Genomic DNA, 57,671 nt, shown 5'->3' on the forward strand with positions numbered 1-57,671 from the left:
TTTGCCAAACCTTATGCATTGCCATCAGACAACAACAGGCGCCCAAGCGGTTGATCTTTTGCAACGGCAAAACTACGCTCACTTTATTCTTCCAAAACAGCTTTAGCGCAGCCACATCATGCCAAAACCTTTACGCCTGATATGACATTTGCCGATCTGCTGGTCATGCTGGCGTATCTGACTGCCCTGCCCCTTCTGGCGCTGGGGCTTGCTGGCCGCCAGACCTCCGCCACCGCTTACCTTGAAGGGCATGGAGATCTGCCTTGGTGGGCGCTGTGCCTTTCCCTTGTGGCAACAGAAACCTCCACCCTTACGCTTATTAGCGTGCCGGGCATTGCCTATGGCAGCGGCATGGTTTTTGTGGGGTTGGCGCTCGGGTATCTGATAGGCCGCGCCATTGTGGCATGGAAGTTTCTGCCTCTTTACCAGTCTGGCAAAATGCTGAGCGCGTATGATTGGCTGGGCCAGCGCTTTGGCTCTTCCATGCAGCGTATGGCGTCCTCCACATTCCTCATCACCCGTTTGCTGGCCGAGGCGGTGCGTCTGTTTGCAGGTATGTTGCCTTTAGCCGCCATGCTGGATGCCGCACATATGGGCCTGCCCCATGCCGTGCTGCTGGGCGGCATTATGCTTGTTACGCTGTTTTATACGCTGTGCGGTGGCCTGCGCGCTGTTGTGTGGTCAGACAGTATTCAGTTCGGGCTGTATCTGTTTGGCTCTGCGGCCTGCCTTGCCCTGCTATGGCATGCAGCCCCCGCGGGTGTGCTGCATACGCTGCAAGCCGCTGGGCGGTTTGATTTATTTGTTTATAACACGCCACCTTTCACAAGTTCCTTCACGCCTCTGGCGGCACTTTTAGGCGGTACGGTGCTTTCCGTGGCCTCCCACGGCACAGATCAGCTTATGGTGCAGCGCGTGCTGGCGGCCCGCTGCCTACATGATGCGCGGCTGGCACTTATGGGCAGTGCTGTGGGTGTGGGCCTTTTGTTTGCGCTGCTTTCTGGCGTGGGGGTGCTGTTATGGGTGCATCATGGTGGGGCCACCCTGCATCAGGCCGGGTTTGCCACGCCGGATGCTGTTTTTCCCGCCTATATTGCGCAGGAACTGCCCTCCGGCCTGCGCGGGCTGATGCTGGCGGGTGTGCTGGCAGCCACTATGGGGTCTCTCTCCGCCACGCTATCCGCCATGACAGCCGCCACTGTGGGAGACTTTGCCGCCCCCTGCACGTGGGCCGCCCGCAGGCTTGGCCTTTCCGGCCTCGGGTTTGCACGGGTTATCACCTTGTTCTGGGCCGGGGCGTTAGTGCTTTGCGCGGGCCTGTTTGCACAGGGCAGCCAGTCTGCCGTGCTGGTGGGGCTTTCCATTGCTGCATGTGGGTATGGCCCCATGCTGGCCAGCTTTATAGCAGGCATGGCGTGGCCCGGTTTAAAAGCCCGCATACTGGCCCCCGCCTTTGGCCTGAGCGTGCCGCTTATGGTGCTGGCCATGATGTACCTGCACCCCTACGGCAAACCGCTGGCGTTTGTCTGGCTGATTGTGCTGGGCATGATCACACTGTTTGGGCTGGTCGGCCTACGCTATGTGATACAAAAGAGAAGTCACTGTTAGTTTTATAAAGGTTTTCCGCTTATGCTCCAGCCTGCCTCTGTTCCACTTGCCCACACAGAAACGCTGGATGCCCGCTATACGGATCTGGACATATGGCCCACAGGCACGGTGCTGGAAGCCCTGCTGGAAAGCCAGCTTGGGGCCGTGGCTGCCGTAAAATCTGCCCTGCCACAACTGGAAGCCGCCATTACAGCCGCCGTGCCGCGGTTAGAAGCCGGAGGCCGCCTGTTTTACGTGGGTGCAGGCACATCGGGCCGTATTGGGTTGCAAGATGGGGTAGAGCTTATTCCCACCTATGGCTGGCCTGCCGAACGGCTGGTGCTGATGCTGGCGGGCGGTGATGCTGCATTGTTCAACCCCGTGGAAGGAGCCGAGGATGATGAGGCCGAAGCCCGCCGCGCCATAACTGCCCACGCCCCTACTGCGCAGGATGTTGTAATAGGTGTGGCCGCCAGCGGTGGCACGCCTTACACCTGCGCTGCGCTGGAAACCGCGAAGGAAGCAGGCAGCCTGTGCATTGGCATGTCATGCAGCCCCAACACGCGTTTGCTAAATACGGAATACCCGGTGCTGATCCAGACCGGGCCAGAAGTGGTGGCAGGCTCTACCCGCATGAAGGCAGGTACGGCGCAAAAGGTTACGCTCAATCTGCTCTCCACCACATTGATGATCCGATTGGGCCATACATGGCGCGGGCAAATGGTGGATATGCGCATTGTTAACGCCAAGTTGGTGCGGCGTGCGCACCGCATGTTGCGCCACCTTACAGGCTGCACACAGGCGCAGGCAGAAGAAGCCCTACAACAAGCCAATGGCAGCATCAAACTGGCCGTGCTGCTGCGCCACGGGCTGGATGTTACGCAGGCTCGGCAGCTTTTGGTGTTGTGTGGCGGGCACTTGCGCAAGGCTCTGGCCCGTATTGCTGCACAAACACCCGCAAAGGCCCACGCCTGATGCCCGCCCAACCCACCATTCTGGCGCTAGATGGCGGCGGCACCCATACGCGTGCGGTGGTAATAGCGCCCGATGCCACCGTGCTGGCACAGGCTACCGGCCCCGGCTGCAACCCGTTTGACCGGCCAGAATGGGCCGAAAACCTGCGCCACCTTTTAGAACAGATGCCGCGCACCACGTTGCAATCCGCCGTGCTGGGCATGGCGGGGTATGATGCCGCACGCCCTTCCTCCGCCCAGCAGGAACAGGTGGCCCGCACCGCCCTTGGCCCCAATGTGCGGCTGTGGCTGGAAAACGATGTAGAAACCGCACACCGCGCAGCCTTTGCCGGGCAGGCGGGTGTGTTTGTGCTGGCGGGCACCGGGTCTGTCGCCATGGCTGTTGGCGCAAACGGGCAAACAGCACGCGCTGGCGGTTGGGGCTGGCTTTTGGGGGATGAAGGCGGCGGATACTGGATAGGCCGCAAAGCCCTAGGCTATGCCACGCGGTATCTGGATGATCCTTCCATGCCTTTTGCCGCATTTGCACAAGCACTGCTGCACAGCCTGAACCTGCCCACCACAGGCCCCACCGCGCCAGATGCCCTGCGAGAATGGCTGCGCACCCGCACACACCCTCGCTCCGCCGTGGGCGATGTAGCGGCAACCGTGCACACGCTGGCCCTAAATGAAGACACCTACGCCATAGCCCTGCTGCGTGCCGCTGGCGGGCATCTGGCAGAACTGGCCCATACAACGGCTAAGCAGGTAAGCAACCTGCCGCCTTCTCCCCTGCCCTTGGCATGGAGCTACGGCGGCAGCGTGATGCACAACCCCGTTGTGCTGCAAACCGTGACATCCCTGCTGGGGGCAGAACCGCACCCGGCCACGCTGCCCCCTATTGGTGGCGCGGTATTAAAAGCAGCAGAACTGGCCGGATGGCACACTGATGCCACATGGATCTGCCAACTTGCCCGCAATCTCACGCATGGAAAGGCGATTGCATGATAAAGGGGTTTTCCATCCGCTCTGGTTTACGTGTTCTGGCAGCAGGGTGCGCCATAGGTGTGCTGGCGGGTTTTGGTGCTCATCTTGCCCCTGCCAAGGCAGATACCGCACCGCCCGCAGCGTTTAACGCGCCACGGCCGCCGGTTATCATGCCTGCACCCAACACCCTGCAAACGGATGGATCTGCCTTTGCCCTGCCTGCCAACTGGCAGGTTATCTGGCAAAACCCGCCCACCCCGCTTTTAACCCGTGCCACACAGCGCTTTGCAAACCGCATGAGCGTAGTGGCCGGGCAAACTGTTGCACTGGAAAATGCGGGAAAGGACAAAGATACCTTTCCCCTCCACATTCAGTATGCGCGTGAGGCCACATTTCCCGCCCCCACCATGCGGGAGGATTATACGCTGGATGTGGGGCCAGATGGCATAACCCTTACCGCGCAAGGCCCTGCCGGTGTGCTGCACGGCTTGGCCAGTATTGTGCAACTTGTGCGACGTGAGGCCACAGGCCCCGTTATGGCGCAGGCGCATATTCAGGATAGTCCGCGCTTTGCATGGCGAGGGTTGATGCTGGATGTCAGCCGTCACTTCATGTCCATCCCCACCATTGAACGGCAGCTTGATGCCATGGAAATGGTGAAACTGAATGTGCTGCACCTGCATCTTTCAGATGGCGCGGCGTTTCGGGTTGAAAGCAGGCATTACCCGCGCCTGCAAAAAATCAGCAGCCACGGGCAGTATTACACGCAGGCCGAAATCCGCAATCTGGTGCAATACGCGGCAGACAGGGGCGTGCGCATTGTGCCGGAGTTTGATACGCCGGGGCACAGCTTTGCCATGCTGCTGGCCTACCCTCAATACGCCTCTGTTCTGCCCATGAACACGACAGACCGCGCCGAGATCAACCGCGCAGCGCTGGACCCCACAAACCCCGCCACCTATACTTTTGTGCGCGGCCTGTATGCTGAAATGTCCGCCCTGTTCCCGGACCCTGTGTTCCATATTGGTGGGGATGAGGTGGTGGCCAAACAGTGGACACTCACCCCCCGCATTGCGCACTACATGCAGGCGCATCATTTTGCCACACCGGCTGATCTGCAAGCCAGTTTTACAAACCGCGTGGCGCAGATGCTCAAAGCCGATGGCAAAACCGTTATGGGGTGGGATGAGATATTGGCCGCCAGCGTGCCACCCCACACCATTATAGAAAGCTGGCGCGGCCCGGCCAACACGGCAAAAGCGGCAGAGGCAGGCCTGCCGGTGGTGGTTTCCGGCCCTTATTATCTGGACAGGCTGCTCCCGGCCTCTGCCTATTATGAGACAGACCCGCTAGACACCCGCAAGGATGCCGCAGAGGCACAGGCCGCAGCCCAGACAACCGGCCCCGGCGGCACCATTGCCACCCCAACAGACACCAAGCCCGAAGCCCCCGTACCCCCCTTAACCAAGCAGCAGAAAACCCTGATACTGGGGGCCGAAGGTGCCTTATGGACAGAGGTGGTGGATGAAGACATGCTGGATGCCCGCCTATGGCCCCGTATGGCCGCTGTGGCGGAGCGTTTTTGGTCTACCCCGCAAAACTGCGTGCCCCAAACCCTGTATGGCAGGCTGGCCGTAACGCGGGACAAGCTGGACCTTCTGGGCCTGAAAAGCCAAGAAGATGCAGAAGCCCTGCTAGACCGCCTGGCAGCGGGTGAAACACAGGCCCCGCGTGTGCTGCTAAGTGCTGTTTCCCCTATTCGCAATTACGCCCATAACCACGAATTTTTACAAATTCGCCATAAGCAGACAGCCACAGAGCAAGATTTAAACACCCCGGCAGATATTGCCAGCCCGGATAGCTTTGAAGCTGAAAAGTTTAATGCAGAAGCAGTGGCTTTTGTAAACGGCAAGGTAGAGCTTAAACCGGATCTGGAGCGGCTGCTCACAATCTGGGCGGATAATGATGCCGCGTTTCATCAGGTTGCAGCCCGCCATGCCGCCCTTACGCCCGCACTGGCGGCATCCGCCCAGCTGGCCGCTTTGGCGCGTGCCGGGCTGGCGGCACTAGGCGCAGAACGCACCCCCGGCTGGCGTGAACAGGCGCGGGAAACACTGGATGCCGCACGCAAGGACATTGCAGCATCCTCCTCCATCCATGTTGTCACCAACACGCCCCAACCTGCGGGGGATCTCATCCAGCGTATTGTGCCGGGTGTGGAGGCACTTGTAACGCGTGAGGGCGGATTAACCCTGCCCTGATCATATATTTTTGCAAATGCTAATTTGGTTGTGCCGTGCATAAATCCCACGGCACAACAGCGTTTTCTACCCGCCGGGTGGTTACACCGTAAGTTTGGCGCACCATATCATCCGTTAAACGGGCGGGCGGGATGATGTGCCGAATACGCCCCTGCTGCATCAGCACCAGCGTTTTGCAAAAACGTGTGGCCAGCAGCAGATCATGCAGCACCACCACAACACATGTGCCCTGCGCTGCCAGTTTGCAAAACACCTGCATAACGGCCAAGGCATGTGCCGGGTCCAGCGCAGCTACGGGTTCATCCGCCAGCAAGATGGGGGCCTGCACGGCCAAGGCGCGCGCCAGCATCAGCCGTGCACGCTCCCCACCAGAAAGCTGGCTGGCCGGGCGCTCTGCCAAATCCTGCAAGCCCACTTCTGCCAAAGCCTGCGCCACTGCCGGATGATGCAAGGCCTGTGCTGAAGATTCCCCATAGGGCAGACGCCCCAGTGATGCCACCTCCCGCACCGGCATGGGCGGAAACGGCGGCACATCTTGGGGCATATACGCCATAAGCCGCGCACGCTGGGCCAATGTAAGCTGCTGCAACGGTACGCCATCACACACCACCTGCCCCTGCGTGGCGGGCAGCAACCCCGCCATAATGCGCAACAATGTGCTTTTGCCTGCACCATTGGGGCCTATCAGGGCTGTCACACTCCCGGCCTCAAACTGCACGCTGGCGGATTGGAGAAGTTGCGCACCTTCTATGCTGAAGCCAACATTCTGCACATTCAGCATGACAGCATATTCCGTTTTCTAAACAGGATCACACGGTGGAAGAACACAGGCGCACCCACCAAGGCCGTAACTACGCCCAACTGCAACTCTGTGCGCCCGGCCATTAACCGCACAGCCAAATCTGCCGCCAGCAAAAGCGCAGCACCGCCCAAAAAGGCTGGCACCATCAGCCGAGATGGCCGATGCCCCGCCAAAGGCCGCAGCAAATGCGGCACCACCAGCCCCACAAACCCGATAGCGCCAGAAACCGCAACGCAGGAACCCACAGCCAATGCGGTGCCCACAACCACGCGCATTTGCACACCCCTTACCCCACCCAGCCGAAAGCCGAGGCTCTGGGCAACATCTTCCCCCATTGTAAGGGCATCCAGCGCGCGGCCACAGCCCATAAGCAGGGCGCAGCCCGCTACCACACCGGGCAAGGCCAGCAGCACATCATTTAATGTGCGATCTGTTAAAGACCCCATAAGCCAATGCATAATTTCAAAAGTAGCATAGGGGCTGGGCACCAGATTGAGCACCAGTGCCGTAAGGGCAGCCGTAAAGCTGCTGACGGCCGCACCGGCCAGCAGCAGCACCAATGCCCCGCCGCGCCCTACCAAGGCCACCAACAGCATGGCTGTTACCAATGCACCGGCCAAGCCGCCCAACGGCAGCAATGCCGAGGCAATTTGAAAAAGCCCTGTATAAAACACGCACACAGCCCCAAGGGCCGCCCCGCCAGAAACACCTAAAAGGCCCGGATCTGCCAGCGGGTTGCGCAAATAACCTTGCAGCACCGCACCACTTAGCCCCAACGTGCCACCGACCATAAGGGCCAGCAACATGCGCGGCAGGCGCAACTGCCCCATAATCACCGCGCCTATGGAATGGGCACCGCTCCACCAATCTGCCAAAGCCGCAGGCACGTTAATGCTGCTTTCACCCCACCATAGGGAGGCCACAGCCATGACAGCCACCAGCAACGCCAGCAGGGTGTTCAGCACAACGGGGCGCAGGGGCTTCATGGTTGGGTCTCCTTTACCGTGGGTTGTGCTATGGGGGTATGTGAAACATGCCTTGCAGCATCAGCCACAATACCATCCCGCGCGTGGCGTAATGTGGCAACGGCATCCAGCGTTTGCGGCAACCCACAAAGCCACAGGCGGGCTGGCACATCCACAACATGCGGCGGTGCAAACATGGCCAGCATAACCGGGTTGGACAGCATGGCCTGTGCAAGGGAATGGCCGGGGCCGGAAGGGTCTCTCACCAATAAATCCGGGTGATACGCCAAAAGCACCTCCAGCGGCACACGCCCACCCAAGGGAGGTGTGCCTGCCGTAGTGGCAAAGTTGCGCAAACCGGCATGGGCCAGCACATCATCTGGCAGACTATGGGCGTGCACCACAAAACCGTTGGCCTCATACACCACGGCTATGGGGTCTGACACCTGGCGGGTTGTGGCTATTTCTGCCAACCGGGCCTGAAACGCCGCCACAAGTTGCCGCCCGCGTTCTGGCTGCCCCACCGCATTGGCAACCTGCATGATCTGATCTGGAATATCCGCCAAGGAGGATGCCGGCGGCAACGTAAGCACCTTGGCCCCTACCTCCTTGGCGGCCCGCACAGCCAAGCGTGCCGTAAAGCGGCCTGCCAGCACCACATCGGGCTTGGCGGCCAGCACTGTTTCTGCGGTGGATTGCAACACCGGCACATCCTGCGCCTGCTGGCACAACACAGATTCCGTACAATCCCGCGCAAGGGTGGATACACCTATAATATCCTTGTGGTCTGCCAACATAAGGGCCAGCTGATCTGTGCACAGGTTGAGCGATGCCACACGCTCCGCCCATGCCGCACCGGGTGCAAACACCGCAAGGGCAGCACCCAATGCACACACAACCACCCGGCGAAGGAAGACGGAAAAGTGCATCAGTAATTCAGCGTAAAGCCGCCATAGCCTGCGCGACCGGGCTGAAGGTAGCCTATGGGGCTTTCATACTGGCGGTTGAGCAGGTTATCCGCCCGCGCAAATACGGTGACATAGCGGTTGATTTTATAACTGGCCGCCAGATCTATGGTGAAATATCCGTGGTCTTTGCCGCATGTGCTGCAATACTGGTACGTATCGGAAATAACCGGCGTATCGCGCGAACCGCTGACATACAGGATATTGCCCGAAAGCGAGAGCCCATCCACCGGCTGCCAAGTGGTGTTGAAGTTGAACTTGTGCTGCGGGCGGCGCTGGAGGGCTTGCCCAGTAGAGGCATCTCGCGCGTGGGTCCATGTATAGTTCAGGTTGAAATCCAGCGTATCCAGTGCTTTCCAATCCAGATACGCTTCTACGCCATACATGCGGGCACGGGCCACGTTATTGTAGGAATAGGTGGAATAGTAATTTTCGTAGGAACTGACAGACTGAATAAGATTGCGCACATGGTTTTCATACCACGTGGCCCCAAAATGCAGTTTATCATGCGCCAGTGTTTGTTCCACGCCCACATCATACCCTATCAGGCGTTCGGCCCGCAGGTTGGGGTTGCCTTTTTCCGCATAGCTGGTGGAAATCTGGTTGGCAAAAAGCTGATACAATGAAGGGCCATGAAAGCCACTGCCCGCACTGGCCTTGATAACCGTGCCGCTGTGCAGAATATGAATGGCCGGAGCCACACGCCACGTCACGTAATTGCCGTAGCGGGAGTTGGCATCATACCGGATATTGGCCGCGCCATATAAAATCTTGTTCCAGTTGCCCTGATACTGCCCGTAGCCCGCTGTGGTATCCATGCCCGCACTGGTGCTGAACGGTGTGGAAGATGCAGCGCTATTCCCTTGGCTGGAATTGAACGTATCATGAAAATGCTCTGCCCCCACAAGCAGAGATCCGTATTTGTCCAGATTAACAGTGCCGTGCCAATCTATTTTAATACGGCTGGTGCGGTAATATGTGGGGTCATACTGCAAGGCATCACCTTCCAGCGTGGTGCCGGTTTCTGTCCAGCTTCTGCGGCCTGTCATATACCCCAGACCAATCACCTGATCGAACCTGCCCCCGAATGAGGACAAATGCGCTGTGCCCCGCACAATGGCCTGATTTTGTGTGGTGTGTTCACGCTCGCTCCCTACATCACCGTAATATCCTAGCCGACTGTAATATTCATCTTCCATATTATAGGCGCTGTAGGTGTGCAGGTTGCTCTGTATCAGCCGGGCCGTCAGCCCCAGATCAAAATTATGGGTGACATCATAGCCCAAGCGAATGTTGGCGGAGCGGTTATCGTTTCTGTCCCCCCGGTGGCGCTGTTCCTTGTCTGCGCCAAAATAGCGGCCGATATAGCGCGGGATTTCATGAAAACCATCTTGCCGGTAATGGGAAAGTTCAACATTGTAATGGAACTTTCCCTTACTGCCGCGCGCGCCCATAACCTGATTAAACGTGCCGTAAGATCCACCTTCCACCCGCACAAAAGGCGTAAACCTGCCCTGCCCCTGCGCTGTGGTAATATCAATAACCCCGGCCATGGCATCTGCCCCGTACAGGCCGCTTTGTGGCCCGCGCAGAATTTCTATGCGGCCCATACCATCGGTAACAAACTGCGCAGCATCAAACGCGCCGGAGGTGGAGCTGCCATCGTTAATATCCATGCCATCCAGCCGCACTTTCACCTCGTTGGCATTGTTGCCGCGCATGAAAATGGAGGTGGTGCCGCCAAAGCCACCCGAACGCACCACATTCAGCCCCGGTTGGCGGGCCAGAATATCTGTAAGCGTGCGGCGCTGCTGGGTGAGGATCTGCTTTTCTGTCACAATCGTCATGGCCGTGCCAATTTCATCCGCCCGCATGGGGTGGCGTGCCGCACTTACCGTAACGTAATCCGGGTAAGCCTGCGTGCTGCGGGCCTGCACAGCTTGCGGGCCCTCCACCGCATGAGAGAGAGGCGCATTGCGCGCCGGAGCGGTGGCGGCAGGTGTTACGGCCACTTTGGCAGCAACGGTGTTTTTACCCGTTGATGTAGCGGAGTTTGCGGCATCTGCCGCCATGGCGGCAGTGGTTTCTACCAGCAGCAGGGAAGATCCGGTAAGCAAAAGGTTTTTTAGGCGCATGGGTTAAGGCAATCTCGCGGTTTAACAGCGTTGCCACGAGACTTGGCCCGGCTTTTTCCACCACAGGGCACAAACCACCCCATTGGCTGACCGCTTGCCCAGCCTGCCAGCACACCCCGGCTGACATGCCCCGTCTGCAACTGTGTGCTGATGGCAGGTCTCCTGGCTTGCGGTTTTTCGGTTGTGGCACCCCTTCCCGGAAAGGTTTGTTCCAGTGGGCCAGCGCTTTGCGCCGTGCGTGCACATCCATGCCGCTTACAGTTGCGGGGACAGCCCGGGAATATCGCAAAACCATTGCAGGCAATGGCGCGGGCACCCGGTTCCCTTTTCATTCCCCTTGGGGGAAACCATCATGCGGTGTGGTTTACAGGCTGGGGGTGGCTTGTCAACAAAAGCACGCCCCAGTGTGGCGGCAGGCTTTAGGCTTCACGCGGGAGGCGTTGAGACTGGGAGCGAATAACCTGCTCCTCATAATCCAGTTCCTGCTGGAGCTTCCATTCTGTCTGGTCGTTAATCTCGCTGCGCGATGTCATATCCCGCATGGCCTGCCGTTCGGCCCGCAGCAGTTGCAGGCGCAGGGCCAGTTCCATACGCGCATGGCGTAGGGCGCGGCTGCGGTCTAGCGGTGTGATGCGCGGCGTTTCGTCCTCTTCTTCCAAACGGCTGTGATACAGCTGATACAGGCGGTCTATCACCTCCTGCCGCAGGGCTTCATCTGCATTCTGCCCCTCGGGCTTTGCCAGTGCTGTGCCGTTCGGGTTGGGCGCTGGCGGTTGCGCGCGCGCTTTTGTCAGCACCGCAAGGGCTGCGCGTATCAGCTTCTGGCGGGCCATGTTTTCTTCCTGCGCGTTCTTGTCCACCGTTTCCTGCGGCAAAAAGCGCAGGCACAGCGGAATGAACACGCTGGCTGCCAGCAGGGAAAGAACAATTACGCCTGTAGCGGCCACCACCACGGCATCGCGCATGGGAAAGGCATCTGTGCCATCCGTGCCTTCGGGCAGGGAAAGCACAGCCGCCAGCGTAACGGCCCCGCGCACGCCAGCAAATGTCAGCAACATGCTGCCTGCAAAACCTGTGGGTTCAAACGGCAGGCTGCCAATGCGCGCCACCACCCAACGGCCGAAAACGGATGTCCATACACCTGCAAAGCGCATGGCCAGCATAATGGCGTATATCTGCACCACAAACAGGCCAACCTGCCACAAGGCCACATCATATTTCCGGCCCAGCGCCACGCCATGTTGCAGCAGTTCTGGCAACTGCATGCCCAGAAACAAAAAGATAAGCGCGTTAAAAACGTAGCTGACAATGTTCCAGACCGTTGTGGCCTGTAGGCGGGTAAAAGTGGCGGTGTCCTCTATCATGCCGGAAAGTTTGAGCACCATGCAGCCTGCCACGGCGGCCAGAATGCCCGAGCAGTCCACTGCTTCTGCCGCAGCATACATTAAAAACGGCAAGAGCAGCACAAAGATGATCTGGGATTGCGGATCATCATACCCACGGCGCACCAGCACGCGGTTGAGCTTAACAGCCAACCATGCCACCGCAGCGCCCACCAACAGGCCGCCCAGCGCCACCATTAGGAACGTGCCAAAAGCCTGCCTGTAAGAGAACTCACCCGTAAGGGCATCGGCCATGGCAAAGCGAAAGCACACAAGGCCGGAGGCATCATTAAACAGAGCCTCGCCCGATAAAATCTGCAACAGCCGGTTGGGCACCTTGCGCCCTTCAATAAGGCTGGAAACCGCAACCGTATCTGTGGGGGAAAGTGCCGCCGCCAGTGTAAAGCAGATAGGCAGGCCCAGCTCTGGCACAATCCAGTGGATAGCATAGCCACATACCAGCGTGCTGAGCACCACAAGCCCAAAGGCCAGAAACAGAATGGGGCCGCGCAGTTCTGCAAACTCACGCAATGGCATGCGAAATGAATCTGCAAACAGCAATGGCGGCAGAAACACAAACATGAACATATCTGGCTGCAGGCTGACATGCATGCCCGCCACCGCAGCAAACACACCCAGAATGATAAGGATAACCGGCTGCGGCACCTTCTGTTTAAACAGGGCAACAAGCAGGCTGCTGACTGCCGCCAGCAAAAGCAGCAGCAGAATGTTTTCTATGGTCAACATGGCCTGCGCTCTTTGGGCGTGTTTGGGTGTTTATGCAACGGACATTCTGCAGAAACACACCCGCTTTACGGCATGGCGGAAACAGGACGCAAAACCTGCTGGCGCATCAGGTCTTCCAACCATGTGGCAAACACCTGCACCCGCATGGAAAGGTGCCGCCTGTGCGGATAAAGCAGCGCCATAGGCAGCGGTGCCGCACGCCACTGGGGCAGTATTTCCACCAACTGGCCTGTGTGCAGGTAAGAGCGCACATCGTAAGCGGGTATCTGCATCACCCCCAGCCCGGCCAGTGTGCAGGCTATTAAAGCCTCTGCGCTGTTAACCGTTACGCGGCCCGGCACATCCAGCGTGTGGGTATGGCCGTGTTCCTCCCACTCCCATTGCTCTACCCGGCCATTCTGGGGAGAGGCATAGCGCACGGCCTCGTGCCCTTTCAGCAAATCTGTCGGGCATTGGGGTGTGCCGCGCTGTTTAAGATATATGGGGCTGGCCACGTTTATAAGTTCAAGTTCCCCCATGCGGCGGGCAATCAGCCCGGAATCCTGCAAGGGCCCAACGCGCAGCACGCAATCCAACCCATCTTCCACCAAGTTCACGGCCCTGTCCGTTACCCCCAGTTCTACCGAAAGTCCGGGATATGTTGCCAGAAAATCGGGCAAGGCCGGGGCTACAATCAGCCGCCCAATGCGGCCGGGCATATTAACACGCAGCACACCCTGCACAGCGCTTTCGCTCTGGCGGAACAGGTTTTCCGCTTCCTCCACATCCGCCACAAGGCGCAGGCAATGTTCGTAAAAAGCTGCGCCATCTGGCGTGGGGGTAACTGTGCGTGTTGTGCGCGTAAGCAAACGTGCCCCCATGCGGCTTTCTAGCTGCTGCACGGCGGCGGATACGCTGGAACGCGGCATGCCCAAGGTTTCTGCCGCATGGGTAAAACTGGCGGCCTCTACCACCCGGGCAAAAATACGAAAAAGATCTATCCTATCCATGCGCGTTAGCCTTTTGGGCTGCCACCTAGATTGTTCGGGAAATCTGGCAAGTGTTGTCAGAACAGGCAGCTTTATCCGCCTACTGTAGCTGATACGGTGGCAAGAGAAAACGGGAGCCACATCCATCGGCCCCCAATACATGCAAGGGAGCACCCAACATGGTAGACCATAGCATTAAAGGCAAAACCGTTCTGATAGCCGGTGGGGCCAAAAATCTGGGCGGGCTGATTGCGCGGGATCTGGCAGAACATGGCGCCAAGGCCATTGCCATCCATTACCATAGTGCAGCCAGCAAGGCGGAAGCCGATGCCACAGTGGCCGCTGTAAAAGCGGCAGGTGCGCAGGCTGAGGCTTTTCAGGCTGATCTGACACAGCCCGGAGCAGTAGCCAAACTGTTTGCAGATGCAAAAACGGCTTTTGGCGCACCAGACATTGCCATTAACACCGTGGGCAAAGTGCTGAAAAAGCCGATTGCAGACACCACGGATGAAGAATTTGATGCCATGTTCACCATCAACACCAAGGTGGCGTATCAGTTCATCCGTGAAGCCGGAAAACATCTGGCCGATAACGGCAAACTGCTGACACTGGTGACATCTCTGCTAGGCGCGTACACACCGTTCTATTCCACCTATGCGGGTTCCAAGGCTGCGGTGGAACACTTCACCCGTGCGGCCTCCAAGGAATATAGCGCGCGGGGCATTTCTGTTAACGCCATTGGCCCCGGCCCTATGGATACGCCGTTCTTTTACGGGCAGGAAAGTGCAGATGCCGTGGCCTACCACAAAACCGCTGCCGCACTTTCTCCCTTTAGCAAAACAGGCCTGACAGACATTGAAGATATTGCACCCTATGTGCGCTTTATTGTTTCTGAAGGCTGGTGGATGACGGGCCAGACCATTTTGGTAAACGGCGGTTACACCACAAAATAAAATCGGCTTTGTGCCCGTTGCGGCACACCGCCATGTGCAAGGGGGCCACGTGCAAAGCGTGGCCTCCTTTTTTGTGCCCTGCCCCAGATGCAAAGCTGTTGCGCGCGTGCAACAGCCCACAGAAAGCTGAGCAAACAGGGCTCATTCCTGTTGTAATGTTATAGTGTTACATAATACATGCTGCGCCTCCACCACACTCAACCAAGGCAGCGCACAGCATGATGGTTCGATCAGCCGCTCTTCTTCTCTGCTCCACTGTTTTTACTGCTCTGGGCAGCAGCATGGCCCTGGCTGAAACCACCACGACCACGACAACACCCTCCACAACAGAAACGCAGCAGAAAAAGCCCACTGAAACAAAGCCGCAAACCGTAAAAGTGATTGCGCATGACAAGAACGATGCCGAGCAGGTGATTGTCACCGCGCATCTGGACCGCATGCGTTCAGAACTTTCGCCCTCTACCGGGGCCACGGTGCACAAGTTCAGCCGGCAGGCGCTGGAAACCATTCCCGGTGGTGATAACGCACCGCTTAATCAGGTACTGCTGCAAGCCCCCGGCGTAGCGCAGGACAGCTACGGCCAGATCCATGTGCGTGGTGACCATAACGAGGTGCAGTTCCGGCTGGATGGCGTGCAGTTGCCGGAGGGGCTGAGCGTGTTTGGGCAAGCGTTGATGACACGCTTTGCAGATAACATGTCCCTCACCACTGGGGCGTTGCCCAGCCAGTTCGGGTTTTTGCAGGCGGCTGTGGTGGATATCAACACCAAGAACGGCACCACCAATTCTGGCGGCAATCTCTCACTTTACGGTGGGGCGCGGGATTACTTCTTTCCTTCCCTGCAATATGGTTTTCATAAAGGGAAGTGGGATTTCTTTGCCACGGCAGATTATGTGCATGACCGCACTGGCATTGAAAATACAACATCATCCTTCAACGCCATCCATGACCTGAGCGAGCAGTATCACTTTCTGGGCCATCTGCGGTACACGGCAGATGAAGATACGCGTATCAGCTTTATTGCCGGTGTTTCCAACGCAGAATACCAGTTGCCCAACAACCCCGGCCAGCAAACCCAGTTTGCCATGCCCGCCTATTCTGGCAGCGATCTGGCGCAGCAGTTGAATGGCAGCGTGGACAGTGCGCATCTGGATGAACACCAAAAGCAGATTACAGATTTTGCCATTCTGGCGTTGCAGAAAGAGATGGGAGACTTCAGCCTGCAAAGCTCCGTGTTCTCCCGCTACAGCAGCCTGCGCTATTCGCCCGACTGGCTGGGAGATCTGGTTTACAACGGTATTGCGCAGCAGGCCGCGCGCTCGGTATTTTCCATGGGCACGCAGCATGACGTCACATGGCGTGCTGCAAAAGATCACACCGTGCGCTTTGGTTTTCAGCTTTTTGTAGAACGCAACACCTCCAAATCCCTCTCCCGCGTGTTTGGGCAGGAAGGTGAGGATGCAGATGGCAACGCCACCTTTGGCACCACGCCCCTGAGCATTTACGATGGCAGCGGTAAAACCGGCACGGTGTACGGCCTGTATGCGCAGGATGAATGGCGACCGCTGAACAACCTGACCATCAATTACGGCCTGCGTTTTGATGGGGTGAGCGAATACACGGCGGAAAAACAGGTAAGCCCACGCCTGAACATTGTGTGGAAGCCGTGGAAAGGCGGTGTGATTCACGCCGGGTATTCACGCTACTTTACGCCCCCGCCGTTTGAGGTTGTCAGTTCTTCCTCGCTGTACAAATTTGCGGGCACCAGTGCCGCGCCCTCCGTTTACCAGAACAACAAGGTGCGGGCCGAACGCGACCATTACTTTGATGCCGGTATTGAACAAACCATTCTGCCGGGCTGGCGTGTCTCGTTCGATGCCTATTACAAGCTGGCACATAACCTGATTGATGAAGGCCAGTTTGGTGCGCCCATCATCCTTAGCGGCTTTAACTATCGCCGTGGGCAGGTGAACGGGTATGAGGTCAGCACCTCTTATGATCGTGGCCCGCTTTCTCTGTACGGCAACTTTGCGTGGTCTCGCGCCATTGGCAAGGATATTACCAGCGCACAGTTTAACATGAGCCCGGATGATCTGGCTTACATTCAGCACCGCTGGATCCATCTGGACCATGACCAGCGTTGGACGGCTTCTGCCGGGGCGGCATATTCCTTCTTCCACAAAACGCGCTTTCCGCTGCGGCTGTCTGCCACCATGGTGTATGGCAGCGGGCTGCGGGCCGATGGCCTTGTGCCCAACGGTGTGGCGCTTACGCCTTATGCTACCGTCAACTTCTCTGCCGTGGAAACCATCCACAACACATTCGGCAGCGCATGGCCGGGGGATACGCAGTTCCGCATAGATGTGATCAATCTGGGGGACCACACCTACAAGCTGCGTGATGGTTCCGGCATTGGCGTGGGGGCCCCGCAATACGGGCTACGCCGCACCATTCTGGGCGGGATTTCCCAAGGTTTCTAAGCACGTTACCAGCTGTGGCGCTGCCCACGCGCTACAGCCCCCACATGGGCATGGATTGATTTTACCGGCATTTTGCCCCAGAAAACGGCTCCAATACGAGGATATCCAGCCCGTGGAGGAGCCAGACCAATGGATATGACATGGGGCAACTTTCAGGCCATTGTTCAGCTTTCCGCCGGGTTGAATGTTGCCATTTTAAGTTTTGTGGATATCAGCCTGCCCGCCATTCAGGAACGGCGGAAGGTTTTTGCCAAGGCCCGGCAGGAGCTGGAGATCCACCGCAAGAACCCCCACAAGCGCACGGAAGCCGAAAAGGCAGACCACGCTGAAAACGTGGGAGACATTGACCGCCGCCTGTTTGACCTGTGGCGAGAAACCGCCGCCTTTGAACTGGTGGAAGATTCCCTTATGCGGCTTACAGGTGTTTCCGGCTTTATTGGCGCGGTGCTGAGCCTGACTTTGCTGTGGTATTCCGCCCTGCATTATGATGAAAAAATCTATCTGACCGGCCAGTTGTTGACTGCGGCCTCGTTCCTCTCATTGGCGGCGGCGTTTATTATCAACTGGATTACCGCCACACGCGCCGCAAAATATACCCAGCGCTGCAACACCCTGCGGCAGGAAATGGGCAAACGGTTGTGAACTTTTTTCATTCTGTGCGTTAAGATACTAAAAAACCCCCGGTGTGCTTCTGCCACCGGGGGTTTTCCATGCACAAAGTGCAGGCTGATGCCTAAAGTATGGCTCAGGCCTTGGCTTGTGCCGCAGCAACCTGACCCAAAGCAGCCTTGAGCTTTTCTTCTGCTTCTGGGGAAAGAGAGGTTTGCAGGATACGGGCATGGCCCTTGAACTGGCTGAGATCGGCCAGTACTTTTTCCGGCTGAGACTTACGCACCAGAATGAACAGCGCAGAGGTGTTGGGCGGAATGGTGTCGCTTAGCTGTTTGATAAAGCCATCATCAATGCCGTAATCAGAGAACTTGCCAGACAGCGCGCCCGCACCGGCGCCCACAGCACTCCCGATCAAAAAGCCAGCCAGCGGGTTCAGGCACAAAAGACCAACCAGCGCACCCCAGAAACCGCCGGAAAGCAGGCCCCAGGAAGCCCCGGCTTTTTCAAGGTTCACGCTTTGGTGCAAATGCACCTTGCCCTGTGCATCCCGCGTAACAACCACGGCATCTTCCAGATCCAGCAGGTATTCTTTCTGCAAGGCGCGGCATTCTGTCAGCACCTTGGCGGCATCATCAACGTGGTCAAAACCCAGAACAATCAGATCAGACATTCAAATCGGCTCCCTGCTTTATATCTCTCATGCCATCTGGCCTACGGGCGGCAAACGGCATGTACATTTGTATGTAGTCCTTTCAGGATATGGGAAGCCCACCCCACACATGCCAGTGGGCCAGATTACGCAGGCAGCATAAAAATACAGAAATACCATTATAGAGTATTCGTATAAGAAAACTAAATAACCATACCCCGCTCCGCCAATACAGGTACAGCATCCATCCGCTCACGCCCGAGTGACAATACGGACCATTATTGTCCGATTAGATCACGAAACTTCACAAATCATGCAGGATTTTTGATAACAAACCAATATTTTCTGCATAACAGACCGGCAACCAAGGCCCTTGCCGCATATCCGGGCCGGTTCGATAGTGAGCCTCATCAAACTTGTTCACAAAGGAGGTTCACCCATGAACACACTGCGCAAAGCGGCCCTTGCTGCCGTATGTGGCCTGGCTTTGGCTGCCGGGGTTGCACCTGCCCATGCTGCCAATGTTGGCGTGGCTTCTGTGCCAGAAGCACCTGTTGGCCCCGGCCCCACGGTAGATAACGCATCTGTAGGCAACATTGCCGGGCTGATGTACTACTGCTACGCCCACAACATTGATGATGATACAACGGTGCGCTCACTCGGCCGCTCCCTTGCAAAACGCAGCGATGTGAAAAGTGATGCCGCATACCCCGCCGGTGGCGCAGGGCAGCTGATGGTTGGCCCCGGCCAGATGATTGACCTGAACACGGTGGATGACAAAGACATCCGCACCGCAACCTGCGCCCATGCTGCCCAGCGTGGCATCCAGCTGGATGATGGCACCTTTATGCTGCCGCTGCAGGACTAATACAGAAAAAGGCGGCTACACCCGCCACGCATTGTCACACCATATGGCTTAAGGCTGATGGCTGTGGCAGATGGTCTGTTTGTAAAAACCGCCCTTGCTTTGGGGGCGGTTTTTATTTTTTGAGCACATGGAAACTCTCTGCGCCCACGCGCCGTTGGCAGTATGCACCCCTTTTTATAAAGACGGGAGGTTTTCATGACATTCCTGAACTCCGTCTCCAACGCCATTTCCAGCGTGGGAGACTTTGTAACTGCCGCATGGTTTAACAAATCCGGCCTGTTAAGCGCGCTAAACGAGGTTCTTGGCCCTGTTCCTGCTCCGGATCACCCCAGTAAGCTGGAACAGCGGGCAGAAGCCATGGGCATGATTTCCACCATCCGCCGGTGGCAGACCGCCCCCCACAGCCCTCCGGCATCTGAAGCAGAAGTACGCGGCTTTTTCCTACAGGAAGAGCTAGATTGGTTTTCTGAACAGACAGGGCTTTCCGATACCGCCACCATGCACATTATCCGCAGGCTTCTGCCCCGGTGCGTGCGCCTGCGTGCCCTGCATGATCCCTCTCTGTTTCCGCAAAGAAACCGCATTTCCCCGCAGGAACACACGCCCGCCGTATAATGTGTTCAACACTGTTAAGATAAGCATGGCAGAAGCTGCCACTTGGCTATTCTGCCATGTTTTTTAGAAAATTATTTAACTTATTTTCCCTTTACTTCCTTTTCCCTGCGTGAATATCCACACTTTCGAACAGGGGAAGGATTATGTTGGATTTGCAGAGCATTTTCAAAAACAAGATATTTATTTTTATTATATCTTTATGCAGTATTTTTTATATTTTTTCTTACCTGATCCTCCCCTTCTCCACTGCCGATACAACATTTTACGCACTTATTGGCCGGGGGCTGCTGCAAGACCATATGCTGCCTTACCAGTATGTGTTCGATCATAAACCCTTTGGTGTTTATGTGCTGTATGGTGTGTGGGATGCGCTTACAGCCCAGTTACCTGTTGGCAAGTTTACGGTGCTGGCCCTGCTCTCTCTTGCAGCATTTGCAGCCATGGCGCGCAGTATATGGCACACACGCTGGCTATGGGTTTTTGCGGCACTCGCGCTGCTGGGCGCGCCATTTGAGCTGCTTGCCGGAAATACAGAAACACTTCTGATCACAACAGAACTGGCCGTAATCTGGCTGGCCCGCAAAGGCACACTTGCCACCATTCAGCCCGCAACCCGCATTCTATGGCTTCTGGCTGCCGGGGTTATGTTTGGCCTTGCGGTGAACGTAAATTATCTGGAAGGTATTTGCCTGTTTCTGCCTGTATGTTTTTTATTACTGGCAAATACACGCCCAGCTTTAAATATAATTTTGTTTGCTATTGGCACCTGTGGCGGTTTGGCTGCGTTGTTTACGCCATATTTTATACAGGGGCATCATGCGCTGGCTGATTACTTTGCGCTGCAGCATCAGTTTTTACATGCTTACAGCGGCAAGCTTTCAAAACGCATAAAGGCTGTTCTGCTGCTGGCCGCTTATCTGGCCGTTTTTTCACCTATTCTCATCAAATGGTTCGGGCAGAAATCCATACTTAAAACGGCCCCAACACCGGATACCACATTGCTTACGCTGTGGTTTATCTCCTCGGTGCCTGCGGCTTTGCTTTCTGGCCACGCATTCAGCCATTATTCGGGGCTGTGGTTTGCGCCCCTCAGCATCATGCTGGTGCTATTGGCACAACAGAAAGGTACGTTGCCAATAGGCGCACTGGCTCCTGCTTGCGCGCTCACGCTTTTTTCCGGGGGGCAGGAAATACGTGCTAATCTGGCGCTGCACCAGAACTTAGAAAAAATAGATTACGCCCAGATTGCCAATATGGCTGCCGGGCAAAAGGTGCTGAATATCCGGGCCCATCATGCCCATTTTTACATGGCAAACCTGATAAGCGCAGACCGTTACCTGTTTCGGGATCATATAGACATTATTTTCAAAAAACAGGCCGTACAGCATTATCTGGATGATCTGGCACAGCACCCTGCTTTTGTTATGCTGCCCTATGCCGGATGCCAGACGGGCGCCATAGAACAGCCAGTCTGCGCTGTTTTACAAAACCATTATCAGCAGGTGTATGCTGTGCGCACCGTACATAAAAAGACGCGCCACAAAATAGACGCATCTGATCTTTCGTTCGAACTCTACAAGCTCCAGAACTAACGCTTACGCGTCTATCAGTTCCCGCAGTTCCCAACGGTCATCTGCCTCTGGCTCCAAGCTTAGCGGAATGGCGTTGGGCAGGCGCACATTGGCAGGCAGAGACATAGCAGCGCGCAAAGCACGGAACAGCGCCCCATGCGCCACAATCAGCGGCCGGCCGGGGGCCTGTGTGGCCCGGTTTACGGCATCTGTAGCGCGCTGGCGCAGGGCAGCAAATGTTTCTGCCCCCGGTGGGGTGTACTCCCCGGCAATCCAGCTATTATACCAATCCCCTACCGGCTGGCCTTCCTGCTCACCAAAGCAGACTTCCTCCAGCCCCGTATCTACATCCAGCGGCAAGGCTGGCAGGCCGTGGGTGATAAGCGCATCACGCACAATGGTGGCGGTGCGCAACGCGCGCTCTAGCGGAGAGCACACAATGCGCGTTACCCCATTTTCCCCTGCCGCACGCAGGGCAACCTCAAGCAGCTTTCCCGCCGCCACAGCTTGGTCAATGCCGGTTTCATTCAAGGGCACATCGGTGCGCCCCTGAGAAAGACCAGCCCGGTTCCAGTCTGTCTGGCCGTGGCGCAAATACCAGTATGGGCGGGGGAAAAGCGTGCTCATAGGGCCTCGGATCAATCGAACAGGGAGGAAACGGAGCTTTCATCCGCCACAGCATGAATGGCGCGTGCCAGCAGGCCGGAAATGGTGATCTGGCGGATATTGCGCGCAGCCATAACTTTTTCCGTGGCGCGGATGCTGTCTGTCAGTGTCAGCATTTCGATAGGCGAATCGGCAATGCGTTCCACGGCCTGCCCTGTCAGCACACCATGTGTCACGTATGCGCCCACAGATGCAGCACCCTGTTCGGCAATGGCGCGGGCTGCGTTGCACAGTGAACCACCGCTATCCACAATATCATCTACCAGCAGGCAGTGGCGGCCGCGCACATCACCAATCACATTCATCACTTCGGAAACGCCTGCGCGTTCACGCCGTTTGTCAATAATGGCCAGATCCGTGTTCAGGCGCTGGGCCAGCTGGCGGGCACGCACCACACCACCCACATCGGGGGAGACGATCATCAGATCACGGTCTCCGTAGTGGGAGCGAATGTCGCGCACAAACAGCGGTGCGGCGTACAGATTGTCTACCGGGATATCAAAGAAACCCTGAATTTGCATGGCGTGCAGATCCAGCGTGAGCACGCGGCTGGCACCGGCTTCTACCAGCAGATTCGCAACCAGCTTGGCGCTGATAGGCGTACGCGGGCCGGATTTACGATCCTGCCGGGCATAACCAAAATAGGGCATCACTGCGGTAATACGCTTGGCCGAACCACGGCGCAGCGCATCCAGCATGATCAGCAGTTCCATCAGGTTATCATTGGTGGGGGTGCAGGTGCTCTGGATAACGAACACGTCCTCACCACGTACATTTTCGTGGATTTCTACAAACACCTCCATGTCCGCAAAGCGGCGCACGGTGGCGTTGCAGAGGGGGAGGTTCAGCTCCGCGGCAACGGCTTCGGCAAGTGGGAGGTTGCTGTTACAGGCGACGATTTTCATGACAAGGACGGTTCCCGGCCTTAGGTGTGGAACGAAAAAAGGGCTCTCCGGCGGGCCGGGTGTAGCAACCACGGGGCCTGTTGTCATCTCTGTGGAGTGTTTTCCTGCCAATCGTTGCGCAAATAACGCGCTGCTTTGGGCCCAGATGGGCCTGTGTGGCGGGTTATAATGGCAGCATAAAAAGCATGCCAACCTTGCACAAACAGGCAGGGTTCTCTATCGCGTTAAACACCATGAACAGCACGCCCACCTTGCCGGATACGCAGGAAGAACGCGCCGCAAAAAAACAGCCCCCTCTTTCGGCTGCGCCGCAGCACGCCCCGCAGCCAAAGGGCCAACCTGTGCTGCATTTGGTGCCAGAACGTGGTTTTTCCTACTTTGTGCATGCCGCGCAGGATTTTGCGCGCGGCTTCCGCCATGCGCGGCTGGGGCTTACACTGGCCTGGCTGGATATTCGGCTGCGGTATCGTGGCTCCATTCTCGGGCCGTTCTGGCTTACGGCCACTACCGCCATTATGGTGGCGGCCATGGGCGTGCTGTATGCGTATCTGCTCAACACGGATGTGCACACCTATCTGCCCTTCCTTACCCTTTCTTTGGTGTTATGGGGCTTTGTAGGCGGCACCATGCAGGAAGGCTGCGGCACCTTTACGGGGGCGGCGCGGCTTATTCATGCGGCCCGCATGCCGTATTCCCTGCACGTGCTGCGTGTGGCTGTGCGCAACATTTTGGTGTTTGCGCATAACGTGCCCGTGGTGGCTGGGGTGTTTTTGTGGTTTCACGTCTCGCCCAAATGGTCATGGACTGTGCTGCCCGCCACGGGCCTGTGGCTGGTGGACTGCTTTTTTGCCGTGCTTTTGCTGGGCATTCTGGGCGCGCGCTTTAGGGATGTGCCCCCCATTGTGGCCAGCCTGACACAGGTGATGTTCTTTGTGACGCCCATTTTGTGGTCTCCCCAGTTAATGACAACCGGGCAGGCATGGCTGTTGCTGGACCCCTTCTACCCGCTGATTGAAATTCTGCGCGCACCCTTTACGGGGGATGTGATGCAAACCACCGTATGGCCTGCGGCTCTTGGGTGGTCTGCCGTGCTGATTGTTGCAACCTTCTGCCTGTTCGCCCGTATGCGCACACGGCTGGCATACTGGGTGTAAGGCGCATGACGGATATTGCAGTTGAAAACCTGCAAATCACCTTTCCGCTGTATCATGGCAATGCCCGCAGCCTGCGTAAATCGCTCAGCAAAACGCTGGGCCGTACGCTCAACACGCGCTTCATGCACGATAACCGAGACCGCGTGGTGGTGCAGGCGCTTAAAGGTGTCAGCTTTACCCTGCAACCGGGAGACAGGCTGGGCCTTGTAGGCGGCAATGGTGCAGGCAAAACCACGCTGTTGCGCGCATTGGCCGGTATTTATGAACCCGTAGGCGGCAGTGTGACAGTGCGCGGTAGCATTGGCACGTTGCTAGACCCCGCACTGGGCATGAACATGGACCTGACCGGGCGGGAGAACATTCGCCTACGCGGCATGTTCTCTGGCCTGAGCACGGAACAGACCGCGCAGGTTGAGGCTGATGTGGAAAGCTTTGCCAGCCTTGGCGCGTTTATGGACCTGCCCGTAAACACCTATAGTTCGGGCATGATGGTGCGCCTTTCCTTTGGGCTGGCCACGGCTATCATGCCCGATGTGCTGCTGATGGATGAATGGTTTATGGCGGGGGATGCCTCCTTCCGTAACCGTGCCCGCGCCCGGCTTGAAAACCTTGTCTCCCGCGCCGATATTCTGGTGCTCTCCAGCCATATGGCGGATGTGATGGCCGATTGGTGCAACCGCCTGATCTGGCTGGATCAGGGGCAGGTGCGGATGGATGGCCCTACCGAGCAAGTGCTGGAGGCATATTTAGGCCGCCCGCTGGAGCGCAAACCAGAAGAAGAAAAGCCGGAAGACGCACCCCCAGCCCCCTAAACCCGGCGCTTGGGGCACATTATTCGGGCTTGCACGCCTTTCAGGGCAGATGTTCCGTGTTCTCCCTGTTCGCAGGGGGCACAAGTCATGACATACTCAACGCACACACCGGCACGCGCGCAGCACAGCCCACACGGAGCATGAATGAACCGGCCCTCCCCGCCTGGCGGACGTCACAAGGCCTGCTTTACCACCGGCAGCATCATGCGCCACGTGCTGGTTATGGCTGGCACCGGGGCCATTGGCCTTATGGCGGTGTTTGCGGTGGATATGCTCAATATGGTGTATATCAGCCACCTGGGTAACACGGCCCTTACGGCGGCCATTGGCTTTGCCGGGGCTGTTATTGGCTTGCAGATTGCCGTTTCCATCGGGCTGACCATTGGCATAAGTGCCGCCACTGCGCGTGAAATTGGCGCAGGCCGCGCGGATGAAGCACGGGGCATTGCCTCCTCCGCCCTTACCGTCATGATCGGGCTGGCAACGGTGCTGGGTATGGGCACCATGATATTTGCCCACCCCATTCTGGAGCTGTTTGGCGCGCGGGGTGAGGCCTTGGCCAACGCCACCACCTTCCTGCGCACCGTCAGCCCCGCATTGCCGCTTATCTGCGCGGGCATGGGGTCCTCCTCCCTCATGCGTGTGGTGGGGGATGCCAAGGGCTCCATGCACATTACGTTGCTGGGCGCTGTTGTGGCTGCGGTGCTGGACCCGCTGTTTATTTTTGGGCTGCATGAAGGGCTTACCGGAGCGGCCATTAGCACTGTGCTTTCACGCACCGTTGTGGCCACAGTGGGCCTGCGGGGCGCATTGCGGCACGATATGCTGGCCATGCCGCAGCTCCACCGTATTCTGCCAGACACCAAACGCGTGGCCTCGGTGGCTTTTCCGGCCATTCTCACCAATTTGGCCACACCTGTTGGGGGAGTGTACGTCACGCAGGCCATGGCGCGCTTTGGGCTGGCCGCTGTTGCGGGGCAAGCCTCTATCGAGCGCACGGTGCCCGTGCTGTTTGCGCTGGTTTTTGCGCTTACCGGCTCAGTCGGCCCCATTATGGGGCAGAACATCGGGGCCGGGCAGTGTGACCGTGTGCGTGAAACACTGCGCGCCGCCCTTAAACTGGTTATTCTGAGCGTAGGGGCCACATGGGTTTTCCTGTTCTGTGTGCAGAACGGGGTTGTGGCCATGTATAATGCGCAGGGTGATGCCGCAGCCCTTATCCATCTGTTCTGCACATGGACAATCGGCAGTTACCTGTTTGTGGGTATGCTGTTTGTGGCCAACGCTGCCTTTAATAACCTTGGTTTTCCGCTGTATTCTACTGCCTTTAACTGGGGGCGGGCCACGCTGGGCACCATTCCGTTTGTCATGATGGGTGCACGCTTTGGCCCGCTTGGCGTGCAGGCCGGGCAAGCGCTGGGGGCAGTGGTGTTTGGGTCCTTCGCGGTCTTGACGGCGTTCCGTGTGACACAAACATTAGAAGTCTCTCCCGCACAGCATCCTCTGGCAGCGGGAGTGCGGAGCAGCACGCCGGTTTCCGATGTTCCCACCACCAGTGCAGAAGCTGCCATGGCGGAACTGGACGAACTGGAAAGTGCCTCTGAACTATGTGAGGAAGACAGGAAGACCAACCATGTCTAAGCTGACAACTGAAGAACGCAACGCCCTGCCGGATGATGCCTTTGCCCTGCCCGGTCGCCGTTACCCCATACCCGATGCCACCCACGCGCGTGATGCGCTGGCCCGTGCCAGTGAAATGCTGCACCGGGGTAACCTCACGCAGGAAGAATATGATACCATCCACGCCAAGGCGGAGGATGTTCTGCGCCGTGAACGGATGTAGTTTTTAAACCCATATGCTAAACCGCCTTTATGCCCGCGTTTTGCGGCACGCTGCCAGCCCCTACGCACCTTTATGGCTGGCGGCGCTGGCTTTTGCAGAAGCCAGCTTTTTTCCCCTCCCGCCAGAAACGCTGCTGGTGCCCATGGTGCTGGCGCATAGGCAAAAGGCATGGGTTTATGCGGCCATCTGCACCATTGCTAGCGTGGCCGGGGGGCTTTTGGGCTGGCTGATTGGTGCGGCTTTGCTAGATACAGTGGCCCGCCCGATTGTGCATTTTTACCACGCCGAGGGCACGCTGCTGACCTTGCAGGAAAAATTCCGCCAATGGGGGGTGTGGATTATTCTGCTCAAGGGGCTTACGCCCATTCCCTACAAGTTTGTGACTATTGCCAGCGGCATGGCGCATTTTGCCATTCTGCCCTTTATGCTGGCCAGCCTTGTTACGCGCGGCGTGCGGTTTATGCTGGTGGCCGGGCTTTTGTGGCGCTTTGGGGCGCCTATTCAGGATTTTCTGGAAAAACGTCTGCCATTGGTGGCCGGGGCTTTTGCCGTGGTGTTTTTGGGCGGCATTATTGCGCTGAAATATCTGTAAATCTGGCACCTGCATTTAGGCCCACGCGGGGCAGAACCTCTGCCCTGTGGCTTGTGCCCTGCCCGATTGCGGCGCAAAATGGCAGCCAGATTTTGAACGTCTTGCTTGACTGATAACCGGGAGAAAAAACGCGGATGCCAACCCAGATAGCTGTGATTACAGGCGCAGGCGCCGGTATTGGCCGCGCGGCGGCACGTGCGCTGGGCCGCGCCGGGTTTGATATTGCCCTGCTGGGCCGCAATGAAGACCGGCTGAAGGAAACAGCAGAAAATCTGGCCAAGCACTCTGTGCGGTCATTGGTGATTCCGCTGGATGTTTCAGATGCCAAAGCCGTGCAGGATGCGGCGGAACGTATTGAAACAGAACTTGGCCCCATTTCAGTGTGGGCCAACTGCGCCGGGGCCACGGTGGTTGGGCAGGTGGCTGCCCTTTCTGCCGATGATATCCGCCGTGCTACGGAAGTAACCTATCTGGGCAGCGTAAACGGCACATTGGCCGCACTTGGCGTTATGCGCCGGCGTGGGCAAGGAGCTATTATCAATCTGGATCTGGCCCCCAACCTGCGCGGCATGCCGCTTCAGGCTGCTGAAAACGGGGCACGCTCCGCCCTGCGCGGCTTTTGTGAAAGCCTGCGGCCAGAACTGCTGCACGATGCCGATAATATCCGCGTAGTGATGGTGGATCTGCCTGCCATCAACACCCCCCATTATGGCTGGACACGCAACCTCACAGGCAAACGCCTCAAACCCGTTGGCCCGGTGTATGAACCCGAAGTGGCGGCAGAAGCCATTTGCCGTGCGGCCTTTAGCACCAGCCGTTCCATTTCCATTGGGGCCACCAACAGCTTTGCTGCCTTGTGGCACATGGTTGCCCCCGGCTGCCGTGAAGCCCGCATGGCAGAAAAAGGCTACAAGGCCCAGATGGAGCATGATTGGGCAGAAGGCCCGCAGCCGGATGATTTATACACATCCGTGCCCGGTTCCTTTGGGGCACAGGGGCCGTTTGATGAACACTCCCGCAGGCTGGACAGCCCGCTCACCTTCTTTGTGCCCAGCAGCTTGCGGGCCGGTATTTTTGGCGCATTAACAGCCATGGGGCTAACCGCCCTGATGGCGCATATCCGCAACTGCCGGAAATCCTGAAGGGCACGTGCCATCCTGTTCAGCATATTTTTCATGCTGAATGGGGTGGTGTTTTCTGCCTCACCTTACGTCATCTCACGTAACGCGCTCTTGCACCCGGCATAAGGCCAGAACGTGCTGAGCGCATGGGGTAAAGTGGCAAGGCCACCACGCATCCGTGCCTGTGCCCGAATGCGCTACACCTAAAAACCTAGTTCAAACGCCCGCGCGGTTTGGCGGGCTGCTGGCGCATTTGCTGGTGCATGTGCAGCCCGTGCATCAGGCGGTCTGCATCTGTTGGTGGCAGCACAAGCCCCACCGGGCCAAAGGCCGGGTGCTGAAAGGCCAGAACAGATCCATCCGTGCTGGCTTCGGGCTGGAGCGCCCATTTGGTGCGGGTGACGGGCGTAAAGGTAGCCCCTTCTATGGGCGGCAATTCCTTGCCTTCCAGCATCGTTTCCCGACACTGGCCCAAAACCTGAATCAGCCGTGTGAGGTCTTCCACCGTAAGCGCAATATCTACAGCAGGCTGATCTTCCTGCTCTAGCACCTTGAGATGGACTTCTGTGTGGTCTGCTGAAAGAGACAGATCAAGCTTGGAAGACATAAAACCTCCTACACCCAGCCAGACCGGAACAGGCTTGCACCCTCCGGCCCACTGAAAAACTGATGCTGATATAAGGTGACACCCCCCCTTAAGCCAGAGCGCCGCCCCACACCCACCATGCGGCATGTGCATCTGCCAACCTGTCTGCTGCTTCCCGCGCGGCTTCAACAGTGGGGAAAACACCAAAACATGTGGCGCCAGAACCGCTCATACGGGCCAACTGACATTCTGGCTGCGCCGCAATATCGGCCAACACCTTTTTAACCGGCGGGCATATGCTGCATGCCGGGGCCTCCAAGCTGTTTTCCAGCGCCTTAAGGGTTGCCACCATAGCGGCACTATTGGGCCAGCTTTGTGGTAAATCCGCCCGCGGCACAAAATCACCTGTTCTTTTGCGGAACACCTCCGGGGTGGAAACAGCCTGCCCACAATTAACCAGCACAAGGCCACACTCTGGCAAACGCGGTCCGGGGGTCAGGGTTTCCCCAATACCTTCCATCCGCACGGTCTGACTGAGCAGGCACACGGGCACATCGGCCCCCAATGTTTCTGCCACGCGGAACAAGGTGGGTTCATCCACCTGCGTATCCCATGCGCGGTTTAGCAGGCGTAGGGTCGCGGCCGCATCTGCCGAACCGCCGCCAATGCCAGAAGCCACGGGCAGATTTTTTTCCAGCACAAGGCAACCACCCTGCACATTGGCCTGTGGCCCGGCCAGATCACGCAGCACGGCGGCGGCTTTCATCACCAGATTATCGGCACCTGCGGCATCTGCGCCAAGGGCGAGGCCAAAGCGCCCCTCCAGCTTAAGGTGCAGCGGTTGTGGGCCCGGCTCATAATGCAGCACATCTCCTGCACCAGCAAACACCACAAGGCTATCAAGCAGGTGGTATCCATCTGGCCGGCGGCCAGTAACGTGCAAATACAGATTGATTTTTGCTGGTGCAATTTCTGTCAGGGGTGTGGTTGCAACATCCAGAACATCAACTGTCATGGCGTGTGTGTTCCTTTATCCTGCGGTGCTGCTTTAGCGGGGGCGGCCTGATCTGCCTTTTTTACATCCGGTTCCACACCTGCACGCTTGAGCGCAGCACGTATCAATACTTCATCCGATGGAATGGGGTGCAGCCCCAAAGCCACGTTCCACTGATCTATGGCTTCGGTCTTGCGGCCCTGCCGCCAATAAACCTCGCCCAAATGATAATTCACTTCCGGGTCTTCGGGAGTTTTTTCTGCAGCTTTTTCTAAAAGCTCCAGTGCTTCATTCAGGTCTCCGCGCTCGGCACGCACCCAGCCGAGGCTGTCTGTAATGGCGGCATCATCGGGGGAAAGCTGGTGCGCCTTGCGCAAAAGCTTTTCGGCTTCGGGCAGGTTTTCATGCCGTTCCACCATGGAGTAGCCCAAAAAGTTCAGCAGCATGGATTCGTCTGGCGCATAGGCCAGTGCGGCGCGGGCATCATCCCGCGCGTGGGGCCAATCCCCCATTTCATGGTACACCATGGCGCGCAGGAAAAGCAGCGTCCAATCCACATCCTTCTGGGCAGTGGCAAGGTCTATGGCCTTGGTATAGGCGGCTATCGCACCCTTCCAGTCTTTCTGCTGCACCAGCGCATTGCCCAAGGCACGCTGAAGCAGAATCTGATCGGGCAACTGGGCCACAAGCGGGCGCAACAGGCTGACAGCCTCGGTAGCCTGATCGGGCGTGGAATCCAGCACAGCCAACCGCAACCGCGCCACGGGGGACATGGGGTCAGACTGCGGCACGCGCAGCAATGTTTCTCGCGCAGCGGCCCCGTGGTCTTCATCAATCTGGATTTCGGCCAGCATCAGACGGGCTTCGGCCAATGTGGGGTCCATGGCCAAGGCAAAGCCCAGCATCAGGCGGGCGGCCTCGTTAAACTGGTAGAGGTTGGCATCATTCCCCACCATGCCGCCGGTGGCTGCGGCCTGCTGGGCCTGCTCCCGCCCCTGCTGGCGCAGCAAAAATGCGGTAAGAATATAAGCACGCGCAATCCCGCCACGTGCCGATGTAACCGGGAAGTGCGAAATTGTGGCCTGAAGCTGCGGGCCAGCCAGCAGCAGAACCGGATCATCCCCTTCCAGCTTCCGCAGCTCGGCGCGGGCTTTTTCCTTCTGCCCGTGCTCCCACAACCATGCGGCGTAGGAACGGGTAAGCAGCAGATCACCCCCCGGCATGATCTTGCGCGTTTCATCAAAAAGCTGGCTTGCGCGGTCTGTCTGGCCTGCCACCTGTGCAATCAGGGCGGCGTGCAGCGTGTAAAACGGCACCAGCACGGATTTCTGAATATGGGTCAGGCTTTCCACGGCTTCATTGGCATGGCCCTGCGCCTGCTCACACCATGCCAGAAGCAGCGGCATAATAAGATGTGTCAGCGGGTCTGTGCGGGCCTGATGGTAATAGGTCAGCGCCTCGCCCCACTCACCGCGCACGGCGGCATCGTTCCCCAGCACAAGGGCGGAAATCACGCTCTGCGCGCCGGGCAGCTTATCCAGCTTGTGGGCCAGCGGCACGGCATCGGCATCCCCTGCCATCACGCTGCGCACAAAGGCCTGCTTCAGCAGTTCCATATTCTGTGGGTCTGCGGCTGCGGCCTGGCGGAAAGAGCGCGCGGCCTGAAGGTCATCCCCCCTGCGCACGGCAATGACGGCGCTTAAAAACGCCCCCGAATCGACATGCCCGACAGGCGCATGCATAACCGCAGTATCTGCTTTGGGTTCGGCCCCTTTAAGGGCTGCGCCAGATGTATTGGGCTGGGCCGCATACAGCGGAGAAGCCAGCACAGTGGCGGAAAGCAGCATGAAAACCGTAGGCAGAAGGCGACAAAACAGCATAAGAACCCTATCTACAGGATACGGTGGCAACCGGGCAGGCCACCCACGGATGCACCGCCCCTTCTGGCAGAGCGGAAAGGAACGACATGAACGACTGGTTTTGTCTAACGCGCCCGCGCCAAACCACCAAACCGTCCGCTTTGTGATACGGTTTATATGATGGAAGCTGCTCTGTCTCTCCTGCGCCTTTATACCGAATGGGGCGTGGATGTTGCTGTAACCGATACCCCGGCCGATCATCGGCACGCGGGGGCTGGGCTTGTGCTGCCTCCGCTACGGGGCAAAACGCCCCAGCAGACACCCCCATACATACCTCCGCAGCCCGGAACCGGCAGAACACCAGTGCCTGCTGCGGTTACGCAAAACCAACCACAGCAACCGCCTGCCCCCACCAGCTTTGCAGATACGGTGGAACAGGCACAGCGCCTTGCCGCAGCCGCCAACACGCCAGAAGAGCTGTTTCAGGCCATGGATTCCTTTACGGCATGCCCGTTGCGCGGCGCTGCCATGCACACCCTTATGCCCTCTGGCCCCCGCAACGCCCCCCTGATGCTGATTGGGGAAGCCCCTGATGAGGATGAAGACAGAAGCGGGCAGGTTTTTGCGGGCCTATGCGGCACCCTGCTGGATACCATGCTGGCCCCCTTGCCGTTGGAACGCAGCCAACTGGCCCTTGCCACAGCCCTGCCTTGGCGGCCCGCAGGTGGCACACCCCCAACAGAGATGGACCAGCGCATCTGCCGCCCCTTTTTAGAGCGCGCCATAACTTTGTTTGCACCCAAGCGGCTGCTGCTATGTGGGCGGCTGCCTGCCCGAATGCTGCTTGGCAAAACCACGGATCTGCCCCGCCGCAACTGGCAGGACATCACCCTACCGGGCCAGCCCCCGCTGCCCGTTATGTGTATGCGCCACCCGCTCCAGCTCCGGGCCAGCCCCTCCGCACGGCGTGAAATATGGACAACACTGATGACGGTGATGGATACCCTGCGCCAAAACAGCCAAAGCATGTAATCAGCGCGCGCATGTAAGTGTAAACGGCGTGCCAGATGTTACAGAATATGTCAGCAAGAAATACAGCCCCCAAACCGTGGGAATACCTGCACAAATCATAGAAATTATTCCACCTTGACCAGCGATTCACCGCTGGGAATGCAACAATTTTTGAAGAACCTTTCCCTTTTCTTACAGATAGGAAACTTGCCTTTTGGGCTGGAAGGGCCTAGACCCCGCCAGCCATGCGAGCGATAGGTCAAATTCCTCATCAGATCGCGGCAAAAGCCATTCTGGCTGGTGCCGCCCTTTTGGCCAGCGCTTCCGTCGTTGTGACGAGAGCCCATGCCAAGCCCCCGGAAGCCGGGCCCGAACCGTACAGCGAAGAGCTGGCTATGGTTCTGCCACGCCAGGCTTTCCCTGAAGGTGATGATGTTACACTTCCAAAACCTCTTCCTCCTGAAGTTGCCACTCAGGTGCGCGCCATCCTGCGCCTACAGCAGCAGGGTGCGTTCACAGAAGCCATCAGCAGCACCACGCATCTAACAGATGCCACCCTGCTGGGTGAGCTACAGGCAGACCGTTACCTGAACCCGAATTACCACCCCAATGCGACCGAGCTGCGGAACTGGCTGAAACAATACACCAGCTATGCCGATGCCCCGGCCATATGGGCACGCCTTGCCGCGCTGCCCGAACGGGGTGGGCCGCTGCCACCTGCCCCACCGGCAGACCATCTGGCCCCAGCCCATGCCGCCCTTGCGGCTGGCCCACTGGCGCAGGAATTCACCCGCAACCCCCTGCTGGACCGCACCTTGCGCGAACGCACCACATGGGGGCTGAAGGGCGTGCACAGTGCGTTGCACCTTATCAGCATTACACCGGGCATGACGCCCGCCTACGCGGCCCAGCTACAGGCTGAAACCGCACAGGCCATGCTGGTTTCCGGTGAAACGGATATGGCGCTGGATATTGGCCGCACAGCCGTAAACATCTCGCGCGAGCGCAATGCGCTGGCCAGCTACATTACCGGGCTGGCCCTGTGGCAAAAGCAGGCTTACGCCGAGGCTATTCCGTTTTTTGAAAAAGCCTCCCACGCCCCGCGCGCCATGCCGGAAATGCGGGCCGCCTGCGCCTTCTGGGCCGCACGTGGGCACGAAAAAACCGGCAACACCCATGCCCAGCACATCTGGCTCCAGCATGCGGCGGCTTTTCCGCGCAGCTTCTATGGGCTTCTGGCCTATCGTATGCTGCGGCCAGCTCCGGCAGACCATGCGGCCTCCAGCGCCCATACACGCCCTGTTGGCTTCAAACCGTTGGAAGACAGCCCCGCTCCAGATAATGGCGCGTCCTCTGCCCCTGTGCTGACGGAAATTGATATTGAAGCCGTAGGCGCCACAGATGTCGGCCGCCGCGTGTTTGCCCTGCTACAGGTTGGTGAGCCGGAAATGGCCGAAAACGCCATCCGCCGCGCATGGCCAGACCTGCGAGACGTCACACTGGCACGGGCCTTTCAGCTTGTGGCGCAAACAGCCGGGCTGCATGATCTGGCCACAGAAATGGCCGATGCCCTGAACACCCATGCCGCAACAGCACAGAACGCAGAGGATACCCCCCTGCCCCTGCTGCGCCCCCGGCACGGCTTTACCATGGACCCCGCCCTTGTTTACGCGCTGGCCCGTGTGGAATCGAACTTCGACCCACGCGCTGTTTCCGGCGCAGGAGCCCATGGGCTGATGCAGATCCGCCCGCTTACGGCTGATTTTGTTACCAGTGAGTCCCCCACCAATATCAACCACCACTTTGTGCATTCCGCAGAAGCCCTGCATGACCCCAGCATCAATCTGGAAATCGGGCAGCGTTATGTGCAGTATCTGGCCGGGCTAACACGCCAGACCAGCCACACAGAGGCACGTGGTGGAGATATTATCCGCCTGCTAGCCAGCTACAATGCAGGGCCTTCTGCCCTTGCACATTGGGAAAGCGCCACCGGCCCCGCAGCCAATGACCCGCTGCTGTTCATGGAACTGCTGCCCAACACGGAAACGCGGGATTACGTGCACCACACCCTCGCCTATCTGTGGATGTATGCCGCCAAGATGAAGCTGCCCACACCTTCCCTTACAGCCTTGGCCCAAAGCACGTGGCCAGACTTTGAGGATGAAAAGGCACTGGCACATACGCTGAACACCCGCACCCTTCACTAAGGGTCTGCGGCGTAGGTTCAGCCGGCTTATCGCATACAAAAAGGGGCGCAGCTTTAACCGGCTGCGCCCCCTTTTTTGTGGCCTGTGGGCAGGCCAAACGCCTGCCCCGTGAGGCTTAACTTCAGTTCTCTGCCAGAGGCTGCCTGCTGGCCCGCACGCGGGAAACACGGCGGCCTTCCATTTCCAGCACCTCGAACAACCAGCCCTCGTAAGCCACCTTGTCACCCACTGCTGGCACACGGCGCAGAAGGGCCAGAATAAGCCCACCCAACGTATGATAGCTGCCTTCTTCTGGCAGGGTTTTCAGGGCCAGACGGTCCTTCACTTCATCGGCGGATTCCGTGCCATCCAGCATCAGCACGGCATCTGGGGCCGGTTCTGTATGCAGGCGCGTGAGTTTTTGAGGCTCGTGCGAGGTTTCACCCACAATAGCGTCAAACAGGTCAGACGCGGTGACAATGCCTTCAAACGCCCCGTATTCATCAAACACAAAGGCCATGCCCAGCGGGATGCTCCGCATGCGTTCCAGCATATCCAGCGCGGAAATACTGTCTGGCACCACCACCATCGGGCGCAAACCGGCCTCTATGGAAGCCGGCATGCCATCCAGAACGCGGTCCAGCATATCCTTAGCCAGAACCACGCCTACCGGGTTATCTACCCCACCCTCGCACACCACAAGGCGTGCATAAGTGGTTTGCTTGAGCGCCTGCACCAGTGCCTCGCGCCCGGCATGGCGGTCTATCCACACCAGTTCGTTTCTGGGGGTCATGATGGCACGCACAGGCCTGTCCGCCAGACGCAGCAGGCGTTCGATCATGGTGCGTTCTTCATGCTCCAGAACGCCCAAGCGTGCGCCTTCGGCAATGTAGGCTTTCAGCTCTTCTTCCGTCAGCGTCTGGTTTACGGCATCAGCCGCGCCCATCAGCCGCAGCACGATGTTGGAAGATTGGCGCAGCAGCCACACCACAGGGCGGGTGGCATTGGCCAGAAGTTCCAGCGGCATGGCCAGACGAGCCGCCACTCTTTCTGGCTCGCGCAGGGCCAACTGCTTGGGCACAAGCTCACCCAGCACCAGCATGATGGCCGTAATCAGCACCACCACCACAATCATGGAAAGCTGGGGCGCAATGGGTTTAATGGCCGGAATACGCTCCAGCATGGGGGTAAGGTGCGCTTCTATCTGCACCCCACCAAATGTGCCTTCCAGAATGGAAACCAGTGTCATGCCCACCTGCACCGTGGGCAGGAAGATTTGGGGGTCTTCCGCTAGGCGCATGGCCCGTTCGGCCCCGCGCACGCCTTGTTCCTGCAACATGGCCAAACGGGGAATACGCACGGAAATAAGCGCAAGTTCCCCCATGGCGAACACGGCGTTCAGCAACACCAGAAAGAAAATGACAAGAATGGAAAGTGCCATGAAAAACGATATGCCCTCTGTGTAGGGTACCCGCGTGGCGGGTTTCTGGCGGGCAGAATAGGGGATGATTTCCCCCAAAGCCACAGCTGGGCCATACGGGAACGCTGATTGCCTTATGCGGCAACCGTATGCCTGCCTTCCAGATAAAGCGGACCAATTCGGTATGTTTTGAAGGGGAAAGACAAAAAAAGAGCGGCCCCTTGCGGGAACCGCCCCTTTTTAAAACCCGATTCGGAAGGCCCGATCAGTCTGCCGCAGTGGCTTCTACTGCTGGCTTTGCTGCCGGGGCATCGTTCGCGCCTTCGGTTGTGCGAATCACCTTCACACGTGGGGCCTTTGCAGGCTTGCGTGCGGCAATGGCTTCCATCTGTTCTTCCACCTGTTTGGAGAAGACGTACTGGGCCGGGCGCTGGTTGGCCAGCGAGATTTCCGGGGCCATTGGCTTTTCTGTTTCCGGGCCAAACAGCGCCACTTTGGCAATGTGCCAAGGGCGACGCACGGCATCCATAACAGCGGTGGATTCGTAACCGGAATGCACCATGCAGTCAGCGCATTTTTCGTAGTTACCGGTGCCGTAATCATCCCACTTCGTGTCGTCCATCAGCTCACGGAAGGACTTGGCATAGCCTTCACCCAGCAGATAGCACGGGCGCTGCCAGCCAAACACGTTACGCAGCGGCTTGCCCCACGGCGTGCAGTGGTACTGCTCGTTCCCCGCCAGGAAGTTCAGGAACAGCGGAGACTGCGTAAACCGCCATTTGTGGCCTTTGCCCAAACGGAAGATATCGCGGAACAGCTGCTTGGTTTTCTGGCGGTTCAGGAAGTGTTCCTGATCCGGTGCGCGTTCGTAGGCATAACCCGGTGCGGTCATGATTCCGTCCACGCCCATTGCCATCACTTCATCAAAGAAATTGGCAACGCGCTGCGGGTCTGCGCCATCAAACAGGGTGCAGTTGATGGAAACACGGAACCCACGTTCCTTGGCCTTCTTGATGGCGGCCACGGCACGTTCATACACCCCATCCTGACAGACGGAGGAATCGTGCATGGTTTTGTCACCATCCAGATGCACATCCCAAGAGAAGAAGGGGGATGGTTCATATTCATCCATCTTCTTTTCAAGCAGCAGGGCGTTCGTGCACAGGTAAACGTATTTCTTACGCGCAATCAAACCGCGGATAATCTGCGGCATTTCCTTGTGCAGCAGCGGTTCACCGCCGGCCACAGCCACAACGGGCGCGCCTGCTTCGGCATCCGCATCCATGCATTCCTGCACGGTCATGCGCTGGTTGAGAATGGCAGCCGGGTAGTCGATCTTCCCGCAACCTGCGCATGCCAGATTGCAGCGGAAAAGCGGCTCAAGCATCAGCACAAGCGGATAACGCTTCCGCTTCTTGAGATGCTGTGTGACGACATATTTGCCGACCCTGACGGCCTGCATTATCGGTACGGCCATAAACCCCCGCTCCGGCGCATCACTTACGCCCGTATCGTGACTGGAAAGAACTTGGTCAGTTCAGTGTGTAACAAGAAACACGGCCGTGTTACCCGCGGCAAGTATTTCCGCCCTGAACCATCAGGTGGTCAGACAGAATACTGAATACACGCGTTACGCGGCCACGCATGAAAGAAGACATTGGCCTGCATATATGTTGTGTGGTTTGTCAAGCTCAAGTGTTTTCACAGTCCTGTTGCAAAAAGGCCACATTCGCCGGCTTGTTTTGTTTCAATACTTGCGTTCTTGCGTGAAACATTAAACCACATGCCATCGGATCGCGATGTCTGTCGGCATGCAAACGCGGCGTAAGACACACTCCGGGTTGCGTCATCCGCCCAGATACCAGACAGCAGCCCGCAACAAAAAGATGGAAACGATCGCATGGACAGTTCTCAGGACAAGAGCGCACCTTCACCGATTCCGACGTTAGGGCGTTTTCCTGCGCTGGACCGGGTTGAGTATCCGGCGGACCTGCGCAATCTCTCGGTTGAGCAGCTCAAGCAGGTTGCGGATGAACTGCGGGCCGAGACGGTGGACGCGGTTTCCACCACAGGGGGGCATCTTGGGGCCTCCTTGGGTGTTGTGGAGCTGACGGTTGCCCTGCATGCGGTGTTTGATACCCCAGATGACAAGGTGATCTGGGATGTGGGCCATCAGGCCTACCCCCACAAGATTCTGACCGGCCGGCGTGACCGTATCCGCACCCTGCGCCAGCCGGGCGGCCTGTCCGGCTTTACCCGCCGCGCAGAAAGCCAATACGATCCGTTTGGCGCGGCCCATTCCTCCACCTCCATTTCCGCCGGACTCGGCATGGCCGTGGCCCACCACCTGCGGGCGGAGGAAGACCCCAGCTATCGCGAACGCAATGTGATTGCCGTGATTGGCGATGGCTCCATTTCCGCCGGCATGGCGTATGAGGCCATGAACAACGCCGCCGTGGCTGGCCCCGGTGCGGAACGGCTGATTGTCATCCTGAACGACAACGAGATGTCCATTGCCCCACCTGTGGGGGCCATGTCGAACTACCTGTCGCGCCTGATGTCTTCCCGCAAGTTCATGGGGCTGCGTGAACTGGCCGGCAAGTTTGTGAAAAAACTGCCCGCCCCTGTGGAACGCACGGCCCGCAAGGCCGATGAATATGCCCGCGGCATGATTACCGGCGGCACGCTGTTTGAAGAGCTGGGCTTTTACTACGTTGGCCCCGTGGATGGGCATGATCTGCCGCAGCTGGTCTCTATCCTGCGCAACCTGCGCGATACGGATAACGGCCCCATCATGCTGCATGTCATCACGGAAAAAGGCCACGGCTATCAGCCAGCCGAAAAAGCCGGAGACAAGTATCACGCCGTTGCCAAGTTCAACGTGGTCACCGGTGAGCAGAAAAAGGGCCCCGCAGGCCCGCCAAGCTACACCTCCGTGTTCTCCCGCGAGCTCACACGCCGTGCCGCCACCGATAACAAGATTGCCGCCATTACCGCCGCCATGCCTTCTGGCACGGGGCTGGATGCCTTTGCCAAGGCCTACCCGGACCGGTTCTTTGATGTGGGCATTGCCGAGCAGCATGCCGTAACCTTTGCCGCTGGCATGGCCACCGAAGGGCTGCGCCCGTTCTGCGCCATCTATTCCACCTTCCTCCAGCGCGCCTATGACCAGGTGATGCACGATGTGGTGCTGCAAAAGCTGCCCGTGCGCTTTGCCATTGACCGCGCTGGACTGGTGGGCGCCGATGGCGCCACGCATGCAGGCTCCTTCGACATTGCCTATCTGGGCTGCCTGCCGGGCATGACCATCATGGCCCCATCGGATGAGCTGGAACTGCTGCACATGACGGCCACCGCCGCCCTGTTTGATGAAGGCCCGATTGCCCTGCGCTACCCGCGTGGCAGTGGCCTTGGGCTGGACCTGCCCGCAGAAGGCACACCGCTGGAAATTGGCAAAGGCCGCATCATCCGTGAAATGGGTGGGCAGTCCGGGCCGGAAAAAGGGGGCGTGGCCATTCTCTCGCTTGGCCCGCGTCTGGCCGAGTGCCTGAAAGCTGCAGACATGCTGGCCGCCCGTGGCCTGCCGCCCACCGTGGCGGATGCCCGCTTTGCCAAGCCGTTTGATACGGAACTGGTGGAAAATCTGGCCCGCAACCATGCCGTGCTGATTACCATTGAGGAAGGTTCGGAAGGTGGCTTTGGCTCCCTTGTCGGGCACCATCTGGCCCGCACCGGCCTGCTCGATAACGTGCGTTTCCGCCCCCTCACCCTGCCAGACCGCTTCATCGACCATAACACCCAGGCCGCCCAATACGCCGAGGCAGGCCTCTCCGCACCACACATCGTCGGAACCGCTCTAAGCGCGTTGGGCATCGGTGACATGCTTGAAGCGATCTTGCCAAACCGCGCAACCGGGACAAAATCTTAAGCCATGAAACGCTTTTCAATTCGTGCAGGCCTTGTGTTTGGTATGACCATGGCCCTCCTTCCGGTTGCTGGCGCTGGCATTTCCGCTCCGGCAGCTTTTGCCCAGTCTGCTCCGGCAAGTGCCGTAAGCGCGCCTATCCAGTCGCTGTACAAAGCGTTGGATCAGGTTCAGAACGCGCACAGCAGCTTTGCTGAACGCAGCCAGATGGTGGCTGGTGCGGTAGATCAGGCTTATGATCTTGAAGCCGTGCTGAAAGCCTCTGTTGGCCTGCGCTATGACAGCCTGAGCCCGAGCGACAAGCAGAACCTGCTGGCAGCTTTCCGCAACTTCACCATTGCGCGCTATGTCTCCAGCTTTAAGCCCGGTTCTGGCGCACGTTTTACCATCTCTCCGTCCGTTACGGATGCACCTGCTGGCGGTGGCAAGATTGTAGAAACCCATATCGGGTCTGATGACAGCATGCCCGGCACGGCTGTAAGCTACATCATGCACAACGAAGGTGGTGCATGGAAAATTACCGATGTGCTGCTGAGCGATTCCCGCATCAGCCAGGCAGCTGCCCAGCGGTCTGACTTCAGCTCCACGCTGAACTCTGGCGGTGTGCAGGGTTTGATCAACGTGCTGAACCGCAAGGTTCAGAGTTACTCCAAAGATTAAGAGCGAGAAGCAGCATCGTGCGCCGCAGCGGAAAGAAACCAGCGCCCCCACGGGGCCATAAAACGGTTGAGGTGTAATGTCCGCCTTTCCGTTTCTAGCTGCGGCCAGCGCGGTACTGGCTGTTACCGGCTGCGTGCAATCTGCTTTGGGGGCGGGCCTTCTGGCCCGTTTCCGCCGCAAGGAGCATAAGCCGGTTGTTCTTGAAAACAGCCCACCGGTTACCGTTTTAAAGCCACTTTATGGCTCTGAACCCCTGCTGGAAGAAGCACTGGAAAGCTTTTGTACGCAGGATTACCCAGAAGTGCAGATTCTGTTTGGCGTGCGCGATGCAGATGATCCGGCCATAGCCATTGTGCGCCGCCTGCAAGAACGCCACCCGGAACTGGATATGGATTTGGTGGTGAACCCCGTGCTGCACGGGCTAAACCGCAAGATCAGCAACCTTATGAATATCCTGCCACAGGCCAAGCACGATATTCTGGTTATTTCCGATTCTGATATTCATGTCAGCCCCGATTATCTTCAACATATCGTGGCTGGGCTGAACACACCCAACACCGGGCTGGTTACCACCCTGTATGCCGGGCTACCTGCCAAGCATACTGTGGTGCAGATGCTGGCAGCCTGCCAGATCAACCATAACTTTTTGCCCGGCGTCATTCTCTCGCGCTATCTGGGGCGGCAGGACTGCCTGGGCGCCACCATGGCCCTGCGGCGTGAAACGCTGGAACAGGTGGGCGGGCTGGAAGCCCTGCTGCCACATGTGGCGGATGATGCGCTGTTAGGCCGCCTTGTGCGCCAGTTGGGCATGGATATTACCATTGCCGACTGCCTAACATGGACCACTATTGCCGAATCCAATTTTACAGAATTGTTAAAGCATGAGCTCAGATGGGGCCGCACAGTCTGCACGCTTGCACCTGCGGGCTATGCGGCCTCTTCAATCCAGCTTCCACTGTTCTGGGCTACATTGGTGGTCTTGTTCCAGCCCCATGCTGCGTGGACACTCCCTTTTTTCTGGGGTGTATGGGGCTTTCGCTGCCTTACCGCGTTGATGATAGACCGCACTGTGGGGTCTCGCCCGCTATGGCCGCTTCTGCTTTTGCCTGCGCGGGACTGGCTTTCTGCCGCCATTATGGTGGGCAGCGCTTCTGGCACAGAAGTGCACTGGCGGGGGCAAACCATGCATGTGGCCCCACATCCGGTTGGCCCCCCTTCATCTGGTGGTCTTTCCGCCAGACAGTAAGCCCGGCGCACGCAAAACTTGCCTTATGCTAACAGCCCAGAGTAAATCCCTCAGCTAAATGACCATGGAAGCCTTGCAGACCGCTTTTTTTGCCGGCTCCAACCGCTTCACGCCCTTGTCAGGATAAAAACCGATGACGATGAGAACACTTTTCCTGCAGCCCCCGACTTTTGACGGTTTTGATGGTGGCGCAGGCTCGCGCTATCAGGCACGGCGCGAAATCAAGTCCTTCTGGTATCCGACATGGCTGGCCCAGCCTGCAGCAATGGTTGAAGGCAGCCGCCTGATTGATGCCCCGCCCGCAGGCATTGGCATGGAACCGATTCTGGAAGACGTTAAAAACCGCGATCTGGTTATTCTGCACACCTCCACCCCATCCTTCGCCAAGGATGTGGAAGTGGCGCAGATGCTCAAAGACGTGAACCCCAACCTGAAAATCGGGATGGTGGGTGCAAAGGTTGCCGTTCAGCCAGAAGAAAGCCTGCTGAAAGGCGCGCCGATTGATTTTGTGGCCCGCAATGAATTTGATTACACAATCAAGGAAATTGCCGAAGGCCGTGATTTTAAGGACGTAGACGGCATTACGTGGCGCAACAAGGATGGCGAAATTATTGCCAACCGTGACCGCGCCATGATTGAAGACATGGACAGCCTGCCCTTCGTGACCGAAGTGTACAAGCGGGACCTGCGTATTGAGGACTACTTTATCGGGTACCTCATGCACCCCTACATTTCCATCTACACGGGCCGTGGCTGTAAATCTCGCTGCACGTTCTGCCTGTGGCCGCAAACGGTGGGTGGCCACCGCTACCGCACACGCAGCCCGCAGCATGTTGCTGCTGAAATCCGTCTGGCCAAGCAGTACTTCCCGCAGGTGAAAGAGTTCTTCTTTGACGATGACACCTTCACCGATGACCTGCCGCGTGCAGAAGCCATTGCGCGTGAACTGGGCAAGCTGGGTGTTACGTGGTCTTGTAACGCAAAAGCCAATGTGCCGCGCGAAACACTGAAAGTGCTGCGTGACAACGGCCTGCGCCTGCTTCTGGTTGGGTATGAAAGCGGCAACCAGCAGATCCTTCATAACATCAAGAAGGGTATGCGCGTTGAAGTAGCGCGTGAGTTCACCAAGAACTGCCACGAACTTGGCATTAAAATCCACGGCACCTTCATTCTGGGTCTGCCGGGTGAAACCAAGGAAACCATTCAGGAAACCATCCGCTTCGCGCAGGAAATCAACCCGCACACGTTGCAGGTTTCTCTGGCGGCGCCGTATCCGGGCACGGCCCTGCACAAGCAGGCCACGGAAAACGGCTGGCTGGATGAAAACAACGCAGAACTGCTGGATGATAACGGCGTGCAGATTGCACCGCTGCATTACCCGCACCTGTCTCACACAGAAATCTTCAACAGTGTGGAAGACTTCTACAAGAAGTTCTACTTCCGCGCGCCCAAGATTGCCTCCATCCTAGGTGAAATGGTGCGTTCTCCGCAGATGATGAAGCGCCGCCTGCGTGAAGGTGTGGAGTTCTTCCAGTTCCTTAAAAACCGTAAGGATGCTGCGTAACCTACGCATGCCACATGGGCGGGGGCAAAATGCCTCTGCCCATGACATGTCCCCCCTGCCGGTGCTAGATACTGCCGGAGCAAGATCAGGGGTTCTGTTATGAAACGCGCCATTATCTCTGCCGATGATTTCGGCATGTCTGTTGAAGTGAATGAGGCAATCGAACTTGCCCATCGCAATGGCCTGCTTTCAACAGCCAGCCTTATGGTTGCGGGTGAGGCTGTGGATGACGCGATAGAACGCGCCAAACGCCTGCCTACCCTTAATGTTGGCCTGCACCTTGTGGTGATAGAAGGCCCCGCTGTTCTGCCCCATACCAGCCTGCCGCTTATTACCCAGCCCGATGGATGGTTTTCATCCTCGCAATTTGGCTTGGGGGTCGATTACTTTTTCCGCCCTGAAGGACGGAGAGAACTGGAAGCCGAAATTACCGCCCAGTTTGAAGCCTTCCGCCGCACTGGCCTGCGGTTAGACCACGCCAATGCCCACAAACACATGCACCTGCACCCCACGGTGGGGCACCTGCTTGTAACCATTGGCAAACGCTATGGGCTCAATGCCGTGCGCGTGCCGCTAGAACCGCCCGAACCCCTTTACGCCGCTGGCACTTATACAGACACGCTGGGTGATGCCGCCCTCCGCCGCTGGACAAGCCTTTTGCGCCATCAGGCCCATGCTGCGGGCATGAAAACGAATGACTGGTGCTTTGGGCTGGCATGGAGCGGCCACATGACAACAGACCGCGTGGCCGCGCTGGCTGCGCATCTGCCCGAAGGTGTTTCTGAAATCTATTTCCACCCTGCCACACATAAAAATGCCCTGCTGAAAAGGCTGATGCCAACTTATGAGCAGGAAGCCGAGTTCAAAGCTTTGTGTTCTCCGGGCTTTCGGGCCGGGTTGGAACATGCCCATGCGCAGCTTTGCGGCTGGCAGGATTTAGAAATGCCACAGGACAATGTGCCACCTGTTGCAAAATTACCGTTATAACAAGAAATGCATCCCGTTATTGGCTTTTATTTCATTTTTATACAGTTTTAGGAAATATTATTACAAATACCAACTTGACCACACACAGCGCTTCTGTTTGTGATGAAGGGCCAACAACCAAAAATAACAATAATGGTTTGTCCCATGCCTTTCATCTTCAGCCCTCGTGCTTTGCGTTCATCCGCTGCCTTTGCGCTAAAAGGTGAATTGTCCACCTATCTGCGCTGGCTCACCATGCTGCCTTAAACAGACAGGCAAGCTCTGCGGAGCTTTTTCCTTATCAGCATTGTGGTCAACATTTCCGACACTCATGATTTTGCGGGAAGCGGAATGACTTTTTCAAAAACATGCCGCCATAAAGCGGAGCATGATATGCCCGGGCGTGCATTTTCTACCGCCCTTTCTGCGCTGCTTGCAGGTTGCGCGGCTGTTGTATTGCCTGTTGGCGCACACAATGCGGCACAGGCGCAAAGCACCACCACATCTCCGCTTACGGCCCAAACGGCCGTGGCACCTGTATCCGATGCAATTGTAACGCCCGGAGATAACAAGGTACACGCAGGCCCCGCGCAGGCAGGCCGCCCGCTGGATGCAGAATCCCTCGGCCCGGATCTTAACGCCATTCGGCGGCCACCCAACACACCTATCCCGCCCAGCGGTGTGCCTGTTCTGCCGTTTCCCGGTATGGCCACCATGAGCGTGCAGCCTGTAGGCCCATCGGGCGATGCCTCAGCCTTTCATAAGGTGGAGCTGGATTCCATTCTGGCTACAGAAGGCCCTTCACGCATGTTGCCCCCCAGTCTGGATGCGCTGCGAGATACGGATCTGAATGATCCTTACTACGTACCCACGGCGGGGTCTGGCGCGCTTATTCCGCAGCTCAGCCCATTCCGAAACCGGCTGCGCGAAAAAGGCTTTACCTTTTCCTTCACCTATAAGGGCGAAGCCAACGGCCTGTTTGCCGGTGGCCGACCGGGGGAAAAAGGCACCAGTTATGTGCACGAACTCACCCTTCAGGCCATTTTCGATCTGGGCAAAATGGACCCCAGACTGGGCGGGTGGTCTGTGCATACATTGGTGATGGAACGTGCCGGCAAGGCCATTCAGGGCCCGCGCGTGGGCGAATCCTACGTTGGCTTGCAGGAAGTGTATTCCCTTTCCGGCAACGTGGTGGCCCACTTGGTGGACCTGTATGCTGAAAAGAAATTCCGCAACAACACGCTCGATGTCATTTTCGGGCGTATGTCGCTCACCCATGTGTTTGCAACATCGCCTCTGCTCTGCTCGTTCATGGTGACGTGTTCTGCGCCTGTGGCCATCAAACAGAATCCGGGCATGAGCGTGTATCCAAAAGCCACATGGGGGGCGCGCATCCGCTTCCGCCCCACATGGGATACGGCTATCCAGATTGGCGCGTATTCTGTGGGCGCGTTGAACGAGAACCCCTCCGGCTGGGCATGGGGCGCGGAACACGCCACCGGTATTTCCCTGCCCATCGAATTTACGTGGCAGCCGTTTTTAACACGCAACCGCCTACCGGGGCATTACGTGCTGGGCTACGCGCATGATACCACGCGCTATGCCGATAAAATTGGCTCGGCCCTGCCAAGTGCCGTTGCCGCACAGGTGCCCGGCGCACGCTCTGCCCCGTCTGACATGTTCTGGCTGGAAGCAGACCAGATGGTGTACCGCCTTGGTGGCCGTAACATGATGGCCGGTGGCTACCTGATGGGCGGCTACATCCATGTGACCCCGCGCGCCGTAAATGTGTCTGACCAGTTGTATGGCGGTATCTCCCTTGTAGGGGTGATTCCCTCACGCATGACGGACCGTCTGGGCATGATGTTCTCATGGTACAAGGTCAGCAACCGGCGGCGGCAGAGTGAGCAGCTCGCACTGGATGGCGGATACGGCCTGCCAAGTGGTGTGTATGGCGTGCAGCATTCGTCTGACGTGATTGAGGCCTATTACGGTATTGATGCCCTGCCCGGCCTGCTGGTGCAGCCAGAATTCCAGTACATGATTCACCCCGGTGAAACACATAAAATCCGCAATGCGGGCATGATGGGCCTTAAGGTTATTGCCAACCTCTAGCAGGTTTTGCCCATACGCATGCAGTCTGCCCTAGTCAGGGCGGGCTGCCTCTGCTAGTCAGCCTGTCGAACGTTCAACCTACGCGACTGGCCTGCTGCATACCGGCATGACTGATACGCCCGAAAACACATCTTCCGGCCCCCGCCTTTCCTCTAAAGCGGAAGCTGCCCGCGCCGAGCGTATGGCCCGGCAGGCTGCGGCGCTGCGTGCCAATTTGCGCCGCCGCAAGGAACAGGCACGCACCCGGCAGGACTCAACAGATTCTGCCACCCCCACCAGTTCTGAACCCGGCGCACAAAACCGCCACCCTACCGGAGAAGACAAGACATGCCCGTGATGCCAGATACATGGATCCGCCAGATGGCTCAGGACCACGGCATGATTGAACCGTTTGTGGAAAACCAGAAGCGCGAAGGCGTTATTTCCTACGGTCTTTCCTCCTACGGGTATGATGCCCGCGTGGCGGATGATTTCCGTATTTTTACGGATGTAAACAACGCCATTGTGGACCCCAAGAACTTCAGCCCGGATGGCTTTGTTTCCCGCCGGGCCGATGTGTGCATTATTCCGCCCAACAGCTTTGTGCTGGCCCATACTATTGAATACTTCCGTATCCCGCGGGATGTACTGGTGGTGTGTTTGGGCAAATCCACCTATGCGCGCTGCGGCATTATCGTCAACGTCACCCCGCTGGAACCGGAATGGGAAGGACAGGTGACGATCGAGATCAGCAACACCACTCCCCTGCCCGCCCGCATTTATGCCAATGAAGGCATCTGCCAGTTCCTGTTCTTTAAGGGTGAAAGCCCGTGTGAAGTCAGCTACGCAGACCGTGCCGGCAAGTATATGGGCCAGCGTGGCGTTGCCACCCCGCGGATGTAAGAAAGACCATGGATCGTTTCATCATCCGGGGCGGACGCCCCCTGCACGGCGAAATTACCATTGGCGGCGCCAAGAACGCAGGCCTGAAACTGCTGGTGGCCGGGCTGCTGACATCTGAACGGCTGGTGCTTTCCAATGTGCCGCGCATTGCAGATATTGGCACCATGCGCGCCCTGCTGCGCCAGCATGGGTTGGAAGTGGAAGACGTAAACGGTGATGGTTCCACCATTTCCGTTGGCGGTGACATTACCAACACCGAAGCACCGTATGACATTGTTTCCAAAATGCGTGCCTCCATTCTGGTGCTTGGGCCCCTGCTGGCCCGCTGCCATGAAGCACGCGTTTCCCTTCCCGGTGGGTGTGCCATTGGCACGCGCCCGGTGGATATGCACCTTCGGGGGCTGGAAACTCTGGGCGCAGAAATTACGCTGGAAAACGGCTACATCAACGCCAAGGCCCCCAAGGGGCTAAAGGGCGAGCGGGTTATTCTGCCGTTTGCCTCTGTTGGGGCTACGGAAAACATCATGATGGCCGCCACCCTTGCCAAAGGGCGCACGGAAATTGTGAATGCCGCGCGTGAGCCGGAAATGGTAGATCTGGCCAACTGCCTGAACGCCATGGGCGCACGTATTTCTGGCGCGGGCACCGGCACCATTACCATTGATGGCGTAGAAGCTCTGCACGGGGCCCACCACCGCATTATGCCAGACCGCATTGAATGCGGCACCTATGCCTGCGCCGCCGCCATTACGGGGGGGGACCTGCGCCTGATTGATGGACATGTGGACCATCTGGGTGCTGTGGTGCGCGCGCTGGAAGAAACCGGCGTGGAAGTGACGCAGGAAGGCAACGCCATGCGCGTGCGCCGCACCGGTGCGCTGCGTGGCATTGATATTATGACAGAACCCTACCCCGGCTTCCCCACAGATATGCAGGCCCAGTTTATGGCGCTGCTTTCTGTGGCCGAAGGGGCCTCCATGATTACGGAAACCATTTTTGAAAACCGTTTCATGCATGTGCCGGAGCTTAACCGCATGGGCGCACGCATTAACGTGCATGGGTCTTCCGCCATTATCCGCGGCGTGCACAGCCTTTCTGGCGCACCTGTTATGGCGACCGATCTGCGGGCATCTTTCTCGCTCATTCTGGCAGGGCTTGCCGCGCATGGTGAAACCATTCTCAGCCGCGTGTATCACCTAGACCGGGGATATGAGGCTGTGGAACGCAAACTGGCCGCCTGTGGCGCACAGATTGAGCGTGTGCGGGACTAAACCCTGCTACAACATAGCGTTTTAAAAACGGGTGGTGGCAGCAATGCTTCCACCCGTTTTTGTATTCAGGCTTCAGGCGCAGTTTCCTCGCTTACGGCAAAGCCAATCAGGCCACCCATAACGGCCATAAGGCCCACGTAATCTGCCATTCCCAGTGAAACACTGCCAAGCAGCAGGGCTTCCCCCGCCAATGTAAACCCAACCTCTCCCGCCTGTGTGGCATCCACGGCGGCAATCAGATACGGATCTGATGAAAGGTTGCGAGCATAGGTAAATAGTGGTGTGGCCAAGCAGCCCGCAAACAGCGCAATCAGGCCCGTGGATGTTATCTGCCCCATATCTGGCAATGGGGGGCGCACCAGTAACAAAAGCCCCGCAAAAAATGGCAGGGCGCCAAGTGTCATCAGCAAAACAGCGGCCAGTGGATCTTGCAACAGTGCAGCGTGTGGCCCGGCCTGATGCCGGAACCGATTAAGCAACTGGTTGCCAATTGGGTAACAGAACGCCGCCACCAGCAACGGCACCACACCAGAGGCAATTTGTGCCAATGGCACGCCAGATTGCAGCCGCCCTGCATTGAGAATAACGATGCCGGCAAAAATTAGCACCAGAAACGCCACACCGCGTAAGGGCACCTTGCCACCAAAAGCCCATAGCACCACAGGTGTGGCCAGAATGGTGCTTTGCCATGTGGCCGCAACTATCCAGCCGGGCGCATGATTGGCCGCAAAGCAGCAGCACGCGTAAAAGGCACCATACCCAATGCCTCCTGCCACCAGCCAGAAGCGCAGCTTTTGCCAGAACAGGTGCCAGATTGCCCCCACCCAGCGCGCGCCTTTGGCCACAAAGCCCCACACCAACAGCAGCAAAGCGGTTTCAATATACCGCAGTGCGGCACTCCACACCCAGTGCCCGCCATGCAGGCTGATAGACCTGTTGAGCACAAAGGTGACAGAAAACAACGCCGAGGCCACCAGCCCCAACCCGATAAGCCGAGGCGCCCCCGTGCCACCATGCCGTATACCTGCGCCTGCCAGAATGGGCGCTGCTGCTGTGTTTTTCTCCACCATATCTGCGCCCCTCTTTTATCCCCACACCACACTTTTCAACCATGCACAGGCAAAGCCTGCCCTTTATTCTGTGCGATGTGTTAACGAATAATACAAGAGCGCACCGCCTGCTGCGCACATACAAAAAAGCCGGAGCAGGTTGATGCCCTGCTCCGGCTTTTGAAGAAACGCTCTTTTCAGGCTGGTAGGGTTTAGTCTTCCCACCACACGGAAAGCGTGCGCACGCCCTGTGCACCACGCACCAGAACACCCTGAATATCTGCCGTGGCGGAAGGTCCGCTCATCAGCACACCGTAATTGGCGGTATGGAACTCGGGGCGATCCATATAGGCGGTGTGCATGTTTGCGGTCAGATTCTTGGGGGAAAGAATGACCACAATATGCTGCGTGAGATGCGCTGCGGAGTTCAGGTTATTCAACTGCGCTTCGCTCAGATAGATGGAGCCCATTTCGGCAATGCCGAAAGGTGAGCGCACCACCAGCACATCCACCGAGGCCGCCTGCTGTGGGGAATCCAGATCTTCAATCCGGATTGTGCCTTCAAAATCCGGCACGGCAGAGCAGATCACCTTGGAATCTGGAAAGGTGCGGGCAATAGCTGTTGCCAGCGTATCGTTTTCCTGCCGTTCCAGAACCTGGCCGCCAATAATTTGCAGGCTGTTTTCAAAACGCGCCTTGCCTGCATCCATATCCCCCAGCTTGGCAACGGGGGGCAACGGATGGGCGTTGGGGTCTGGGCGGTTATCCCGCAAACGGGCTAGAATGGCATCACGCGAGCTCATGCTTTTTCCCCTTCCTTCTGCTTGTTCAGGCGGTTTTTCTTGTACCAGCTGTTGAAGGTGGTTTTGACGGGGTGCGGCAGTTCACGGTGCTTGCCCCACGGGTTCAGCCAGTTATACAGCACAAAACGTGGCATGGTGCTCAGCGCCACTTCCGTACCGTTAATGGCTGCACGGTACAGCTTGGGCTGGCCCATAAGCTTGCCAGCCATGTGCATGATCTCACGTTTTACAAACGGCAGTTCATGATGTTCGGCCAGCACGCGCCGCCATTTATACAGCTGCTCGTGAATGTTGATCTTGACCGGGCACACATTGGTGCAGCTTCCGTTCATGGTGGAAGCAAACGGCAGCGTGCTGTATTTGCGCTCGTTAAAGGTGGGGTCAATAATTGCGCCAATCGGGCCGGAATACACGGCACCGTAGGACAGACCACCGGAACGGCGATACACCGGGCAGGTGTTCATACACGCACCGCAGCGGATACACTTCAGCGATGTCCAGAAATCCTGCATGCCAAGACGGTGGGAGCGGCCATTATCCACCAGCACCACGTGCATTTCGCTGCCCTTTTGCGGGCCACGGAAGTGCGTGGTGTACTGCGTAATGGGAGAGCCAAGCGCACTGCGGGAAAGCAGGCGGATAAACACACCCATATCCGCCATACGCGGCACAAGGCGTTCGATCCCGATAGTGGCAATATGCAGGCCCGGCACCGTAGCGCTTAGGTCCGCATTGCCTTCATTGGTGCAGACAACGAAGGAGCCTGTTTCGGCCACAACAAAGTTGCCGCCTGTCATGCCCGCATCGGCCGACAGAATGACCGGGCGCGCGGCCAGACGCTGCTGCCATGCCAGAGACTGCGCGCTGTTGTCGTTCGGGTCTGTGTGATAGTGCTCGGCAAAAATCTTGGCCACGTCTGGTATCAGCTTGTGCACGGCTGGCACCACAATGTGGCTGGGCATCTGGTTATCAAGCTGCTGGATACGTTCACCAAGGTCTGTTTCGGTTACCGTAACGCCGCGTGGTTCCAGATATTCACGCATCTGGCATTCTTCGGTCACCATCGACTTACTTTTGATAAGCGATTTGGCACCGTGTTTTTCCAGAATTTCGCCAACTATGCGGTTGTGTTCCGCACCATCGGCTGCCCAGTGAACGTGAATGCCGTTCTTTTTGGCGTTGGCTTCAAACTGCTCCAGATATTCGGGCAGGTTGGCCAGCGTGTGTTCCTTGATCTGGGAGGCACGGGTGCGCAGTTCCTGCCATTCTGGCAGAATGTGCATCTGCTCATCACGCTTCTGGCGCAGGTCCCACAGGCGTTCGTCATGAAAGCTTTCATGCGCAACGTCTTCAATGAACTCTTCCGCCGCCTTGGCGTGGTTGACTGGTTTAACCTTCATTCCCGTGCTCCATTCAGAATTTCAGCAATGTGAATGAAGCGGATGGGAACCCCGGCCCGTTCCGCACACCCTTGCTGGTGCATCATGCAGGACGTATCGGCAGAAACAATGTATTCCGCCCCGGCATTGTGGTGATCGGTTACCTTATCCACCCCCATTTTGGCGGAAACGGCTTCTTCCGTAACCGAGAAGGTGCCACCAAAACCGCAGCATTCATCTGGCCGTTTGGGATGGGCAAAGGAAATACCCTTCACCTTGGAAAGCAGATCCATCGGTTTGGAGAAGAAAGGCTCACCCAGTTCAGACATGCTGGCCGTACGCAGGGCGCGCAGGGTGCCACAGCTGTTATGTAGGCCCACCTTGTGCGGGAATTCCGCCCAAGGGAAATCTTGCACCTTCAGCACATCGTGCAGAAATTCCACCAGTTCAAAGGTGTTTTCACGCACATGCCGCACTTCATCCGTTTGCGGAATGGCATCAAAGTTGTCCCGCACATGGTGGGTGCAACTGCCAGACGGCATGACAATGGCATCGTATTTGGCAAAGAGTTTGACAAACAGCGCCTCAGCAGAGGCAGCATCCCGGTTACAGCCTGAATTGGCCATTGGCTGGCCGCAGCAGGTTTGTTCCATGGGGTATTCCACATCCTGGCCCAGCTTTTCCAGCAGCTCCAGCGTGGCAACCCCTGCGTTTGGATAAAACGCATCTATGTAACAGGGAATAAACAACCCGATTTTCATACGCACCCCCGGTTTTTGCAGCCAGACACTCTCAGCCCGCTGCAATCATAATTTCAACAAGCGTGGGGCCATCGGTCGCTAATGCTGCTTCCAGCGTGGGCGCAATATCTGCGGCCCGCGTTACTCTGCTGGAAGGCACCCCCATGGACCGGGCCAAAGCCTGATAGTCTATTTGTGGATCAACAATATCCATGGCGGGATATGTCCCCTCCTGCGCAGAGATATAGTTGTTTTGCTGCCGCATGAAGTTCTTGAGCACGTTGTACTCGCGATTGTTCATCACAACAAAAGTAACGGGCAGCTTTTCGTGTGCGGCTGTCCACAAAGCCTGTGGGGAATACAGGGCTGCCCCATCCCCCACCAGTGAGACAACTCTATCCCGCCCAAGGCCAAGTGAGGCCCCAACAGCCGCAGGCATGCCCCAGCCCAGTGCACCCCCCCGCAGGAAGGAATACTGGGCAGACCATGCACTTTCTAAAAACAACCGAACATCGGATGAAGTGGCAATGGCTTCATCCACAATGGCAATATCCGGGCCAATGGCACGCACCGTCTCCCACGCTGCAACGCGGGGGGAAATAACGGCATCTGCCGGATGGGCCAATACCTCTGCCACAGCCTGCGCACGCTGTGCACGGCGGGCTTCCGCCACCTTCTGGCCCGATGCCGCATAGGCAGCACGCTGCGGGGCTGCCGCCTTTTGCAACATGGGCAACAACGCCTGCAAGGATGCTCGAATATCCCCCACCACGGAAAGCGGCGTCCAGAACGTGCGCCCCAGATCCCGCACATCGGAAGACATCTGATACACCGCGCAGGATGGCGGCAGGGCCGGGCCTTCTGTGTACAGAATGGTAATGAGGGATTTGCCACCCAATGCAAAAATGGCATCGTACCCGCTCAGCTTTTCCGCAATACCGGTGGCCTGTGTGGGCAGGTTGCCGCACCACAGCGGATGCGCCGTGGCAAACGGAATGCGCGATGGCCATGATGAGCCATAAACCGGCGCACCCAAACACTCTGCCACAGCAGCCACTTCATCTGCGGCATCCGAGGCATACACCTCATCCCCCGCAATAATGGCCACCTTGCCGGGGCGCAGGGCTGTAAGAGCTTGCGCCAGTTCTGGCAGCCCACCCGCCACGGCCTGACGGTTGATATTGGAGGGCTCACCAATATCCACGCTGCTCATTTCTTCCATCACATCCATGGGGAGTGACAGAAACACCGGCCCTGTGGGAGCTGCGGTGGAATCATGAAAAGCGCGGCGCAACAAAACAGGAAGCTGATCTGCATGGGCCACTTCCTGCGCCCATTTTACGGCGGGGCGGGCAATCTGCACCAGATCACCAAACAGAAGCGGATCAGAAATGGTGTGGCGGGAATCCTGCTGCCCGGCAGTCACCACCAATGGGGTTTGCGAAACACTGGCATTGAGCAGATTGCCCATGCCGTGGCCCAAACCACCTGCCGTATGCAGGTTAAGAAAGCCCGGTTTGCGGGCGGCCTGCGCGTAACCATCTGCCATGGCCACCACGCTGGCTTCCTGAAGGCCCAACACGTAATGCACGTTGGGCACTTCCAGCAGAGCATCTATCAGCGGCAGTTCCGTAGTGCCGGGGTTGCCGAATATGTATTCAACCCCTTCGCTCCGCAGCACTTCCAGCAAAACCGCTGCACCGCGCCGGGTTTTGCCGCCTGCTGTTTCTACAGATGTTACTGCCATTACGCCTGCCCCCTATTCTGCCGTTTTGGCAAGTGTGCCACAGCCTGCGCATTGGCACACTGCGCCATTGCCCAACTGTATATACACTTTGCACGACTGAAAGGATTTGTTCATTCCCCTACCCTGATAGACTGGCAGAAATATGCAGGGGAATTCACAATAAGGCAGAATGGTAACATCTGCTTTGCTGGCCCAAATTTCTGTCATGCTGTGCTGCCCTTTCTGGCAGCCTGAACTGCTACGCCGCTTGTTATAACAAAATGAAGCATTTTGCAAAACAGGCGGCGCGCACATCAGCAAAAAAATCTGGCCTGCGTTTTTTGCGCAGCTTTACGCTGCGGCACTCGTTTCACCCAGCTGAGCCAGCGGCTGCATGAGCAGATGGTTGTGGGAGTAATCAACCGGCACGGCAATAACCACCGGGCCTTCTACATCCATGGCCGTACGCAGGGCCTGACGCACTTCATCTTCCGTGGTGGCGTTAATGCCCGTTGCGCCGCAGGCTTCTGCATATTTTGCAAAATCAATGGGGCCAAAGTTCACGCCAGAACCACGGCCATATTTCTTCTGCTCCTGCATTTCCACCATGTTGTAGGCTTCATCAATCCAAACCATGTGGATCAGGTTGCACTTCAGGCGCACAGCCGTTTCCAGTTCCATGCTGGACATCATGAACCCACCATCACCAGAGATGGACAGCACTTTCTGCGCCGGATTCAGCAGGCTTGCGGCAATACCCCACGGCAGACCAACGCCCATTGTCTGCTGACCATTGCTGATAAGCACCTGACGTGCCCGGAAGGACAGCAGATAACGTGCCAGCCAGATATGGAAGGTGCCCATATCCAGGCACAGTGTCATATCCGGGGTTACAAACTGTTCCAGCTCACGCACGATCTGGAGCGGATGCACAGCGTTGTTGCTGGTGCTGCGGGCTTCCAGCAGCGCGGTGGTGCGGGCTTTTTTGTAGCCTTCCAGAACAGCTTCCAGTTCTGAAGCACGAGCCAGCTTGCCTGCATCTTTTGCCAGCACTGTCAGCGTGGGTGCAATTTCACCAATCAGCTCAATGGCCGGAACGTAGGCGTTATCCAGTTCTGCAGGAACGATATCTACGTTGATGATCTTGCGGTCATCATTCACGTTCCACAGCCACGGATCATATTCTACCGGGTTGTAGCCGATAGCCACAACAACATCGGCTTCGTGCAGAAGCTGATCACCATGCTGGTTGCGGAACAGGCCAACGCGGCCACCAAAACGGTCCACCAGATCTTCAGAAACCGCACCAGCAGCCTGATAGGTACCCACAACCGGCACGCCGGTTTCTTTTACAAAAGCGCGCACGCCTTCTGCCACATCCGGGCGGCTGGCCAGCATACCCAGCAGAACCACAGGGCGTTTGGCGTTTTTCAGCATGGTTGCGGCTTCTGCAATCACATCAGCCGGGGCACCGCCAACGCGCGGCAGCGGACGGCCAGCCAGAACCGGCGCATGTGCCGGCATGGAAAGCACATCCATAGGCGTGCTGACAAAAGCAGCACCGGGGCGGCCACCTTCTGCAAAGCGGAAAGCGTTGGCCATCACTTCAGAAATCGCAACCGGGGTTGTCAGCTCAACACTGTATTTGGTGATGGGCTTGAACAGGTTGACCGTATCCATGGTCTGGTGCGTCAGCTTCAGGCGGTCTGCCAGTTTTACGGCGCCACCAATGGCCAGCACCGGGTCGCCTTCAGAATTGGCGGTGGCAAGGCCGGTTACAAAGTTGGAAGCACCGGGGCCGGATGTAGCAATGCACACGCCTGCCTTGCCTGTAAGACGGCCAAGACCACCTGCAATAAAGGCTGCGTTCTGTTCATGCCGCGTAACAACGGTTGTGATGGAGGAATCCACCAGCGCATCAAACAGACGGTCTACCTTAGCGCCCGGAATACCGAACACGTGCTTGACGCCGTGGGCTTCCAGATTTTTGACAATAAGCTCCGCACCGCACTGAGCGGCGTTGTCTGCCGGATTGGTCATTTCAGTTCTGTCCTGCAAAAACTGGGCTGCCAGAAAGCTGTTTTTCAGCAGCCCCGTTAAAAATGTTCAGCGAATGGAGGCTCAGCCGCCTTCAGCAATACGGATGGCTTCGCTCAGGCTTTCAGGGTTCAGGTCAGCCTTGGCGAACTGTTCCGTACGGGGCAGCTGAATTTCCAGATCGGAAATGGAAGCCACTTCCAGCTTGCCGCGCACAAGGCGATATTCCGTAACATGCCCGCCACGTTTGCTATCTTCAGAAAGGAAGTGCAGGTGGTAGCCCGCAACATTCACGCCCTGCATGTAAACCGGGGTGCGGAAGCCGATCATGGTGCCCATAACGTTTTCCATGGTGCAGGTGGGCTGCTTTTTCACCACTTCCAGCATGTGCGGATACGGCTTGCACTGGCAAAACACCGTGCGGGTATCAACGCGCTGGAATTCACCCGTAAAGCGCACGGCACCAAACAGGTTGGGGTTACCAAGCAGGCTGTCCACCAGCTCTTCAAACGTTTCCTTGGTTTTGGGGGAATCGATGGTAACCGTTTTTTCCGGTTCAAAATACGTTACGCAGGCAAACGGCGTTTTAAGAGAACCGGGCACTTCTGCGGCCAGACCTTCTGCACGGAACTGGCGCACCACGCCGTCCGTCACAATCA

At 57.7% G+C, this 57,671-nt stretch carries 48 protein-coding genes and 1 riboswitch (1 of these 49 only partly in view); of the genes, 27 read left to right on the plus strand and 21 right to left on the minus strand.

The window, feature by feature from the left end; genetic code table 11:
• Positions 1-141 precede the first annotated feature (141 nt).
• Genes QQM41_RS03870 through QQM41_RS03885 form a run of 4 tightly spaced genes read left to right on the plus strand, consistent with a single transcriptional unit; the run spans position 142 to position 5,788 of the window.
• Positions 142-1,608, plus strand: coding sequence for a sodium:solute symporter (locus tag QQM41_RS03870; protein ID WP_339077760.1), 1,467 nt, complete (start codon positions 142-144; stop codon positions 1,606-1,608).
• A gap of 21 nt (positions 1,609-1,629) precedes the next feature.
• Positions 1,630-2,562, plus strand: a complete 933-nt coding sequence (locus QQM41_RS03875) for an N-acetylmuramic acid 6-phosphate etherase (protein ID WP_339077761.1) — start codon at positions 1,630-1,632, stop codon at positions 2,560-2,562.
• Positions 2,562-3,548: a BadF/BadG/BcrA/BcrD ATPase family protein gene (locus QQM41_RS03880; protein WP_339077762.1), complete on the plus strand. Its 987-nt coding sequence runs from the start codon at positions 2,562-2,564 to the stop codon at positions 3,546-3,548. Before QQM41_RS03875 ends, QQM41_RS03880 begins: the two co-directional genes overlap by 1 nt.
• The gene (locus QQM41_RS03885) at positions 3,545-5,788 is read left to right on the plus strand and encodes a family 20 glycosylhydrolase (protein ID WP_339077763.1); all 2,244 of its coding nucleotides are present in this window, start codon (positions 3,545-3,547) and stop codon (positions 5,786-5,788) included. The genes QQM41_RS03880 and QQM41_RS03885 overlap by 4 nt, the downstream gene beginning before the upstream one ends.
• Before the next feature lie 19 nt (positions 5,789-5,807).
• On the opposite strand, the gene QQM41_RS03890 is transcribed toward QQM41_RS03885, so the two are convergent.
• From QQM41_RS03890 to QQM41_RS03915, 6 genes are all read right to left on the minus strand, one after another.
• Positions 5,808-6,569: an ABC transporter ATP-binding protein gene (locus QQM41_RS03890; protein ID WP_339077764.1), complete on the minus strand. Its 762-nt coding sequence runs from the start codon at positions 6,567-6,569 to the stop codon at positions 5,808-5,810.
• Positions 6,563-7,576 (minus strand): iron ABC transporter permease, encoded by a 1,014-nt coding sequence (locus QQM41_RS03895; RefSeq protein WP_339077765.1) that lies wholly within the window; start codon positions 7,574-7,576, stop codon positions 6,563-6,565. The genes QQM41_RS03890 and QQM41_RS03895 overlap by 7 nt, the downstream gene beginning before the upstream one ends.
• Positions 7,573-8,484 (minus strand): ABC transporter substrate-binding protein, encoded by a 912-nt coding sequence (locus QQM41_RS03900; RefSeq protein ID WP_339077766.1) that lies wholly within the window; start codon positions 8,482-8,484, stop codon positions 7,573-7,575. Before QQM41_RS03900 ends, QQM41_RS03895 begins: the two co-directional genes overlap by 4 nt.
• Complete coding sequence (locus QQM41_RS03905; protein ID WP_339077767.1) at positions 8,484-10,655, minus strand: TonB-dependent receptor domain-containing protein; 2,172 nt, start codon at positions 10,653-10,655, stop codon at positions 8,484-8,486. The genes QQM41_RS03900 and QQM41_RS03905 overlap by 1 nt, the downstream gene beginning before the upstream one ends.
• Before the next feature lie 134 nt (positions 10,656-10,789).
• A riboswitch (cobalamin riboswitch) is annotated at positions 10,790-11,022 on the minus strand.
• Between the two features lie 52 nt (positions 11,023-11,074).
• Entirely contained in the window at positions 11,075-12,784 is a 1,710-nt protein-coding gene (locus tag QQM41_RS03910) for a Na+/H+ antiporter (RefSeq protein ID WP_339077768.1), read from the minus strand.
• 65 nt (positions 12,785-12,849) lie between these two features.
• Positions 12,850-13,773, minus strand: coding sequence for a LysR family transcriptional regulator (locus QQM41_RS03915; RefSeq protein WP_339077769.1), 924 nt, complete (start codon positions 13,771-13,773; stop codon positions 12,850-12,852).
• Between the two features lie 158 nt (positions 13,774-13,931).
• Between QQM41_RS03915 and QQM41_RS03920 the strand changes: the two genes are divergently transcribed.
• From QQM41_RS03920 to QQM41_RS03930, 3 genes are all read left to right on the plus strand, one after another.
• On the plus strand, positions 13,932-14,705 hold the full coding sequence (locus QQM41_RS03920; protein WP_339077770.1) for an SDR family oxidoreductase: 774 nt from the start codon (positions 13,932-13,934) through the stop codon (positions 14,703-14,705).
• A 218-nt stretch (positions 14,706-14,923) separates the two neighbouring features.
• Positions 14,924-17,185, plus strand: coding sequence for a TonB-dependent receptor (locus tag QQM41_RS03925; protein ID WP_042787013.1), 2,262 nt, complete (start codon positions 14,924-14,926; stop codon positions 17,183-17,185).
• Between the two features lie 129 nt (positions 17,186-17,314).
• On the plus strand, positions 17,315-17,827 hold the full coding sequence (locus QQM41_RS03930; RefSeq protein WP_003630104.1) for a hypothetical protein: 513 nt from the start codon (positions 17,315-17,317) through the stop codon (positions 17,825-17,827).
• Positions 17,828-17,930: 103 nt separating this feature from the next.
• On the opposite strand, the gene QQM41_RS03935 is transcribed toward QQM41_RS03930, so the two are convergent.
• On the minus strand, positions 17,931-18,467 hold the full coding sequence (locus tag QQM41_RS03935; RefSeq protein ID WP_003630102.1) for a DUF1269 domain-containing protein: 537 nt from the start codon (positions 18,465-18,467) through the stop codon (positions 17,931-17,933).
• A gap of 379 nt (positions 18,468-18,846) precedes the next feature.
• On the opposite strand from QQM41_RS03935, the gene QQM41_RS03940 reads away from it, so the two are divergent.
• The 3 genes from QQM41_RS03940 (at position 18,847) to QQM41_RS03950 (ending at position 21,521) form a co-directional block, all read left to right on the plus strand.
• Entirely contained in the window at positions 18,847-19,314 is a 468-nt protein-coding gene (locus tag QQM41_RS03940; RefSeq protein ID WP_012812457.1) for a hypothetical protein, read from the plus strand.
• Positions 19,315-19,509: 195 nt separating this feature from the next.
• Positions 19,510-19,929, plus strand: coding sequence for a hypothetical protein (locus tag QQM41_RS03945; protein WP_050819208.1), 420 nt, complete (start codon positions 19,510-19,512; stop codon positions 19,927-19,929).
• 143 nt (positions 19,930-20,072) lie between these two features.
• The gene (locus QQM41_RS03950) at positions 20,073-21,521 is read left to right on the plus strand and encodes a hypothetical protein (RefSeq protein WP_339077771.1); all 1,449 of its coding nucleotides are present in this window, start codon (positions 20,073-20,075) and stop codon (positions 21,519-21,521) included.
• A 3-nt stretch (positions 21,522-21,524) separates the two neighbouring features.
• Here the strand turns inward: QQM41_RS03950 and QQM41_RS03955 are convergent, their stop codons facing one another.
• Complete coding sequence (locus QQM41_RS03955) at positions 21,525-22,127, minus strand: histidine phosphatase family protein (protein WP_339077772.1); 603 nt, start codon at positions 22,125-22,127, stop codon at positions 21,525-21,527.
• 11 nt (positions 22,128-22,138) lie between these two features.
• Positions 22,139-23,071, minus strand: a complete 933-nt coding sequence (locus QQM41_RS03960; protein ID WP_050819205.1) for a ribose-phosphate pyrophosphokinase — start codon at positions 23,069-23,071, stop codon at positions 22,139-22,141.
• Between the two features lie 122 nt (positions 23,072-23,193).
• Between QQM41_RS03960 and QQM41_RS03965 the strand changes: the two genes are divergently transcribed.
• The 6 genes from QQM41_RS03965 (at position 23,194) to QQM41_RS03990 (ending at position 28,614) form a co-directional block, all read left to right on the plus strand.
• Positions 23,194-24,225: an ABC transporter permease gene (locus tag QQM41_RS03965; RefSeq protein ID WP_339078054.1), complete on the plus strand. Its 1,032-nt coding sequence runs from the start codon at positions 23,194-23,196 to the stop codon at positions 24,223-24,225.
• Between the two features lie 5 nt (positions 24,226-24,230).
• Complete coding sequence (locus QQM41_RS03970; RefSeq protein ID WP_339077773.1) at positions 24,231-25,037, plus strand: ABC transporter ATP-binding protein; 807 nt, start codon at positions 24,231-24,233, stop codon at positions 25,035-25,037.
• 144 nt (positions 25,038-25,181) lie between these two features.
• On the plus strand, positions 25,182-26,678 hold the full coding sequence (locus QQM41_RS03975) for an MATE family efflux transporter (RefSeq protein WP_339077774.1): 1,497 nt from the start codon (positions 25,182-25,184) through the stop codon (positions 26,676-26,678).
• The gene (locus tag QQM41_RS03980) at positions 26,671-26,880 is read left to right on the plus strand and encodes a hypothetical protein (RefSeq protein WP_003625103.1); all 210 of its coding nucleotides are present in this window, start codon (positions 26,671-26,673) and stop codon (positions 26,878-26,880) included. Before QQM41_RS03975 ends, QQM41_RS03980 begins: the two co-directional genes overlap by 8 nt.
• Before the next feature lie 13 nt (positions 26,881-26,893).
• Positions 26,894-27,472, plus strand: coding sequence for a YqaA family protein (locus QQM41_RS03985; protein WP_003625105.1), 579 nt, complete (start codon positions 26,894-26,896; stop codon positions 27,470-27,472).
• A 134-nt stretch (positions 27,473-27,606) separates the two neighbouring features.
• The gene (locus QQM41_RS03990) at positions 27,607-28,614 is read left to right on the plus strand and encodes an SDR family oxidoreductase (RefSeq protein WP_339077775.1); all 1,008 of its coding nucleotides are present in this window, start codon (positions 27,607-27,609) and stop codon (positions 28,612-28,614) included.
• Between the two features lie 190 nt (positions 28,615-28,804).
• Here QQM41_RS03990 and QQM41_RS03995 read toward each other — a convergent pair whose 3' ends face one another.
• The 3 genes from QQM41_RS03995 to QQM41_RS04005 all read right to left on the minus strand — a co-directional run bounded on the left by QQM41_RS03995 (position 28,805) and on the right by QQM41_RS04005 (position 32,053).
• Complete coding sequence (locus QQM41_RS03995; RefSeq protein ID WP_050820326.1) at positions 28,805-29,200, minus strand: hypothetical protein; 396 nt, start codon at positions 29,198-29,200, stop codon at positions 28,805-28,807.
• Positions 29,201-29,288: 88 nt separating this feature from the next.
• Positions 29,289-30,194, minus strand: coding sequence for a 4-(cytidine 5'-diphospho)-2-C-methyl-D-erythritol kinase (locus tag QQM41_RS04000; protein WP_339077776.1), 906 nt, complete (start codon positions 30,192-30,194; stop codon positions 29,289-29,291).
• Positions 30,191-32,053: a tetratricopeptide repeat protein gene (locus QQM41_RS04005; RefSeq protein WP_339077777.1), complete on the minus strand. Its 1,863-nt coding sequence runs from the start codon at positions 32,051-32,053 to the stop codon at positions 30,191-30,193. Before QQM41_RS04005 ends, QQM41_RS04000 begins: the two co-directional genes overlap by 4 nt.
• Before the next feature lie 156 nt (positions 32,054-32,209).
• Between QQM41_RS04005 and QQM41_RS04010 the strand changes: the two genes are divergently transcribed.
• Together QQM41_RS04010 and QQM41_RS04015 are read left to right on the plus strand one after the other, a co-directional pair.
• Entirely contained in the window at positions 32,210-33,064 is an 855-nt protein-coding gene (locus QQM41_RS04010) for a uracil-DNA glycosylase (RefSeq protein WP_339077778.1), read from the plus strand.
• A gap of 224 nt (positions 33,065-33,288) precedes the next feature.
• The gene (locus QQM41_RS04015) at positions 33,289-35,250 is read left to right on the plus strand and encodes a transglycosylase SLT domain-containing protein (protein ID WP_050819198.1); all 1,962 of its coding nucleotides are present in this window, start codon (positions 33,289-33,291) and stop codon (positions 35,248-35,250) included.
• Positions 35,251-35,371: 121 nt separating this feature from the next.
• On the opposite strand, the gene QQM41_RS04020 is transcribed toward QQM41_RS04015, so the two are convergent.
• Positions 35,372-36,754 (minus strand): hemolysin family protein, encoded by a 1,383-nt coding sequence (locus QQM41_RS04020; RefSeq protein ID WP_080986744.1) that lies wholly within the window; start codon positions 36,752-36,754, stop codon positions 35,372-35,374.
• Positions 36,755-36,914: 160 nt separating this feature from the next.
• The gene (gene hpnH, locus QQM41_RS04025; protein WP_339077779.1) at positions 36,915-38,126 is read right to left on the minus strand and encodes an adenosyl-hopene transferase HpnH; all 1,212 of its coding nucleotides are present in this window, start codon (positions 38,124-38,126) and stop codon (positions 36,915-36,917) included.
• A 423-nt stretch (positions 38,127-38,549) separates the two neighbouring features.
• Here hpnH and dxs point away from each other — a divergent pair, with 423 nt between their 5' ends.
• From dxs to murA, 9 genes are all read left to right on the plus strand, one after another.
• On the plus strand, positions 38,550-40,577 hold the full coding sequence (dxs, locus tag QQM41_RS04030) for a 1-deoxy-D-xylulose-5-phosphate synthase (RefSeq protein ID WP_087651752.1): 2,028 nt from the start codon (positions 38,550-38,552) through the stop codon (positions 40,575-40,577).
• 3 nt (positions 40,578-40,580) lie between these two features.
• Positions 40,581-41,234, plus strand: a complete 654-nt coding sequence (locus QQM41_RS04035) for an ABC transporter substrate-binding protein (protein WP_128104900.1) — start codon at positions 40,581-40,583, stop codon at positions 41,232-41,234.
• Between the two features lie 76 nt (positions 41,235-41,310).
• Positions 41,311-42,480 (plus strand): bacteriohopanetetrol glucosamine biosynthesis glycosyltransferase HpnI, encoded by a 1,170-nt coding sequence (hpnI, locus tag QQM41_RS04040; protein ID WP_339077780.1) that lies wholly within the window; start codon positions 41,311-41,313, stop codon positions 42,478-42,480.
• A gap of 133 nt (positions 42,481-42,613) precedes the next feature.
• Complete coding sequence (gene hpnJ, locus QQM41_RS04045; RefSeq protein WP_019088455.1) at positions 42,614-44,044, plus strand: hopanoid biosynthesis associated radical SAM protein HpnJ; 1,431 nt, start codon at positions 42,614-42,616, stop codon at positions 44,042-44,044.
• A 99-nt stretch (positions 44,045-44,143) separates the two neighbouring features.
• Positions 44,144-45,031: a hopanoid biosynthesis-associated protein HpnK gene (gene hpnK / locus QQM41_RS04050; RefSeq protein WP_003630033.1), complete on the plus strand. Its 888-nt coding sequence runs from the start codon at positions 44,144-44,146 to the stop codon at positions 45,029-45,031.
• Between the two features lie 288 nt (positions 45,032-45,319).
• On the plus strand, positions 45,320-47,125 hold the full coding sequence (locus tag QQM41_RS04055) for a carbohydrate porin (RefSeq protein WP_050819193.1): 1,806 nt from the start codon (positions 45,320-45,322) through the stop codon (positions 47,123-47,125).
• A gap of 106 nt (positions 47,126-47,231) precedes the next feature.
• Positions 47,232-47,462 (plus strand): hypothetical protein, encoded by a 231-nt coding sequence (locus QQM41_RS04060; RefSeq protein WP_003624963.1) that lies wholly within the window; start codon positions 47,232-47,234, stop codon positions 47,460-47,462.
• Positions 47,453-48,007: a dCTP deaminase gene (dcd, locus tag QQM41_RS04065; protein ID WP_012812446.1), complete on the plus strand. Its 555-nt coding sequence runs from the start codon at positions 47,453-47,455 to the stop codon at positions 48,005-48,007. The genes QQM41_RS04060 and dcd overlap by 10 nt, the downstream gene beginning before the upstream one ends.
• A gap of 8 nt (positions 48,008-48,015) precedes the next feature.
• Positions 48,016-49,278 (plus strand): UDP-N-acetylglucosamine 1-carboxyvinyltransferase, encoded by a 1,263-nt coding sequence (murA, locus tag QQM41_RS04070; protein WP_003624966.1) that lies wholly within the window; start codon positions 48,016-48,018, stop codon positions 49,276-49,278.
• A 65-nt stretch (positions 49,279-49,343) separates the two neighbouring features.
• Here the strand turns inward: murA and QQM41_RS04075 are convergent, their stop codons facing one another.
• The 7 genes from QQM41_RS04075 to budA all read right to left on the minus strand — a co-directional run.
• Positions 49,344-50,348, minus strand: coding sequence for a multidrug resistance efflux transporter family protein (locus tag QQM41_RS04075; protein WP_339077781.1), 1,005 nt, complete (start codon positions 50,346-50,348; stop codon positions 49,344-49,346).
• Between the two features lie 191 nt (positions 50,349-50,539).
• Positions 50,540-51,130 carry an LUD domain-containing protein gene (locus QQM41_RS04080; RefSeq protein WP_003624971.1) on the minus strand — a complete coding sequence of 197 codons (591 nt, stop codon included), beginning with the start codon at positions 51,128-51,130 and terminating at the stop codon, positions 50,540-50,542.
• Positions 51,127-52,530, minus strand: coding sequence for a lactate utilization protein B (locus tag QQM41_RS04085; RefSeq protein ID WP_003624973.1), 1,404 nt, complete (start codon positions 52,528-52,530; stop codon positions 51,127-51,129). The genes QQM41_RS04080 and QQM41_RS04085 overlap by 4 nt, the downstream gene beginning before the upstream one ends.
• A complete protein-coding gene (locus QQM41_RS04090; RefSeq protein ID WP_050819191.1) occupies positions 52,527-53,270 on the minus strand; it encodes a (Fe-S)-binding protein in 744 nt (247 codons plus the stop codon). The genes QQM41_RS04085 and QQM41_RS04090 overlap by 4 nt, the downstream gene beginning before the upstream one ends.
• Before the next feature lie 31 nt (positions 53,271-53,301).
• Positions 53,302-54,996: a thiamine pyrophosphate-dependent enzyme gene (locus QQM41_RS04095; protein WP_087651751.1), complete on the minus strand. Its 1,695-nt coding sequence runs from the start codon at positions 54,994-54,996 to the stop codon at positions 53,302-53,304.
• A 330-nt stretch (positions 54,997-55,326) separates the two neighbouring features.
• Positions 55,327-57,015: an acetolactate synthase AlsS gene (gene alsS / locus QQM41_RS04100; protein WP_128104894.1), complete on the minus strand. Its 1,689-nt coding sequence runs from the start codon at positions 57,013-57,015 to the stop codon at positions 55,327-55,329.
• A gap of 81 nt (positions 57,016-57,096) precedes the next feature.
• A protein-coding gene (gene budA, locus QQM41_RS04105; RefSeq protein WP_003624984.1) for an acetolactate decarboxylase crosses the window boundary here: on the minus strand, positions 57,097-57,671 show its 3' portion. It continues 232 nt past the right edge of the window; only the last 575 of its 807 coding nucleotides appear in the window; its start codon lies off the right edge, out of view; its stop codon occupies positions 57,097-57,099.

Source organism: Acetobacter sp. AC2005 (genome assembly GCF_037901235.1).
Classification (GTDB): Bacteria; Pseudomonadota; Alphaproteobacteria; order Acetobacterales; family Acetobacteraceae; genus Acetobacter; species Acetobacter oryzoeni.

What these genes read in the sequence shown, in the direction of transcription:
- QQM41_RS03870 (WP_339077760.1), top strand. Translation starts at nt 142, where the DNA reads ATGACATTTGCCGATCTGCTGGTCATGCTGGCGTATCTGACTGCCCTG.
- QQM41_RS03875 (WP_339077761.1), top strand. Translation starts at nt 1,630, where the DNA reads ATGCTCCAGCCTGCCTCTGTTCCACTTGCCCACACAGAAACGCTGGAT.
- QQM41_RS03880 (WP_339077762.1), top strand. Translation starts at nt 2,562, where the DNA reads ATGCCCGCCCAACCCACCATTCTGGCGCTAGATGGCGGCGGCACCCAT.
- QQM41_RS03885 (WP_339077763.1), top strand. Translation starts at nt 3,545, where the DNA reads ATGATAAAGGGGTTTTCCATCCGCTCTGGTTTACGTGTTCTGGCAGCA.
- QQM41_RS03890 (WP_339077764.1), bottom strand. Translation starts at nt 6,569, where the DNA reads ATGCTGAATGTGCAGAATGTTGGCTTCAGCATAGAAGGTGCGCAACTT.
- QQM41_RS03895 (WP_339077765.1), bottom strand. Translation starts at nt 7,576, where the DNA reads ATGAAGCCCCTGCGCCCCGTTGTGCTGAACACCCTGCTGGCGTTGCTG.
- QQM41_RS03900 (WP_339077766.1), bottom strand. Translation starts at nt 8,484, where the DNA reads ATGCACTTTTCCGTCTTCCTTCGCCGGGTGGTTGTGTGTGCATTGGGT.
- QQM41_RS03905 (WP_339077767.1), bottom strand. Translation starts at nt 10,655, where the DNA reads ATGCGCCTAAAAAACCTTTTGCTTACCGGATCTTCCCTGCTGCTGGTA.
- QQM41_RS03910 (WP_339077768.1), bottom strand. Translation starts at nt 12,784, where the DNA reads ATGTTGACCATAGAAAACATTCTGCTGCTGCTTTTGCTGGCGGCAGTC.
- QQM41_RS03915 (WP_339077769.1), bottom strand. Translation starts at nt 13,773, where the DNA reads ATGGATAGGATAGATCTTTTTCGTATTTTTGCCCGGGTGGTAGAGGCC.
- QQM41_RS03920 (WP_339077770.1), top strand. Translation starts at nt 13,932, where the DNA reads ATGGTAGACCATAGCATTAAAGGCAAAACCGTTCTGATAGCCGGTGGG.
- QQM41_RS03925 (WP_042787013.1), top strand. Translation starts at nt 14,924, where the DNA reads ATGATGGTTCGATCAGCCGCTCTTCTTCTCTGCTCCACTGTTTTTACT.
- QQM41_RS03930 (WP_003630104.1), top strand. Translation starts at nt 17,315, where the DNA reads ATGGATATGACATGGGGCAACTTTCAGGCCATTGTTCAGCTTTCCGCC.
- QQM41_RS03935 (WP_003630102.1), bottom strand. Translation starts at nt 18,467, where the DNA reads ATGTCTGATCTGATTGTTCTGGGTTTTGACCACGTTGATGATGCCGCC.
- QQM41_RS03945 (WP_050819208.1), top strand. Translation starts at nt 19,510, where the DNA reads ATGACATTCCTGAACTCCGTCTCCAACGCCATTTCCAGCGTGGGAGAC.
- QQM41_RS03950 (WP_339077771.1), top strand. Translation starts at nt 20,073, where the DNA reads ATGTTGGATTTGCAGAGCATTTTCAAAAACAAGATATTTATTTTTATT.
- QQM41_RS03955 (WP_339077772.1), bottom strand. Translation starts at nt 22,127, where the DNA reads ATGAGCACGCTTTTCCCCCGCCCATACTGGTATTTGCGCCACGGCCAG.
- QQM41_RS03960 (WP_050819205.1), bottom strand. Translation starts at nt 23,071, where the DNA reads ATGAAAATCGTCGCCTGTAACAGCAACCTCCCACTTGCCGAAGCCGTT.
- QQM41_RS03970 (WP_339077773.1), top strand. Translation starts at nt 24,231, where the DNA reads ATGACGGATATTGCAGTTGAAAACCTGCAAATCACCTTTCCGCTGTAT.
- QQM41_RS03975 (WP_339077774.1), top strand. Translation starts at nt 25,182, where the DNA reads ATGAACCGGCCCTCCCCGCCTGGCGGACGTCACAAGGCCTGCTTTACC.
- QQM41_RS03980 (WP_003625103.1), top strand. Translation starts at nt 26,671, where the DNA reads ATGTCTAAGCTGACAACTGAAGAACGCAACGCCCTGCCGGATGATGCC.
- QQM41_RS03985 (WP_003625105.1), top strand. Translation starts at nt 26,894, where the DNA reads ATGCTAAACCGCCTTTATGCCCGCGTTTTGCGGCACGCTGCCAGCCCC.
- QQM41_RS03990 (WP_339077775.1), top strand. Translation starts at nt 27,607, where the DNA reads ATGCCAACCCAGATAGCTGTGATTACAGGCGCAGGCGCCGGTATTGGC.
- QQM41_RS03995 (WP_050820326.1), bottom strand. Translation starts at nt 29,200, where the DNA reads ATGTCTTCCAAGCTTGATCTGTCTCTTTCAGCAGACCACACAGAAGTC.
- QQM41_RS04000 (WP_339077776.1), bottom strand. Translation starts at nt 30,194, where the DNA reads ATGACAGTTGATGTTCTGGATGTTGCAACCACACCCCTGACAGAAATT.
- QQM41_RS04005 (WP_339077777.1), bottom strand. Translation starts at nt 32,053, where the DNA reads ATGCTGTTTTGTCGCCTTCTGCCTACGGTTTTCATGCTGCTTTCCGCC.
- QQM41_RS04010 (WP_339077778.1), top strand. Translation starts at nt 32,210, where the DNA reads ATGATGGAAGCTGCTCTGTCTCTCCTGCGCCTTTATACCGAATGGGGC.
- QQM41_RS04015 (WP_050819198.1), top strand. Translation starts at nt 33,289, where the DNA reads ATGCGAGCGATAGGTCAAATTCCTCATCAGATCGCGGCAAAAGCCATT.
- hpnH (WP_339077779.1), bottom strand. Translation starts at nt 38,126, where the DNA reads ATGGCCGTACCGATAATGCAGGCCGTCAGGGTCGGCAAATATGTCGTC.
- dxs (WP_087651752.1), top strand. Translation starts at nt 38,550, where the DNA reads ATGGACAGTTCTCAGGACAAGAGCGCACCTTCACCGATTCCGACGTTA.
- QQM41_RS04035 (WP_128104900.1), top strand. Translation starts at nt 40,581, where the DNA reads ATGAAACGCTTTTCAATTCGTGCAGGCCTTGTGTTTGGTATGACCATG.
- hpnI (WP_339077780.1), top strand. Translation starts at nt 41,311, where the DNA reads ATGTCCGCCTTTCCGTTTCTAGCTGCGGCCAGCGCGGTACTGGCTGTT.
- hpnJ (WP_019088455.1), top strand. Translation starts at nt 42,614, where the DNA reads ATGACGATGAGAACACTTTTCCTGCAGCCCCCGACTTTTGACGGTTTT.
- hpnK (WP_003630033.1), top strand. Translation starts at nt 44,144, where the DNA reads ATGAAACGCGCCATTATCTCTGCCGATGATTTCGGCATGTCTGTTGAA.
- QQM41_RS04060 (WP_003624963.1), top strand. Translation starts at nt 47,232, where the DNA reads ATGACTGATACGCCCGAAAACACATCTTCCGGCCCCCGCCTTTCCTCT.
- dcd (WP_012812446.1), top strand. Translation starts at nt 47,453, where the DNA reads ATGCCCGTGATGCCAGATACATGGATCCGCCAGATGGCTCAGGACCAC.
- murA (WP_003624966.1), top strand. Translation starts at nt 48,016, where the DNA reads ATGGATCGTTTCATCATCCGGGGCGGACGCCCCCTGCACGGCGAAATT.
- QQM41_RS04075 (WP_339077781.1), bottom strand. Translation starts at nt 50,348, where the DNA reads ATGGTGGAGAAAAACACAGCAGCAGCGCCCATTCTGGCAGGCGCAGGT.
- QQM41_RS04080 (WP_003624971.1), bottom strand. Translation starts at nt 51,130, where the DNA reads ATGAGCTCGCGTGATGCCATTCTAGCCCGTTTGCGGGATAACCGCCCA.
- QQM41_RS04085 (WP_003624973.1), bottom strand. Translation starts at nt 52,530, where the DNA reads ATGAAGGTTAAACCAGTCAACCACGCCAAGGCGGCGGAAGAGTTCATT.
- QQM41_RS04090 (WP_050819191.1), bottom strand. Translation starts at nt 53,270, where the DNA reads ATGAAAATCGGGTTGTTTATTCCCTGTTACATAGATGCGTTTTATCCA.
- QQM41_RS04095 (WP_087651751.1), bottom strand. Translation starts at nt 54,996, where the DNA reads ATGGCAGTAACATCTGTAGAAACAGCAGGCGGCAAAACCCGGCGCGGT.
- alsS (WP_128104894.1), bottom strand. Translation starts at nt 57,015, where the DNA reads ATGACCAATCCGGCAGACAACGCCGCTCAGTGCGGTGCGGAGCTTATT.